This window comes from Bradyrhizobium sp. Pha-3 (assembly GCF_042258325.1).
In the GTDB taxonomy this organism is placed as follows: domain Bacteria; phylum Pseudomonadota; class Alphaproteobacteria; order Rhizobiales; family Xanthobacteraceae; genus Bradyrhizobium; species Bradyrhizobium elkanii.
In genome coordinates, this window is record NZ_CP170151.1 from 6670595 (window position 1) to 6727245 (window position 56651).

A 56651-nucleotide genomic window follows, 5' to 3' on the forward strand; every position below is an offset into this window, starting at 1 on the left:
GCGCCTGGCTCTGCACGATCACGCTGGAAAGCCCGACCGGAACGCCATGCGCGATCGCAAAGGCCTGTGCGAGGAACTGGCCGAGGAACAGCGTCGCGCTAATCGCGATCAGAAGCGGCCAGGAAACGCCGGGCTTGCGCAGGAACAGGCACGGCAGCGCGGCGATGGCGAAGCGCAGCGTCGTCATCAGCTCCGGCGAGAACTCATCGAGCGCGATCCGGCTTGCGACGAACGCAAGCCCCCAGATCACCGCGACCATGACGGCGATGCCAACATCGGCCGGCTTCATTGTTGTTCTTCTTTTGCTTCCGTTTCGGTCGGGATCTAGATCTGGTCGTCGGGCTTCGGTTTGCGCAGCAGATAGGTGCCGTGCAGCGGCGCGTGGTAGTCGACGGAGACCAGCGTGAAACCGGTCTCGGTCAGCATGCGCTCCATCACCCAGCCGAAGGTCGAGTATTCGTCGCGCATATGGGTGATCACGCTTTCGCGCTCGAAACCGTGATTCTTGATCGAGAAATCGGCCCAACCTTCGACATCGCGATCGACACCGTCGGGCATACCGACGAACACCATGTCGCGCAGGTAGAAGTTCGCGCCCGGCTTCAGCGCGTTGAAGATTCGCGACAGCGCCACCGCCTTCCAGAAATCAGGAAGATGGTGCAGCGTGAACTCGCTGACGATGAGGTCGTAGGAATTCGGTTGATAGGCGAACGACAACAGGCCGGCCGGCTGGGTCCGGATCTTCGCCTTGCGGTCGCGCGCATAGATTTCGGCAAGCCCGATCATCGCCGGCGAGATGTCGATGGCATCGACCTCGGCGCCCATCAGCGCCGCCTCGGTGGCCAGCACGCCGTTGCCGCAGCCGATATCGGCGATCCGCCAGCCCGGCTTGACGCCGAGCATGGTCAGCGCCTGGCGGGCACGGACATCGCTGTCCTCGCTGACGTCATAGATCGAGGCCACCGCGGTATCGAGACCGACCTGCCGCCGTTGCGTGTAGTACCAGTCGCGCGCCAACATGACTCACATCCCTTCCGGCCCACGCGTGATCGCGGCCACCCCGGTTCGTGACACCTCGACCAGACCCAGCGGACGCATCAGGTCGATGAACTGACTGATCTTGGACGAATTGCCCGTGATCTCGAACACAAAGCTCTCGGTCGTGGCGTCGATCACCCGGGCGCGGAATGCGTCCGCCAGCCGCAGCGCCTCGACGCGGTGATCGCCACCGCCCCGCACCTTGACCATCGCGAGCTCGCGCTCGATCGAGCTGCCGGTCAGCGTCATGTCGACGACGCGGTAGACCGGGATCATGCGGTCGAGCTGATGCTTGATCTGCTGGATCACCATCGGCGTGCCGGTGGTGACGATCGTGATCCGTGAGAGATGTTTCTGGCTCTCGGTCTCCGAGACGGTGAGACTCTCGATGTTGTAGCCGCGGCCGGAGAACAGGCCGATCACGCGCGCGAGCACGCCGGGCTCGTTCTGCACGAGCACGGACAAAGTGTGCGTCTCGTTGGGATCGTGACGCTCTTCGAGGAAGTAGGCGGATGCGGGCTGGTTCATGGTCGTCCCCTTACATTCTGTTCACGCCACCGCCCGCTCGGCGGCCGGCGCAGCATCCGTTCCGATCCAGGTCCGGAACAGATCGAAATCGATATTGCCGCCGCTCAGGATCAGGCCGACCCGCTTGCCGGCGAGCCTGTTCTTTTCCTGCAGCGCGGCCGCGAGCGCCGCAGCGCCCGCGCCCTCGGCGAGATTATGGGTGTCGGTCCAGTAGGCGCGGATCGCCTGCCCGACCTCGTCGTCGCTGACCTGCACGATGCGGGAGGCGCCTTTGCGGATCAGCGCGAACGCATCCGCGTCCGGAATCCGCGTCGCCATGCCGTCGGCAAGGGTGTTGCTGGTCTCGGTGGTGACGATCTTTCCGGCCGCAAACGACAAAGCGTAGGACGGTGCCTCGGTCGACTGCACGCCGACGATCTCGGTCTTCAGTCCGAGCAGGTCGCGCGCCATGATGCAGCCGCAGATGCCGGAGCCCTGCCCGATCGGCACATAGAGAATGTCGAGATCGGGCGCGGTACGGAACAGCTCGAGCGCGTAAGTCGCGACACCCAGTACGAGGTCCGGGTGGAACGACGGCACCATGTGCAGGCCGGCGAATTGGGCGCGGCGCTCGGCCTCTTCCCGCGCGGCCTGGAAGTCGTCGCCGTGTTCGACGAGCTCGGCCCCGAACGCGTGCATGGCGCGGTTCTTCTCGACCGAGTTGCCGCGCGGCACGTAGATTGTTGCCGGCACGCCGTGACGCCCCGCCGCGAACGCCAGGCTCTGGCCGTGATTGCCGCGCGTCGCCGAGATGATGCCGGGCACGTCGGCGCGCTCGCGCTTCAGCCGCTCGAGATAGACAAGGCCGCCGCGCACCTTGAAGGCGCCGGTCGGCGTGTGGTTCTCATGCTTGACCACGACCTCGGTGCCGAGCCGCTCGGCGAGCAGCGGCCAGGCGTGCGCCGGCGTCGCCGGCACTGCAGTGCCGACAATCCTGTGCGCGCGCTCGAGCTCGTTGAGATCAAACATGATCCGCCCTCACCTCACACCAGTGCCTTGCCACCGGAGAAGGCCTTCGCGGTGGCCTCATCGGTCGCCTCTTCCGGCAGCAGCATCTCGTTGTGCGCCTTGCCCGACGGGATCATCGGGAAGCAGTTCTCCAGCGCGGCGACGCGGCAGTCGAACAGCACCGGGCGCTTGATCGAGATCATCTCCTTGATCGCGCCGTCGAGATCGGACGGCTTGGTCGCCTGCAGGCCGACGCAGCCATAGGCGTCGGCGAGCTTGACGAAGTCGGGCAGCGCCTCGGAGTACGAGTGCGACAGGCGGTTGCCGTGCAGCAGCTGCTGCCATTGCCGAACCATGCCCATGTACTGGTTGTTCAGGATGAAGATCTTGATCGGCAGCTCGAACTGGATCGCCGTCGACATCTCCTGGATCGTCATCTGCACCGAGGCGTCGCCGGCGATGTCGATCACAAGGCTGTCCGGATGCGCCACCTGCACGCCGACCGCGGCCGGCAGGCCGTAGCCCATGGTGCCGAGACCGCCCGAGGTCATCCAGCGGTGCGGTTCCTCGAAGCCGAAGAACTGCGCGGCCCACATCTGGTGCTGACCGACCTCGGTCGTGATGTAGGTGTCCTTGCCGCGGGTCAGCTCAAACAGGCGCTGGATCGCGTATTGCGGCAGGATGATATCGTTGTTCTTGCGGTAGGACAGCGAGTTGCGCGCGCGCCATTGCGCGATCTGCTGCCACCACGACTTGATGTCCGGCTTCCTGGCTTCGGCCTTGAACACCTGCAGCAAATCGCCGAGCACGTTGCCGGCGTCGCCGATGATCGGCACGTCGACGCGGATGTTCTTGTTGATCGAGGACGGGTCGATGTCGATGTGGATCTTCTTCGAGCCCGGCGAGAACGCGTCGGTACGGCCGGTGATGCGGTCGTCGAAGCGCGCGCCGACGCAGAGCATGACGTCGCAATCATGCATCGTCATGTTGGCTTCGTAGGTGCCGTGCATGCCCAGCATGCCGAGCCAGTTCGGGCCTGAGGCGGGATAGGCGCCCAGCCCCATCAGGGTCGAGGTGATCGGGAAGCCGGTCGCCTCCACCAGCTGGCGCAGCAGTTTCGAGGCCTCGGGACCCGAATTGATCACGCCGCCGCCGGAATAGATCACCGGACGCTTTGCGTTGGCGAGCAGCGCCACCGCCTTGCGGATCTGGGTCGCGTCGCCCTTGACGCGCGGCGTGTAGGAGATGTGCACATCCGACTTGCGCGGCGGATGATAGGTGCCGGTCGCGAACTGCACGTCCTTCGGCACGTCGACCACGACCGGGCCGGGCCGGCCGGTCGTGGCGACATAGAAGGCCTCGTGCAGCACCCTGGCGAGGTCGTTGACGTCGCGGACCAGCCAATTGTGCTTGGTGGCGGGCCGCGTGATGCCGACCGTGTCGCACTCCTGGAAAGCGTCGTTGCCGATCAGGTGGGTCGGCACCTGGCCGGTGATGCAGACCAGCGGGATCGAATCCATCAGCGCGTCGGTCAGCGGCGTCACCATGTTGGTGGCGCCGGGGCCCGACGTCACCAGCACCACGCCGGGCTTGCCGGTCGAGCGCGCATAACCTTCGGCGGCATGGCCGGCGCCCTGCTCGTGACGGACCAGGATGTGCTCGACCTCGCTCTGCTGGAAGATCTCGTCGTAGATCGGAAGCACCGCACCGCCGGGATAGCCGAAGACATGCTGCACGCCGTGATCGATGAGCGCGCGCACGATCATCGCGGCGCCGGTCATCTGATTGGGATCGTGGCTCTTGTCGGTCATGGTTCGCTCCGGATGCGCTTGTTTTTGCGCGGCTTTTGTCAGTTCTCGTCAGTTCGGCTTCGGGCAATAAAAAGGGGCCCCAGAGGCCCCATGCACACCGCCCGAATTTGGATGGCCGCTAGCCATCCCCGGCGGTGTGCCTGGGTACGACGGCGATAAGCAGTTCGGTAATAATGTTGCGCACGAGACGACCCAGTCTTCCCAAAGGTTGCGCGAACATAGCGGCCAAAGCCTGAATGTCAAGGCAAGGCAAGCACTTTCGCGATTTCCGTACTCTACCGGGGTTCCGCTCGTTCGGCGAGTGTTTTTGCGCAGGCGAACGCGCATGGCTGACGGGCGTGCGCCGCCAGCGGCCGGGTGGCGTTCGTAGCCCGGATGGAGCCCCCGTAGCCCGGATGCAGCGCAGCGAAATCCGGGACGGGCTCGCCGCGGAGGTGGGGTCCCCGGATTGCGCTTCGCTCCATCCGGGCTACGGGATGAGGGTCTCCAGCTGCTCCTTCACCGCCTCCGGCACCACCCATTCGAATTCCGGGAGCTGATGGCGAAACCAGGTGAACTGGCGCTTGGCGTAATGGCGGGTGTCGGCCCGGCCGATCTCGGCCGCCTCCTCGCGGCTGATCTCGCCCTTGAGGTGCCGGATCAGCGCCGGCACCCCATGGGCCTTCATCGCCGGCAGCAGCGGATCGAGCCCACGAGCCGCCAGCGCCGCGACCTCGTCGAGCGCGCCGGTATCGAGCATGACACCGAACCGGGCGTCGATCCGTGCATAGAGCGTCTCGCGCTCCGGCGCGAGGAACAGCGCATGAAAATCGCCCGGCGGCAGCAGTGGCGGCAGGCCCTCGCGATGCCAGTCCGGCAGCGGGCGGCCGGTGGCCTCGACCACCTCGAGCGCCCGCGCGATGCGGGTGCGATCGCGCGTCTTCAGCCGTTCGGCCGACACCGGATCGCGCTCGGCAAGCTCGGCATGCAGCGCCTCGACGCCGTGCTGCTCGAGCCGTGCGCGCACGCCGTCGCGCACATCAGCCGGGATCGGCGGCACCGCCGACAAGCCGCGCGTCAGCGCCTTGAAATAGAGGCCCGAGCCGCCGATGAAGATCGGCAGCCGTCCTTGCGCACGCGTCTCGCCGAGCACCTTCGCCGCGTCAGTCACCCAGGCGCCGGCGGAGAAATTCACGCCGGCGTCGACATGGCCGTAGAGCCGGTGCGGAACCAGCGCCTCTTCGCCTGCGGTCGGCCGCGCCGTGATGATCCGGAGGTCACGATAGACCTGCATGGAGTCGGTGTTGATCACGACCCCGCCGGTCCGCTGCGCGAGTTCGAGCGCCAGCGCCGACTTGCCGCTGGCGGTCGGCCCTGCGATAAGCACTGCCTTGTTCAACAATCCCGAATGCGCCTGCATGTCCCTCGTTGCCACGCTGATCTGCAATCCTGCAAGCCCCGCACTCGACTCCACCATCGTCGACGGTGCGCGGGCCGTGCTGCCCTCACCCGGCCCGGCGCAGTGGCTGTTCAACGAAGTCGCCGCCGACATTCCGTTCGAAAGCGAGGACAGCAGCAGGGACGGTATCAAGGCGATCGAGGAACGCCTTCGCGAGGCCCGCGGCGACCTGCCGATCGACATTGTCGTGCAGCCTCGGATCGCCCGGCGCAAGAAGCTTTTTCTGGCCGACATGGATTCCACCATGATCGGCCAGGAGTGCATCGACGAGCTCGCCGACTTCGCCGGGCTCAAGGCCCATGTCGCCGCGATCACCGAGCGCGCGATGCGCGGCGAGATCGAGTTCGAGTCCGCGCTGCGCGAGCGGGTGGCACTGCTCAAGGGCCTGCCGGTCAGCGTGGTCGACGAAGTGCTCGACAAGCGGATCACGCTGACGCCGGGCGGCCGCGAACTGGTCATGACCATGCGCGCGCACGGCGCCTATACCTGCCTGATCTCGGGCGGCTTCACTTTGTTCACCAAGGTGGTCGCGGCGAAGGTCGGCTTTCAGGAAAACCGCGCCAACCAGCTGCAGGTCGCGGGCGGCAAGCTGACCGGCGAGGTAGTCGAACCGATCCTCGGCCGCGCCACCAAGCTCGCCACCCTGATCGAGCTCACCGAGTCGTTCGATCTGGATGAGATCGACACCCTGGTGGTGGGCGACGGCGCCAACGATCTCGGCATGATCCAGGCTGCGGGCCTCGGCGTTGCCTATCACGCCAAGCCGGCGGTCGCGGCCGCGGCCGCGGTCCGGATCGACCACGGCGATCTCACCGCGTTGCTGTACGCGCAGGGCTATCGGCGGGATGAGTTCGTCGAGAATTGATCCTCGGCGTCGTCCCGGCGAAAGCCGGGGCCCATAACCACCGATGCCGGTTTCCTAGAAAAGCCGTTGCCCACTTCCTCAACAAGAGAGGCCGCGGCGTATGGGTCCCGGCTTTCGCCGGGACGACACGCCTACTGCACGCCGAGCGCGACGAACCGCAGTTCGCCGTCGCCGTTCGAGACCAGCAGCAGCACGGACTTCTTGCCGTCCTTCTTGAGCTGATCGACGCGCTTCTTGATGTCGGCGGCACTCGACACCGCCTCCTGCGCCACCTCGACGATGACATCGCCCGCCGACAGCCGCTTCTCGGCGGCATCGGAGTTGCCGTCGACGCTGGTGACGACGACGCCCTTCACGCTGTCCTTGATCTTGTACTTGGTGCGCAGGTCCTTGCTCAGCGCCGCGAGGTCGAGACCGAGCGCCTTCTGGGTCACCGGCTTCTCGGCGGTGTCGTCCTTCGACTTGGCGTTGACCTGCTGAACCTTCTCATTGTCCTCGAGCCGGCCGAGCGTGACCTTGCGGGTCTCCTCATTGCCCTTGCGGATGACGACGACGTCGACTTCCTTGCCGACCGCGGTATCGGCAACGATGCGCGACAGATCCTTGGGGTCCTTGACGTCCTTGCCGTCGAACTTGACGACGACGTCGCCGGGCTCGATGCCCGCCGGCTTGGCCGGCCCCTTGTCGTCGACACCGGCAACCAGCGCGCCGCGCGCAGGCTTGATGTTGAGGCTGTCGGCGATCTCGTCGGTGACCTGCTGGATGCGCACGCCGAGCCAGCCGCGGCGCAGCTCGCCGAATTTCTGCAGCTGGTCGACGACGCCGGCCACGGTCTTCGACGGCACGGCGAAGCCGAGGCCGATCGAACCGCCGGTCGGCGAGATGATCAGCGTGTTGACGCCGATCACCTCACCATCGAGGTTGAACAGCGGACCGCCGGAATTGCCGCGGTTGATGGCGGCGTCGGTCTGGATGTAGCTGTCATACGGGCCCTGGCTGATGTCGCGGTTCTTGGCCGAGACGATGCCCGCGGTCACCGTACCGCCGAGGCTGAACGGGTTGCCGATCGCGACCACCCAGTCGCCGAGCCGGATCTTGTCGCTGTCGCCGAACTTGACCGCGGTGAGCGGCTTCGGCGGCTTGAATTTCAGGACCGCGAGGTCGGTCTTCTTGTCGACGCCGACCAGCTCGGCCTTGATCTTGGTGCCGTCGTTGAGGATGACGTTGATCTCGTCGGCGTCGGCGATGACGTGGTTGTTGGTGACGACGATGCCCGCGGTGTCGACGATGAAGCCCGAGCCGAGCGAGTTTGTCTTGCGCGGCTGGAACTCACCGCTCTTGTCGCCGCCCTTGCCAGGCGGCCCGCGGCGGTTCTTGAAGAAGTCGTCGAAGAATTCCTCGAACGGCGAGCCCGGCGGCAGCTGCGGCATCGTCCGGTCCTTGGCCTCGACGGTCTGCGACGTCGAGATGTTGACGACGGCGTCGATCACCTTTTCGGCGATGTCGGCGATGCCTTCAGGACCGCGTGCGAACGCCGGCACGGTGCTCAGCATGCTCGCAGCACCGATCGAGATCGCGGCTCCCATCATGCGGAAGCGACGGCTCAGGGCTGATCTGGCAGCGGTCATGTCGGAGTTTCTCCAGGCAAACGGGTTCAAATGAGCTGGTCGCAGAGTGCGCCCGAACGGGCATACGGCGCAAGCATCTCAGCCGGGCATTTCGGCGAAAAACCGGCCGCAAGAGGCTCACGATTATGTTCAGTCTTGCTTGTCATTCCGGGGCAGCCCGACAGGACTGAACCCGAGGGGCGCCATTGCGCCCTGGGAAATCTCGAGGTTCCCCGATGCGCAATCGCGCATTGGCGGTCATGCTTCGCATGCTCCGGAACGGCGGCTATCTCCGCACCACCCAGATCAGGACAAGCCCGGCGACCGCCGAGCCGATACCGACGATGCGCAGGATGTTGTCGGGCGTCGCCAGCGCGCTCTTCATCGCCCGGCGCATCCAGGCGGGGCTTGCCGCGAACAGGATGCCTTCGAGCACGAACAGGATTCCCAACCCGATGAGGAAGTCGCCGAACGCTATGGACTTCATCGGATGGCAGCCTCCCGCTCGATGCTTGTTGTTGTTGAGTGGCGGCGACGCGTTGTCCGCATCGCCGCTAAGTCGTGATCTTCAAGTCTTTGACGCTACTGTTTCGGCGCGGCGGCCGCCTCAGGCAGCTTGCCGTTCGCGCTGCCAAAGTATCTGAAGAATTCCGAGTCCGGCCGCAACAGGAAACGCGTGTCGCCGGAGCGCAGACTGTTCTCATAGGCCGTCATCGAGCGATAGAACGCAAAGAAGTCCTGGTCCTTGCCATAGGCTTCGGCGAACAGGCGGTTGCGCTCGGCGTCGCCGGCGCCGCGGGTCTGCTCGGCGGTCGAGTTCGCCTCGGCGACGATCACGGTCGCTTCGCGATCGGCCTTCGAGCGGATCTCCTGCGCCTTCTGGTCGCCCTGGGCACGGAACTCGGCCGCCTCGCGCTGACGCTCGCTCTTCATCCGGTCGTAGACCGCCTGGCTGTTCTGCTCCGGCAGGTCGGCGCGGCGGATTCGGACGTCGACGACCTCGATGCCGTATCCGTCAGCTTCCTTGTCGAGCTGTTCGCGAATCCGCGACATCAGCTTCTCGCGCTCGTCGCGGACCACCGTGATGAAGTTGACCTCGCCGAGCACACGGCGCAGCGCCGCGTTCAACAGCGTAGTCAGCTGCAGATTGGCGGCCTGGATCGAGCCGACGCTGGTGTAGTAGCGCAGCGCATTCTTGATGCGATAGCGCGCGAAGGCATCGACCACCAGCCGCTTCTGGTCGGAGGCGATCACCTCCTGCGACGGGTTTTCGAGATCGAGGATGCGCTTGTCGACGTTGATCACGGAATTCCACGGCGCCTTGAAGTGCAGCCCGGGCTCGGTGACGACATCGACCGGCTCGCCGAACCGCAAGACGATGGTCTGCTCGGTCTGCTGCACGGTGAACACCGAGCTGTAGCCGACGGCAAGAACAATGAAGAGAAGGATCAGGGACACGATGCCGGTGGCAGGGGACCTCATCGGGTGGCTCCCTGCTGCTGGCCGGTCGTGGCCGGCGCTGCCGGACGCCGCGGCGTCAGTTCGCCGAGCGGAAGATAGGGCACGATGTTCTGGCCCTGGCCGCCGTCATAAACGAGCTTCTCGGAGCTGCCGAGCACGCGTTCCATGGTCTCCAGATAGATGCGCTCGCGCGTCACGTTGGGTGCCTTCTTGTACTCGTCATAGACCTTCAGGAAGCGTGCGCTCTGGCCCTTGGCCTCGGCGACCGCCTGCTCCTTGTAGCCTTCGGCGGCCTGCAGGATCTGCGCGGAACGACCACGCGCTTCCGGCACGATCCGGTTGGCGTAGGTCTGCGCCTCGTTCTGCTTGCGCTCGAGGTCGGCGCGCGCCGCCTGCACGTCGCGGAATGCGTCGATCACCTGCGCCGGCGGATCGACCTTCTGCATCTGCACCTGCGCAATCTGGATGCCCGCGTTGTAGGTATCGAGCGTCTTCTGCATCAGCTCCTGGACGTTCTGCTCGGTGACGTTGCGCGCCCCGGTCAGGATTGGCTGGATCTGCGAGCGGCCGATCACCTCACGCATCGCGCTTTCGGCAACCGCCTTCACGGTGCCTTCGGGATTCTGGATGTTGAACAGATAGGCGCCGGCCCCACCCGGCTTGATGCGCCACAGCACCGTGAAGTCGACGTCGACGATGTTCTCGTCGCCGGTCAGCATCAGGCTTTCTTCCGGCACGTCGCGCATGGTGCGGCCGCGGCGAGCGGGATCGTCGATCAGGGTCATGCCGATCGAGATCGTGTTGACGCGCAGCGCTTTCGGCAGCAGCACTGTCTCAATCGGATATGGCAGGTGATAGCGCAGGCCCGGCTGCGCATCGCGGACATATTTGCCGAAGCGCAGCACGACGCCGAGCTCTTCGGACTGCACGCGGAAGATGCCGGTCGCGAACCAGATCGCCAGCGCGGCGACCAGCACCAGCGCGACGCCCATGCCGCTGAAATGCCCGCCGGGCAGCCACTGCTGCAGGCGGTCCTGGCCGCGCCGCAGCAGATCCTCAAGATCCGGCGGCCTTGGCCCGGCTGACTGCGGACCGGTGCCCCATGGCCCTTTCGGACCCGAGCCCCAGGGCCCCCCGCCTTGATTTTTCCACGGCATCAAACATCTCCTCGGCAAGTCCGGACGGGACGCCCGGCCTCGAATGTCCGGCCCGGTTATAGGGGACCGCTAAGGCCCTTACAACGCAAGCTTCCTCGCCGGACGAGCTATGCGCCGGGGCATAATTGTCAATGCAAACATTGGTTAACCCCGGCCGCGCCGACGATATGTCACATAGGAGAAGTCGGCACTGTCGTCCGGACCTGCCGGATTTCGCACGCGCGCCACCTCGTCCCATTGCTGCGCATCGATTTTGTCGAACCGTGTGTCGCCGTCCGGCCGGGCATGGACCTCGGTGATCTCAAGGCGATCGGCGGTGCCCATCCACTGCGCGTAGATTTCCGCGCCACCGATGATTGCAATCTCAGTGGCGAAACGCCGCAGCGCGTCACCAAGCGCAATAGCGCGGGCGTTTTCAAACGACGTCGTGACGATGGCGCCGCGCGCGCGGTAGTTGGCATCGCGCGTCACCACGATGTTGGTGCGGCCCGGCAGCGGCCTGCGCAGGGATTCGAATGTCTTGCGCCCCATCACGACGGGCTTGTTCAGCGTGATCGCCTTGAAACGCTGCTGGTCGGATTTCAGCCGCCACGGGATAGCGTTGTCGCTCCCGATCACGCCGTTCTCGGCGACCGCTACGACGAGCACGATCTCCATCAGCGCGTCCCTTCCGCGAGCGTCGACAGCGCCTCGCCGGAGACGCGGCAAATCGTCCATTCGTCCATCATCTCGGCGCCAAGCGACTCGTAGAATGCAATCGACGGCGCGTTCCAGTCGAGCACCGCCCATTGCAGGCGCGACCAGCCATTGGCGAGGCATTGCTTTGCCAGATGCACGAGCAGCGCCTTGCCGATGCCCTTGCCGCGCAGCGCCGGGCGCACGAAGAGGTCTTCGAGATAGATGCCGTGACGGCCGGCGAAGGTCGAGAAGTTGACGAACCAGACCGCGAAGCCGGCAGGCTCGCCGTTCCATTCCGCGATGTCGCAATAAAGCCGCGGATTGGCGCCGAACAGCGCGTCGGCGATATCGGCCTCGCTGGCGTGAACCTCATGCAGAAGCTTTTCGTATTCGGCAAGTTCGCGGACCAGCGAGAACACCAGTCCGGCCTCATCGGGCCGCGCGCGGCGGATCGTCAGCGACATTCAATCCCTCGGACCGCAACTCATACCGCCACCTCGGCCTTGATGTGCGGATGCGGGTCGTAACCTTCGAGTTTGAAGTCCTCGTAGCGGAACGCGAAGATATCCTTCACGTCCGGATTGATCGTCATCGTCGGCAACGGCCGCGTCGGCCGCGTCAGTTGCAGGCGCGCCTGATCGAGATGGTTCGAGTAGAGGTGCGCGTCGCCGAGCGAGTGCACGAAATCGCCGGGCTTGAGCCCGGTCACCTGCGCGACCATCATGGTGAGCAGCGCATAGGAGGCGATGTTGAAGGGCACGCCGAGGAAGACGTCGCCCGAGCGCTGATAGAGCTGACAGGACAATTTGCCGTTGGCGACATAGAACTGGAACAGGCAATGGCACGGCGGCAGCGCCATCTTGTCGACCTCGGCCGGATTCCAGGCGCTGACGATCAGCCGCCGCGAGTCCGGATTGCGCTTGATCATCTCGAGCACGCCAGCGATCTGGTCGATGCTGCGGCCATCCGGCGCGGGCCACGACCGCCATTGCGAGCCGTACACCGGACCGAGGTCGCCGTTGGCGTCGGCCCATTCGTCCCAGATCGTGACGCCGTTGTCGTTGAGATATTTGATGTTGGTGTCGCCGGCGAGGAACCACAGCAGCTCGTGCACGATCGCCTTCAGCGGCAGCCGCTTGGTGGTCAGCATCGGGAAGCCGGCCGCGAGGTTGAAGCGCATCTGATGACCGAAGACCGACAGCGTCCCGGTGCCGGTGCGGTCGTGCTTCTCGGCACCGTCGGCGAGGATGCGTTCGAGCAGGTCGTGATACTGGTTCATGGCGTCTGTTTCGGGCTTTCGAGAGAACGGCCAATGTAGCGGCCAAGGCCGCCGGTCGGCACGCTGATTCGGCTGAACGCGCCGATTATACCCTGAAAAGTGAGCACTCCGCGCCAAACGACAAGGGGCGGAACTCGCGTCCCGCCCCTGTCCTATCCAGTTGATCGTGCTGGATTAAGTTGCCGGCTTGAGCACCGGCGTCCACTTCGCGATCTCGTTCTTGACGAGGGTCGCGAGCGCCTCCGGCGTGCGGTTGGCGGGCGCCGGGATCACGCTGCCGAGCTCGAGCAGGCGCTTGCGGACGTTCTCATCGTCGAGCGCCTTGATGGCCGCGGCATTCAACGTGGCGATGATGGCGGACGAAGTTCCCTTCGGCGCGAAAATCGCGTTCCAGGCCTGGGCCTGGAACGCCGGCAAGCCGGCTTCCGTCGTGGTCGGCACATTGGGCAGCGACGGGTTGCGCTCGGGGGTGGCGACCGCATAGGCCTTGATGGTGCCGGCGTTGATCTGCGGCACCGCGTTGACGATCTGGTCGCACATGTAATCGACCTGGCCGGCGACCAGCGCATTCATGGCCGGGCCGGTGCCGTTGAAGGGCACGCCGACCGGCTTGATGCCGAGGATCGAGTTCAGGAGTTCGCAGGAGGCGTGCGAGACCGAGCCGATGCCGGCATGTGCGGCGTTGACCTTCTCGGCATTGGCCTTCACGTAGGTGACGAATTCCTTGAGATCCTTCGGCGGAAAGTCCTTGCGGGCAAGGATCAGGATCGGCGTGCCGGCGAGCAGCGCGACGGGCTCGAAATCCTTTTCCGGGTGATAGGCAAGCTTCGGATAGAGCGGCACGGAGGCGGCGTGCGTGCCCATATGCCCTGTGATCAGCGTATAGCCGTCATTGGCGGCGCGTGCGGCGCGCGTCGTGGCGGTGGTGCCGCCGGCTCCGACCACGTTCTCGATCACGATGCTCTGTCCCAGCGTCTGCGCCATGTTCGCGGTGACGATGCGCGAGATAACGTCGGTCGGGCCGCCGGCTGCGAACGGCACGATCATGGTGATGGTGCGGGTCGGATAATTTTGCGCGGACGCCGGCATGGCGAATGCGCCGAGCGCTACAAATGCCGAAAGGCATGCGCCCGCAAGCGAGCGAATGGACATCATCTCAATTCCTCCCGGAACGTTTGACCAATAAAAATGCCGGCCAAATCGACCGGCATTTTCATTTCACGGGACGACATCGAGTGTCGATTCGACTTCCGCCTGCGGCGCGCCGACGCAGGTCCGGCGGCTCGCTGTTTGAGCATGATCTATCCGGAAAACCGCTTCACACTTTTCCGGATCATGCTCAGCCCTCGGATTCCACGAACACTTCGTCGCGCTTGGCACGCAAGGTCGGCAGCACGGCAAGCACCAGGAGACCGGCCGCGATCGCCAGCAGCACCGCCGACAGCGGCCGCGAGACGAACACGCTCCAGTCGCCGCGCGAGATCAACAGCGCGCGACGCAGGTTCTCCTCCATCAGCGGGCCCAGCACCATGCCGAGCAGCAGCGGTGCCGGCTCGAAATCATGCTTGATCAGCCAATAACCGACGAGGCCGAACACGCCTGCGAGCACGACGTCGACCGGCGCGTTGTTCACCGAGTAGATGCCGATCGCGCAGAACACCACGATCGAGGGGAACATCAGCCGGTACGGCACGCGCAGCAGACGGACCCAGATGCCCACCAGCGGCAGGTTGATGATGATCAGCATCAGATTGCCGATCCACATCGAGGCGATCATGCCCCAGACCAGATCGGGCTGCTTCTGCATCACCTGCGGACCCGGCACGATGCCGTGAATGGTCATCGCGCCGACCATCAACGCCATCACCGCGTTCGGCGGGATGCCGAGCGTAAGCAGCGGAATGAACGAGGTCTGCGCCGCGGCGTTGTTGGCGCTTTCCGGCGCCGCCACGCCCTCGATCGCGCCGCGGCCGAACCGCTTCGGATCCTTCGCCAGCTTCTTCTCCAGCGTATAGGCCGCGAACGAGGCGATCACGGCGCCGCCGCCCGGCAGGATGCCGAGGATCGAGCCGAGCAGGGTGCCGCGCAGGATCGCCGGCGTGGAATCCGCGAGGTCCTTCCTGGTCGGCATCAGGCCGGTGATCTTCTGCTGCACCAGGTTGCGGTTCATCTCGGCGCCATGGTCGAGGTTGCGAATGATCTCCGCGAAGCCGAACACGCCCATTGCCACGGTGGCAAAGCCGAGACCGTCGGCGAGTTCGGGGATGTTGAAGGCCATGCGCGAGGCGCCGGTCTCGATGTCGGACCCGACCATCGACAGCAACAGGCCGAACACGATCATCGCGATCGCCTTCAGCACCGAGCCCTTGGCGAGCACCACCGCGAAGATCAGGCCGAGCACCATCAGCGAGAAATATTCGGCCGGGCCGAACGCCAGCGCGAGCTTGGTCAGCGGCGCGCCGAGCACGGCGATCAGCACGGTCGCGACGCAGCCGGCGAAGAACGAGCCGATCGCGGCGATCGCCAGCGCCGGACCGGCGCGGCCCTGCTTGGCCATCTGGTGGCCGTCGAGCGCGGTGACCACGGAGGTCGCCTCGCCCGGAATATTGACCAGGATCGAGGTGGTCGAGCCGCCATATTGCGCACCGTAGTAGATGCCGGCGAGCATGATCAGCGCACCGACCGGCGGCAGGCCGAAGGTGATCGGCAGCAGCATGGCCACGGTGGCGATGGTGCCGATGCCCGGCAGCACACCGACCAGCGTGCCGACCAGCGCGCCGATCAGGCACATCAGAAGGTTGATCGGCGAGAATGCGACCGCGAAACCGTGGGCGAGATTGGCGAACAGTTCCATCACGCCCTCACTGGATCAGGAAACGCGGGAACATCGGCATCGGAAGTCCCAGCACATAGGGGAACAGCAGCGCGCAGCCGAGGGTCAGACAGGCGCCGACAATGACGGCCTCGACCAATTTCGTCTCCTGCGAACCCATCGCCGCGATCATGAAGGCGGCAAAGGCGGAGACCACAAGCCCGAGCGGCCGGATCGCCAATGCGAAGAACACGATCGCCGCGGATACGAACAACGGGCCGCGCCAGGAATAGGCCGCGATATGCGGGCCGGCCTGCAGAACTCCCATCAGCGCGACACCACCGCCGAGCAACAGCAGCAGCACGGCAAACATGCGCGGCGCGGTTCCGGCGCCGAACGAAAATCCGTGCATGCCCTGCAAATCGCTCGAGGCCCACAAAGCAAACAGCGCAACCGCCATCATGGCGAGCCCGCCGACAAAGTCCTGCGGACCGCGCACCCATTTCGGCAAGATCGATTTGACCGGCGCCTCGCTCGGCGTATCGCTCATGACTTCGCTTCCCCCGTCAGGGCTGTCCCGCCCGTTTTGATTGAATGGCTGGCTTGTGGTCCGTTGACCGAAAGCCTTGCTAGCGATTTTCGTCAGATAACGCCAGCGAAACCCAAGAGGCCTCCGACCAGCAACATCCACAAAGGGTTGATCCGCGTCGCAAAAGCAAGCGCGGCCGCGACAATGGTGATCAGGACCGCGATCCAACTTTGGTCTGAGGTCTGCGCCACGATCAGGCCGGACGCCGCCATCAGACCGATCGACAACGGAACCAGTGCCGCCTGGATGATCGCCGGCCAGCGCGCGTCGCGCGAGCGATCGAGGAAACGGCTCACATAATAGGCAAGCAGCGCGGTCGGTCCGCACATCGCCACCGTCGCGGCCAACGCCCCGGCGACGCCTGCGACAGAATAGCCTATCAAGGTCACGATCAGCACGTTCGGCCCCGGCGAGAGCTGCGAGATCGCGAATACGTCGGCGAACTGCTTGTCGGTCAGCCAGTGATGCACGTCGACGGCGGCACGGTGCATTTCGGGAATCGCCGAATTGGCGCCGCCGACCGCAAACAGCGACATCAGCCCGAAGGTCCAGACCAGCGCCGCGATCGGATTGGAGTCCGAGCTCATGCCCGCACCATGCGGCGGGCCAGGACCGTCGTCGCAATACTGAGCGGGATCGCCACCAGCAGCACGATCTGGAGCGGCCACCGGATCAGTCCGATCGCGACGAAAACCGCAGCCAGAATGACAAGGCCCGTGACATCGCGCCGCTTCAGGAGCGGCATCATCATCTTGAAGACGACGGCGAACAGCAGCCCGACCGCGGCGCAGGCGACGCCGGCGAGCGTCCGGCGCAGCACATCGATGTCGCCGTAACGGGCATAGAGCGCGGCAAGGATGGTCGCGATCACCATCGGCGGCCCGACCAGCCCGGCGAAGGCCGCGAGCCCGCCGGCTATGCCGCGAAAGCGCGAGCCGAACACGACCGACAGGTTGACGATGTTCGGACCTGGCAGGAAATGGCACAGCGCGAAGGTCTCGTTGAACTCCTCCGCGGTCATCCAGCGGTGCTGCTCGACGATCGCGCGCCGGGCCCAGACCAGAACCCCGCCAAAGCCGGCCAGCGACATCTTGGCAAAGGCCAGGAACAGCTCGAGCAGGCCGGGCTGGTGGGGCGGCGATGGTGTGGAGGCATCCGGCGCCGGAGCGGCAACCGGCGGAGAATCCGGGGGCATGGACAAAACCTAGAACGGCGCCGGGACAGCGCCAAGACCCTGGCCAAGACCCCGGTCAAGACCCTGGCCAACCCCAAATCGGCGGGTTTTCACAGCCGAAAGGGCCTGAATCGGCTCTGTTTTTCTAAGACTTTGCCGCTATATTGGGGGTGCCGGTTCGCCGGCTATGGAAATAAATGACCGTCGCAATAAACCATTCGGACCCGGGGGCGGTACCCGGCGCCTCCACCAAAACCCATCCGTCGCGGTGGCTTTCGGCGGGGGCGAAATAGGATCGACGAGGGCGTAAAGGGCGTGTTTTTTCTCGGTATGGTTCCGCCGACATCGGGCCAATGCAATAGTTGCCAACGACAACTTTGCTCCGGTTGCTCAGGCTGCGTAACGCAGTTTGAAAGACCATCTTAAAGTCCTAGCGGGTTAAGCTCCGCTAGGCGGGGTTCGGAGGCACCTGGCAACAGAAGCCTCCACTTTATTCATCATTTCCCGATCGGGCGTCCGCCCGCATTTCAGCTGTCGGCCCTGCTGATTTCCGGCTCCCGGCGGGGTAGCATGGCAGAAGGGCGAGTCGGACGGTCCGGCGCCGCCCTGGCGGGCATTTCGAAGCGACAGGATCACCATGGCGACCGATCACATCCGATATGACGTGCTGGCGCGCGATGCGCTGCGCGGGGTGCTGCGCCGGGTGTTGTCCGACGCCGCCGAACACGGCCTGCCGGGCGAACACCATTTCTACATCACCTTCCTGTCGCACGGCGACGGCGTGAAGCTGTCGCCCCGGCTGCTCGCGCAGTATCCGGAGGAGATGACCATCATCCTGCAGCACCAGTTCTGGGATCTGGTGGTGACCGAGGATCGCTTCGAGGTCGGCCTGTCGTTCGGCGGGATTCCCGAGCGGCTGACCGTGCCGTTCGCCGCGGTGACGCGCTTCCTCGATCCGTCCGCGCCGTTCGATTTGCGCTTCGACGTCTCGGACGCACTGTCCGAAGAAGCCCCTCCCGCCACGGCGCCGGCCTCTCCCCTGCCCGCCCCTGCGGCCCAGACAACGGCCGAGACCGAGAGCGCCGAGACCGAGCAGGAGCCTGCGAAGCCCAGCGAAGGCGCCGAGGTCGTGCGGCTGGACCGCTTCCGCAAGAAATAATCTAAGCGCAGATCACGCCTCGACCTTGTAGGATGCTTGCCGGGATCGGGATGACAAATCGTCGTCCCGGCCTATCTTCTGCATGAACGTGCCCTTCGCGCGGACGCTTTCGCGTTGCCGCGCGGGGTCACGTTTTGATGACGCAACGGCAAGCATCCACGGAAAGCATGATGGCTCGATCGACGATCCCCTCCAAGGCAAAGACCCGCAGCGAGACCGACAGCTTCGGTCCGATCGACGTTCCCGCCGACCGCTATTGGGGCGCGCAGACCGAACGCTCGCGGCAGAATTTCAAGATCGGCCACGACCGGATGCCGATCGCGATTGTCCATGCACTCGGCATCGTGAAGCTTGCGGCTGCGGAGACCAATCGCGAGCTCGGCCAGCTCGATGCGCGCCGCGCCGGCGCCATCATCCGCGCAGCGAAGGAAGTGATCGAAGGCAAGCTCGACGACAATTTCCCGCTGGTGGTCTGGCAGACCGGCTCGGGCACGCAGAGCAACATGAACGTCAACGAGGTGATCGCCAACCGCGCCAACCAGATGCTCGGCGGCGAGCTTGGCGCCAAGAAGCCGATTCATCCGAACGATCACGTCAACATGAGTCAGTCGTCGAACGACTCGTTTCCGACCGCGATGCATATCGCCGCGGCGAGCCGCATCGTCGCCGATCTGATTCCGGCACTCACCGAACTGCATCGCGCGTTGCGCAACAAAGAGAAGGCGTTTGCCAGGATCGTCAAGATCGGGCGCACCCACACCCAGGATGCGACGCCGCTGACGCTCGGCCAGGAATTCTCCGGCTACGCCGCGCAGGTCGAAAGCGGCATCGCGCGGCTGCGTGTCGCGGTGAAGGATCTGTTTCCGCTCGCGCAGGGCGGCACCGCCGTCGGCACCGGCCTCAACTCGAAGCCGAGATTTGCGAAAACCTTCGCGCGCCACGTCGCCAAGATCACCAAGCTGCCGTTCACCAGCGCGGCCAACAAGTTCGAGGCGCTGGCTTCCAACGACGCCTATGTGCTGGTGCACGGCGCGATCAACTCGGTGGCGACCGGCCTGTTCAAGATCGCCAACGACATCCGCCTGCTCGGCTCAGGCCCGCGTTCGGGCCTCGGCGAGTTGATCCTGCCCGAGAACGAGCCGGGCTCGTCGATCATGCCGGGCAAGGTCAATCCGACCCAGTGCGAAGCCATGACCATGGTCTGCTGCCAGGTGTTCGGCAATCAGACCACGATCACCGTCGCCGGCAGCCAGGGCCATTTCGAGCTGAACGTCTACAAGCCCGCGTTGGCATATTGTATGATAAATTCCATTCAGTTGCTGTCTGACGTTGTCCGCTCATTTACTGAGCATTGCGTTGTCGGAATACGCGCCGACGAAAAGCGCATCAACGAACTGATGCAGCGCTCGCTGATGCTGGTCACGGCGCTCGCGCCGAAGATCGGTTACGACAACGCAGCCAAGGTCGCCAAGTCGGCGCATGCGCGCGGAACGACGCTGAAGGAAGAGGCTTTGCGGCTCGGATTTGTTTCCGCGGATGAATTTGATCGCCTCGTGCAGCCGGACAAAATGACACACCCGGGCTAAAGCGAAGCGCGCATTGTCCGGATAATTACGGTCAGCGCGCGTGATATAATTATGGATCATAACGCCTAAAGACTAAGGCGCGTTACCTATGAGCTCTGCGCTGGCGCGTGGTACAGACGTCTAGTTTTCGCAGAGCGAAACGGATTCTTTGATGCTATCAGAGCATCAAACGGGGATTCGGGATGGATATCGAGCCGGGCGCGTAGTGCAGTCGCTCTTGCTTTCGTCACGATGCATCACCAATTCCGCTGTGGGGACGATGAGGACGACGAGCATGGGCGACGTGGTCAACTTGAAACGATTCAAGAAGCGCGGTGAGCGCGAACAAGCAGCGAAGCAGGCCGAAGCCAATCGTGCGCTATTCGGTCGCACCAAATCCGAACGAGCGCGTGACGAATTTCTCGGCGAGCGCAACGCGCGTATGCTCGATCAGCACCGCATCGAAAACGGAGACGCATCATGAAGTCTCCCGTCGTCAAGCGCTCGATCGTCGTCGCCGGACATAAGACCAGCGTCAGCCTCGAAGAAGCCTTCTGGAATGGCATGAAGGAGATTTCCGGTCTGCGGAACATGACGCTGTCGGAGTTGGTCGGCGAGATCGACAACAACCGTCAGCAGGGCAATCTGTCCTCCGCGATCCGGCTTTTTGTGCTCGACTACTTCCGCTCGCGCGCCACGCCGGCGGTGCCCACGGACGTCAGGCCGCAACAGGTCGACACGCGTCAGCAGGCCTGACCGCCTCTCCGACCGTCGCCATCGGCAGACGGTCGTTCCGACGCGCGGGCTTCAGCATGAAGGTCAATCGGATCGTCGCGAACGTTGCCGCACCAGATACAGCGGCAGCGAAGTCGTTCTACCGTGACCTGCTTGGCCTCGAGCCACTGATGGATTTCGGTTGGGTTGCGACTTACGGCTCATCCGAAACAATGCAAGCTCAAATCAGCTTCGCTTCCGAAGGTGGCTCCGGCACGCCGGTGCCTGATCTCTCGATCGAGGTCGATGATCTCGACGAGGCCCTGCGCCGGATGAAGGCAGCCCGCATCGCGATCGAATACGGACCGGCGGACGAGCCGTGGGGTGTGCGGCGCTTCTTCGTCCGCGATCCGTTCGGCAAGCTGATCAATATTCTCCAGCACCGATCATGAGCCAGCGCTTTCGTTTGACGCGCTTTCTTGAGGCGAACCGGTGTCCACTTCGCTTGAAAGCGCGTTTAGTTCTGCATCGCCGGCCGCGGCGGCGGATTGGCGACCTGCGGCGTCAACGACAGCGGCGGTCGCAGCGGCCTTGATTTGGCTGCGCCGGGCACCGGTTTGACCTCGATCGGCGGCGGCAGCGGCGCCAGCTGCGGCTGGCTCGCAACCGACGCGGGCGGCGCAATGGCGGGCGCGGTGGCGACCGGTGGGACAGTCGGCGGCCGCGGCGCAACGATCTTCGGCTTCGCCGGCACGCGGCGCGGATCAGGGCCGGGCCCCGGCAAGTTGGCAGAAGGCACTCCTGCCGAATTTGGGTTGGACGCATCCGGCGACGGCTCGGCCGGATGCGGAAGGGCCGTCGGGGTCGGCGGCGGCGCCGGTTCGCCACGCTCGATGGCGTCGAGCCGCTTGGTCTCCCGGTCGATCGCACGCACCGCAAGCCACGACGATAGCGCCGCAATGTCGATGCTGCGCGACAATCCGTCGGGCGTACCCACGGCAAGCAGCTGGATTTCGGGTCGGCTGTTGGCCGTGCCGACCTGCGTCGATGCCAGGGCGGCGCGGATGTCGGCCTGGTCGGCCGGAATGTCGTAGCCGCCGGATACGATCGCATTGGCGCCGTTCGCCGCGAGCGTGGTGGCGCCGACCCGGAGGCGGCCGTCGCGGATGTTGAAGGGGATTTGCGCCGAAGCAATCGACAGCGCCCCACCCGCGAGCGCCGGTTCGACGATCTGCCGCAGCCGCGTGTCGTCGGTCGCCTGCCCGGAATCGCTGGCGCGGATCGCAACCTCGAAGGCGCGCGGATCGAGACCCGGAAGGCTCAGCCCCTCCAGCGTCACGGTGCCGCTGCCGGACAGCGCGCCGGTCAACGCCGAGGCGCTGCGGCCCTGCGTCAACAGTGTCATCTGCATCGACGTGCGTCCCTTGGGCATCGCGAGACTGCGGTAGCGCAAGGCTGAACTGTCGATGCCGGACAGCTGCACATTGGCGCTGAGCGCAAGTCCGTTGGCGCCCTGTCGCGCATCGACGGTGGCAGTCGCCTCGCCGCCGCCGATCTTGCCCTTGATGCCGTCGAAGGTCAGCGACTGCCCGTCCGACCTGATGGTGCCGCTGACCGGCTGCAGCTCGGCGCCCCCCGGCAGCAGACCGTGCAGCGCTTCGAACGTGACCTTGCCGCGCCAGGCGCTTGTGAGCCCCTGGCCGAGCGGCTCCGTCGCATCGTGACCGGCCGCGCCGATCGCGGCCGCGAAAATCGGCGCCAGCGTGATCTGGTCGAGACCGACTTCGCCGTCGACGCTTTTCTGATCCGCGAGCGTCAGCGCCAGATGGCCGCGCAGCCGTGAACCGGCGATGATGCTGTCGAGATCGTCGAAGTTCAGCCTGTCGCCCGCAAGCGTCAGCTTCGACGACAGGCGGATGTTTGCAGCCGGATCGGCTGGTTTCAGATTGAGCAGCGGACTGATGTCGGCGCTGCGGACGCGGAGGCTGATGCTCGATTTGCCTGCGCTGGCCCCGTCCTTGGTCCAAGGCTCCGCGGTCCCTTCGGCATCCGCGTCGAGCCCTGCGCCCCAGAGCCTTGCCTTCAGCCGCAACGGCGCGCGCCAGGCACCGCTCAATGTACCTTCGAATTGCGTCGAACCGGCACCGGCTGCGACCGCATGGTCAAGCCCAAGCAGCGCCAGCAAAGCATTGCCATCGCCGGCGGAGAATTTCGTCTCCGCTGTAACCTCGTTGCTGCGGAGTGCATCGAAATCCAGCGCGCGGATCGCGGCCACCTGCGGCGTCGCCGAGATCACCGTATTGCCCTTGAGCTGCGGCGTGTCGAGATCGAGCGTCGCGCGCGCGCTGATGCGATCGGCGGCCTTGCCCTTGCCGAGGTCGAGCGCGAGCCTGGCGCGAACCGGGCCGGCATCCGCGCGGAGCACGCCAAGCCGCGCGGCCAGCGCCGGCGCGAACGGCTGAACCACAGCGGTCAGCCGGCCAAGCGACGCGGCGGTCGCGTCGACGACGAGCTTGCCGGTCGAATTGGCACGGTCGAAATTGCCGCTGCCGTCCAGCGTGACATTGTCGGGCTGGCCGATCTTGACGCGCTCGAGCACGATACTCTTCGGGCTATAGGCGATCTTCGCCAGCAGCGGCCGCAATTCCTGCCCGGAAGAGACGGCGCGCCCGACGTCGAGCGACAGCTGCGCCTCGTCGGGCCATTCGCCTTGCGGACCGGCCAGCGAGCGGATCAATGCCACGGTCGCGTCGAGATCGAGCCGATCCGCCTTCAACTGCGCCTCGACCTTCGAGCCGCCGGTTGCCTCGCGGTGCGTAACCGCGACGCGGCCCTCGAGCGTGCCGCTTTCGATCTCTGCCTTCATCGCGTCGATCGAAAAGCCTGATGGCGATACCATGACGTCGCCGCGCAACCGCAGCGGCCGCTGGCTGCGATAGGTGGCGTCGCTGCGCCCCTGCAGCCAGGTCATCAACGCGTCGGGATCGGACGATTCGATGTTGAGCGCGGTCTTGAAGCTATTCGCGGCTCCGGCTTGCGCGCTGGCACCGCTCATCGAGACCCGCGTGGATCCCGGCGCGCGAAACTCCAGCCGGCGCACCGTCCAGGATTTCGCATCCGATTGCAGCTCCGCCGAGATGTCCTGCAACGGACGGCCGCCGAGCATGATCTGCTCGGACGCCAGCTCGACCTGCGCCGGTATCGGGCTTTGCGGAAGACCCGACAACACCGCGCGCATGGCCGGCAGCACGCGGACCGGCTCGACATTGCCATTGCCGCTGTCCTTGGCGGCAAACTTGTCGCCGTCAAGCTGCCGCGCCGTAAGCGAGGCGCGCAGCAGCGGCGACGCACCGAAACGCAGATCGCCATTGCCGGCGAGCTTCAGCGCACGGTCCTCGGCGCCATAGCTCAATTCGATCTGGTCGAGCCGCGCCGCCGAATAATCCGATTTTACCTTGGCCGCGATCCGCCACGGCGGCGCATCGCCGCCGCGCTGACCGGGCGCACCCGCCAGCGTCAGTGCGCCTTCGAACCGCGGCGCGCGGGCCTCGAAGGTCAGGATGCCGTCGAGATCGGCCGACACCGGCCGCTGCCCGGGATCGATGCTGAAGTGCAGGCGGGTGCCGCTACCATCGGCGCTTTGCCCCGAGGAGACCCGAAACGGGTAGCGGTTGCCGTCGAACATGAAATTGCCGTCACCGCGGATCGCGCCGGCAAGCGAGCGGACGTCGCCGCTGAAAGCAATGTCGTTCAGCTCGAGCGTGCTGCGGCTCGCGGCATCATGCAGCGCGATGCGGCCGGTCAGGTTGAGCCGGTCGATCACCAGCGAAGCGAGGTTGAAGCTCCCGCTCGACGGCGACCAGTCGATCCGCCCTTTCGGGTCGAGCCCGAGATCGAGCGACGCGCCGTTGATGGTGAGCTCGTTCGCGCGCCACTCGCCGCGCATCAGCGAGCTCAGGCTGAACTCGACGTCGAGATTGGCGGCCCGGACCTTGCCAAGGTCGTTGGCGCCGCCGACGGTGACAGTCTTCAACTGCAGCGAGGGTGCCGGCAGCAGACGCGCGTCAAGATTGCCGGCGACCCGGACCGGCACGCCGATGATCTTGGACGCCTCCGCCTCGAACTGCGGCCGGAACTGGTTCCAGTCAACGAAATACGGACCGATCAGCGCCGCGACCAGTGCAAGAATGAAGGCAATTGCCAGGCCGAGCAGCGTCGTCTGCACGGTGTCTCCCTTTGAGCCAGCTCCGCTTCAGCCTCCTCATGCTGAACCCTTTGCCAACCTTTGGCCGGAGCAGCCCAAATATAGAGACAAGTACGGCGAAGTCACAGCCGGTATACTGCTGGGACTTCGGACAGATAGTGGATTTCCCGTTCAAGCGTGCGTGTGCCGGCCTCGCCGAGGATCGCCGCCCAGCGGGAACGTCACCAGCTCGCCGGCAGGCGCTTCAGCCCGCGCAGCACGAAAGTCGGCCGCCACTCCGGATTTTCCGCGTCATCGAGCCGCAGGTCGGGAATCCGGCGCAGCAACGTCGAGATCGCGATCTCGGCCTCGATCCGCGCCAGCTGGGCGCCGAGGCAGAAATGGATGCCGCCGCCGAACGACAGCGGCTTGACGTTCGGCCGCCGGATGTCGAGCCTTTCGGGGTGATCGGGGTAAACAGCCTCGTCGTGATTGGCCGAGCCCAGCAGGCACAGCACGCTCTCGCCCTTCGGGATGCGCTTGCCGCCGAGGTCGTCGATGTCCTCCAGTGCGACACGGCCGGTCAGCTGCACCGAGGAATCGTAACGCAGGAACTCCTCGATGGCATTGGTGATCAGGCCGGGATTGGCCTTCAGCAGCGCGAGTTGGTCCGGGTTACGGAACAGCGCCAGCAGGCCGTTGCCGATCAGGTTCACGGTCGTCTCGTGGCCGGCGCCGAACAGCAGGATGATGTTGCCAGTCAGTTCCTCATTGGTGAGCTTCTGGCCGTCCTCTTCGGCCTGCACCAGTTGGGTGGTGAGGTCGTCGCCGGGCTGCTTGCGGCGCAGTTCGAACAGCTGATGGAAATACATCGCCGCCATCGCATTTGCGGTGTTGCCCTGCTTGATTTCCTCGGGCGTCAGCGGCACCGGTTCGAGGATACGGCCGCCATCGCGCGAACCGTTGTAGAAGGCCTCGCGGTGTTCCTCGGGGATACCGAGCATGTCGCAGATGATCGTGACCGGCAGGCGGAACGCGAAATCCTCGATCAGGTCCATCTTGCCTTGCGGAATGATGCGATCGAGCGTCTCGTCGACGACGTGTTGGATGCGCGGGCGCATGTCCTCTACCCGCCGCGCGGTGAAGGCCTTGACGACAAGGCCGCGCAGGCGGGTGTGGTCGGGCGGATCCTGCTGCAGCATCCAGTGGCTCATGCTGCGGAAGACCGGCTCCTCCATGATCTTCGGACCATAGCGGCGGATCGAGCGCTCGGCAAAATCCTTGCCGAACCGCTTGTCGCGCAGCACGAGGCTCGCCTCGGCGTGCCGGCTGGCGACGAAGGCGCCGTGCACATTGACATGCATCGGATCGAGGCGGCGCAGCCGCTCGTAATACGGATAGGGATTGCGAATGAATTCAGGCGCCAGTGGATTGAAAAGCGGCTCGCCGCTCGCCGGCTGAACTTGCCCGTTCATGGTGACCTCGTTCGCTCGCTACGCCGGTGCATGCAGCCTGGCGTGCCCTGGTGTCATCCTCAAGACCGCATCATCACGGATGCGGCTGTTCTGGTTCTGTCGAACGCAACTCGATACACTCTTGTATCGAGTTGCATTGTGCCCTAAAATGCGCCGATGTCAAGGGTTCGAACCAGACCGACACGGGACGACACCTGCGAGAAGCTGTTCGAGGCGGCGGCGCGGGTGTTCGAGGAACAGGGGATCGGCGGCGCCAGCATCGAGGCGATCGCGGCCGCGGCGGGCTTCACCCGCGGCGCCTTCTATTCGAACTTCAAGAGCAAGGACGAGCTGATCTTCGCAATGCTCGAGGATCACGTCGAGCAATCGATCCGGCGCAATCTCGATTTGCTCGCCCGGCACAGCAACCTGGCCGACTTCCTCGAGGCGCTGCGCACCATGGACCGCAGCCGGCAGGATCCGCTCGGCCGCTCCCCTCTCCTGCACATGGAGATGATCCTGTTCGTGGCGCGCGCCGAGAAGCGCCGGCCCGAGCTCGCCAAGCGTCTGCGCGCGCGGCGCAAGCTGATCGCCGACATTGTCACGACTGCGCAGAAGAACAGCGGCAGGAACGGCAGACTCGATCCGGATTGGACCGGAGCGATCGTGCTGGCGCTGGAAGATGGTTTCCGACTGCACCGCCTGATCGATCCGGAAACCACCCCCGCCGACAGCTGCCTGCGCGCGATCACCGACCTGCAGCGCGCGATCGGGGTTTCGTCGGCCTGACGCGTCAAGCCGCGCTTGCGACCTTGTGCATCTGTCCGGCGACGGCGCGGACCTTGCGGGGCGAGGCCTGCCAGATCGCAAATGCCGACAGCAGGCTGACGGCGATCCCGAGCAGGAAGGCGCTGGTATAGCTGCCCGAGAGATCATAGAGCTGGCCGGTGATCCAGGGGCCCGCAGCGCCGCCGGCGAGCGCAGCCAGCATCACGGTGCCGAAGATGCTGCCGTAATGCTTGCCCTGGAAGATCTCCAGCACGACCGGTCCCATCACGGATGTCAGGCCATAGCCCAGCGCGCCCTGGGTGAAGACCATGAGATAGATCAGCGCCATGTTGGGCCAGTATTTCAAGGCAGCGAGCGCGGCGAAGCAGATCACGAAGCCGAAGCAGGAGATCGCCCATACCCATTCCCGGCCGATGCGATCGGAGAGATGCCCGAGCCAGATCTGGCCGGGAATACCGAGCAGGCTGACGACGCCAAGCGCCCAGACGCTGACGCTGGAGCTGAAGCCGATGTCGAGCAGGAATTTGGTCTGATGCACCTGCACCGCGTACCAGATGTACAGGCCGCAGAAATAACCGATCGCGATCCACCAGAACCGCGCGGTGCGCAGCGCACGCGAGAGCGTCCAGTCGGTGCCGGCCCACACGGGATCGACGATGTTCGACGCCGGCCTGGCTGACGTCGCCGTCGGCGCGGCATCGCCGTCCGGCTGCAGGCCGATGTCCTCCGGCCGCTTGTGCAGCAAGAGATTGATCGGCGCGAGCACGACCAGCACCACGATCCCGATTGCGGTGCAGGCGGTGCGCCAGCCGGTGTGCTCGATCATGTGCTGCACCCACGGCAGCAGCGTCACCGAACCGATGCCGACGCCGGCGAAGGCGAGCCCGATCGCAAGTCCGCGGCGGCGGAGGAACCAGTTCGGCACGAATAGCGATTGTCCGGAATAGCCGAGGCAGACGCTGCCAGCGCCGACCAGCACGCCGATCGTGAGATAGAGGTGCCAGGGCTGCGTCGTCAGCGGCGCCAGCAGCAGGCCCGAGCCCATCAAGAGCACGCCAAGCTCCATCACCGCGCGCGGACCGCCGCGGTCCATCAACCGGCCGATCAGCGGACTTGCAATCGCCGAGGCGACAAAGCCGAACGAGAAGGCGCCCGCGGTGATGCCGCGCTCCCAGCCGAATTCCGAGATGATCGGCGGATAGAACAGCGAGAACGCCGTACGCGCGTTGACGCCGATCGCCATGGTGACGAAGGTCACCGCGACGATGATCCAGCCGTAGAAAAAGGGAAGTCGCATGTGGGTCTTCGTTGCCAGGGGTCAGAGGACGAATACCTGTTTCAGCCCGCGCCCGCTGACGGTCAAGTCCCATGGACCGACAAAGTGGCACCAGCCCGCGTCAACTCGCTCAATGAACGGCGCAAATTGTGTGAAGCAATTCATAGACAGTCAGGCCTGACGCGGCAGACTTGCGCGCGATGTCAACCACCTCGGCCATGCCAGTGACTTTCTGTTATCTGCGGGAATTCCGACCAGGCTCGGTCGGACGACTGGCAGCACCGGATACAACGATGGCGATCACTCCGACGGTACCGCCGCGCTCCCGGCCAAACTCGCCCACGATCGGCGGCAAGCGGGAAAACACCATTTCCTGCATTGACGCAGATCAATGGAGACGAGTTTTCGCCGCGAGATGATCCAGCCATGAAGTCGAGGGACGCATTTGCATCGCATGCTCAAGGCGCGAATGCCGCTTGGTCCGCACCCGGCCCACCCGTTGGAGGCATCGCGCTTGCGCGTCCGCGACCGCCTCCTCAAAGGTTGCAAACATCATACTGTACCAGTCCACTCGGTTGGCACATCCCTGCCGGATGAAGTCTTCCTTTATGACCTTGATGAAGATATTCTTTTCGCGCTGAGGTCTTTTCATTTGTGCCGGATTTTAATCGCGTATCAGTAAAATTTGCAGAAGTATCAATAATATGATGACCCCATCGACGCCGGAAGTTCGACGACGTCTTGCGGCAATCCTCGCGGCAGATGTGGTCGGGTATACGCGCTTGATGGAGGCGCACGAGGAAAACACCCATACCCGGCTGATGCAATTGCGCTCGGAAATCCTCGACCCGGGCGTCACGGCGCAAAACGGAAGGATCGTCAAGAATACCGGCGACGGCTTCCTTGCAACATTCGATACCGCGCGCGACGCAACGCGGTGTGCTCTCTCACTGCAAGAGGCTGTTGCCGTGAATACAGCCGGGATGCCCGCTGACGAGCGCATCAGCTTTCGCATAGGGCTGAATGCCGCGGATATCATCGTTGAGGAAAATGACGTCTATGGCGAGGGCGTCAACATCGCGGCACGTCTTCAGAACTATGCGCAAGCGGGCGGCGTCGTGATTTCGGGAGCCGTTGCGGAGCAGATCGGCCGGGACCTGGACGTCAGCGTGATTGATCTTGGCGATCTGCATCTTCGCAACATGGGCCGGCCTGTCCGCGTATATGCGCTCCACCGATCCATGCAGCCCGCGAAGCTTGTTGGCGAAGCCCCGGCAGGCTCGGAACCTCGCCCCTCGATTGCCGTTCTGCCGTTCCGAATGAACCTGACCACCCCGGAAGAGGGGTATTTCGCTGATGGTGTCGTTGACGACATCATTCGCGGCCTTGCCGGGCTCAAGGAGCTTTTCGTCGTATCACGCGGATCCAGCCTCGGCTTCAGCGGCCGCAACGTCGACGTGCGCGAAATCGGGCGCCGGCTCGGGGTTCGTTATGTCCTCTACGGGGGGATTCAGAGGACGATCACCTCGGTCCGTATCGTGACCGAACTCAGCGACGCCGAGTCGGGCGAAGTCATTCGCTCGGACTTGCATGAAGGCGACCTTCGCGAACTCTTTGCGCTTCAGGATCGAATTGCCATCAACGTTGTAAGACAGATCGCGCCGCGGGTTCGCGAGCGTGAGCTTATGCGATCGATGCGGAAACATCCGCAGAACCTCACCGCCTACGATCTCGTATTGCAGGCGCTCGATCTGTTGTACCGGATGGACTACGATTCCTTTTCCAAGGCGCGCGGCCTGCTCGAGCAAGCCATTTCACACGATCCAAATTTTTCGTTGGCCTATTCCTACGTCGCGCTGTGGTATGTGTTCCGGATAGGGGAAATCGGATCGCCGGATCCCGAGGGTGATGTCATCGCCGGCGCCAGATACGCCAAGGAGGCGATCGATCGAGGCGGCGACGATGCATTCGCGCTTGCGGTGTATGGTCACGTCCAGTCGTTCTTGCTGCATGACTTTCAGAGCGCAAGGAAAGCCCTCGACCGCGCGATTGCCGCCGGCCCAAGTTCGGCCATGGCCTGGACCATGGCGAGTGCTACATCCGGCTTTCTTGGCGATGGCCCAGCCGCCGTCCGCCAGGGTGAGCAGGGCGTCCGGCTCTCGCCGCTCGACGCGCGCTCGTTCTGGCACGAAGGGCTGTTCGGTCAGGCTCACTATGTGGATGGCGACTATGAGCAGGCGCTGGAGTGGGTGCGTGGCGCACTGAACCGCAACGGACTTATTCGCTTCAATCATCGTCTGCTCATCGTCACGCTTGGTGCCTTGGGTCGCCGTGAAGAAGCAGCGGAGGCGGCCCGCCGCTACCTGGAAATTCAACCCGGATTTCGCATTTCGTCCTACGCGCCACACTGCCCGTTTCGTGGCGGTGCATTGGAAACCTGGCTCGGCCACCTGCGATCGGCGGGGCTTCCTGATTGACTGGTATTGCTGACGGCAACTGCCGAGAGAGGGAGAGACGTCGATGACAGGCAACACAGGTAACACGGGCAATACCGGAAACACCGGCAATACCGGCAACACCGGAAACACCGGCAACATTGGAGGGGGTGGCTGGTTTATTTCAGACCGCGTTGATTTGCCATTCGTCACGAGGCTCGACCCCTCGGGCACAGCCGAGCTTGGCAGCCTGCGACGGACGCCGCCGACGCATTTCGGCAGCCGACAATGGTCTGCAAACTGGTATGCGTGGCGTGTCCTGCATCAGTTCATCGCCAATGTCCCCACCTGGGCGGCCACCATCGATGCTGACGCCACCTTCACGCAAATTCGGGCCGACCTGATCGCCAATTATGCCGCCCAAATCGACAACCTCGTGCTCGCCGCGCGGGATGAACGGCCGGATGCCATGGGCGCGATCCTCTCGCAGGACGTTGAATTCTTCTCGGATTTTCTCGCCGTGCTGACCGCCAGGCCTGGTTCGCATCCGCAAACCTGGCGCCTATTGAATATCGCGAGTTTGATTGGGTCCTTTGCTGCATTGTATTTCAAAGACAAGTACGATTTGCCCCGGCCGTCGCAGATTTGTCCCGCTTTGCTGCCGCCGATCCAGGTCCCCGGTCACTCGTCCTGGCCCAGCGGGCATTCGACCCAGGCGCATTTTATGAAGAACTGCATGCTTCGGGTGTTCGCCGCAACGACAATGTCTGGGGCCGACCAGGGCGTATGGAAGTCCGACCTGTCGATTCTGGCGGATTCGATTGCCCGAAACCGCGAGATCGCCGGTGTGCACTATCCGAAGGATTCGGAAGCCGGCGCCAGAATCGCCGATCTGCTGGACACCGTCATTCTGACGCCAACCACCGTGCTGATGTTTGACGCCGCAATCACGGCTGCCGCAGGCGAATGGCAATGAGCAACCAGGATGGGCAGAGCCCCACATACAACGTCGAAGGCGCGACGAAGGTCATCAAGGATTCGACGACCAGCGTTCTTCCCCCCACCGGCTTTCGCACTTTGGTGGCGTCGCAGGACGAGCTGAAGGCGCTCGGTTTTCCAAGACGACCGGACCCGGCGCTTCAGCCGGCCGAGTATGCATTCTGGCAAAAGATGTTTAGTCCGACGGTGGCCTTCGAGGCCTTCGATTTCCAGGTGCTTTCCCCGGTCACTGCGGGCCTCCGCGGATCTTTCGCCCAATCGCCGCGGCGGGAAAGCAGCCTCAACTGGTCCGGTGCCTACATCACGCCGAGGGATGGCACCATCTTCTCGTCGATCTGGGGCAAGTTTCAGGTTCCAACACCAACCCGGCCGGCCGGCGGCCCTGCCAGCGAGACGTATCACAGCTCGACCTGGATCGGCTTCGATGGACAACGTCGGTATTACAGATCGACCTTGCCGCAAATTGGCACCGCGCAGAACATCGACCCAGCCACGGGCGCGGGCAGCCCGACGACGTCGTTCTTCGCGTGGTGGCAATGGTGGGTAAGGGGCGACCCGGCTCAAGCGTTTCCCGTAACGCTTGTGTCGCCGAAGGTTCATGCCGGCGATCTGATCATGTGCCTCATGCAGGTAGCGCCGGATCGCACGGGTGTGTCGTTCGTGATCACGAACCTTACGACCAGTCGCTCCGTACAGTTCTTTCAAACCGCACCCCTCACCCATCTTGGGCAGCCCTTCAAGATTCCCGGCGCAACGGCGGAATGGGTGATGGAGAGGTCGGCCGCCCCGGGAAACCCAGCCCCCTTGCAGCTTCCAGACTACGGTACGGTGGTTTTCCACGACTGCGGCGCGTCGGCGATCAACACGGATACCGGAGCGATGGTGGAGCGCAATCTCTCCGGCGCGAAGCTCATCGATATGCATGTCGTGAAGGAGAAGGAGAAGCCGGAAAGAACCGAGAAGCCCTCCATCGCGAAGCCGATCGGTTCGACGGAGTTTCTGACGCACTTCCGCTAGCTTACCCCAACGCGTGGCTTTCATGGCCGAAATAGGCGCGCTCGAGCCGGTGCGCGAGGTCGCTCTCCCCGGTCGGCGCCTCCAGCGCGATCGCGCCCTGCACCAGCGCGTAGACGCGATCGGCACAGGCGAGCGCCTTCTCCAAGAGCTGCTCGACCAGCAGCACAGAGGTGCCCTGCTCGCGCAGCCGGCCGATGACGTTGAGGACCCGATCGACCAGCACCGGCGACAGCCCCGCGGACGGCTCGTCGAGCATCAGGAGCCGCGGTCGGCGGACCAGGCCCTGCGCCACCGTCAGCATCTGCTGCTGCCCGCCTGACAGCGCGCCGCCGCGTTCATGCCGCTTCTCGGCGATCTCGGGAAAGAACGCCAACGCTTCCTCGATCCGCACGGCGCGCTCGGCGCGCGGCAGGTCGTAACCGGCGAGCAGCAAATTGTCGGTCACCGAGATCTGCGTGAACACGCGATGTCCCTCGATCACATGCACGAGCCCGGCCCGCGCGGCATCGCGCGGCGTCGCGTTGGTCATGTCGCGGTCGCCGAACCGGACCCGCCCAACAGTGACCGGCAACAGTCCGGACATCGCGCGCAGCAGTGTGGTCTTGCCGGCACCGTTGGGCCCGAGCAGCGCCACGACCTCGCCGGCGGCAATCGTGACGTCGATGCCGTGCAGCACACGGATCTTGCCGTAGCCGGACTCCAGCCCATTGACCGCGAGCAACGGTTCAGCCGCCGAGATAGGCACTGACGACCTCCTTGTGGACACGAATCTCCGCCGGAGTTCCCGCCGCCAGCGTCCGGCCCAGATTGAGCACGGTGACCTGGTGGCAGATGTCGAAGATGAGATCGGCATGGTGCTCAACCAGCAGCACACCGGTACCGCGGCTGCAGATCGCCTTGATCAGGCTGGCGAGCCGCTCGATCTCGTCGTTGGAGAGACCCGCGGCGGGCTCGTCGAGCAGCAGGAAGTCCGGATCGAGCATCAGCGCCCGCGCGATCTCGATGAAGCGCAGCTCGCTGTGCTGCAGGCGATCAGCGCGTATGTCGGCGAGCGCCTCGAGGCCGACGACGCCAAGCAGCGCGTGCGCCTTGGCGGCGAGCAGACGCTCGTCGGCGCCGTTGCGCGGCAGTGCGAGCATCGCCTCGACGAAATTGGCCCGGCCCTCGATCGAGCCGCCGATCATGACGTTCTCCAGCACCGAAGCTTCGCCGACCACCCGCGGCGTCTGGAAGGTGCGCGCGATGCCGCACGCGGCGCGCTTGACCGGCTGGCCCGCGGCCAAGGCTTCGCCGCCAAGCGTCATGGTGCCGGCTTTGGCGGCATAATAGCCCGAGATCACGTTGAGCGTCGTGGTCTTGCCGCTGCCGTTCGGTCCGATCAGCCCGTGGATCGCGCCGGGCGCGATATCGAGATCGAGACCGTCGATGGCCTTCACATTGCCGAAGCTCAGCGCGATGCCGCGCAATTGCAGCGTCTTGCCGCCGTCCCTGCGGCGCACGATGTCGGCGAGTGCAGCGGGGCGCGGGAGGATGGCGCGGTTGCTGGCGAGCGGCCGGCGGTTGCGGAAATCGAGCAGCGCCGCGATGCCGCCCGGCATCACCAGCACGATCACAAGCAGCAGCACCGCGTAGAGGAAGGTCGACCATGCCGCGAGCGGCGCCGCGATCTCGGGCAGGATGGTCAGGATGATGGTGCCGAGCATCGGGCCAAGGATCGAGCCGCGGCCGCCGATCAGGATCGCGATGAAGAACAGCACCGAGAGATCGAAGGTGAAGGCATCGGGCGTGATGTAGGTCTGCAGGGTCGCGAACAATCCGCCGGCGATCGCCGCCAGCGCGCCGGCGAACAGGAAGATCGCGATCAGCATTTTCGGCTTGGAGATGCCGCTGGCCTCGGCGGCGACCTCGGCGTCGCGCACCGCGATCAGCGCCCGGCCGAACCGGCTGCGCGCGACATTGGCGCTCATCCAGGTGGTCAATGCGGCGAAGGCGATGCAGAGAGCGTAGAAGCCCCACGGCGTATTGAACGGCACCGGGAATTCCGGACCGGCAATGCCGATGCCGCCGCCGGTCACGCTCTGCCAGGCCAGCGCGATCTGGGTCACGATGGTCGCAAAGCCGAGCGTCGACATCGCGAAGTAGAAGGTGCGCAGGCGCAGGGCCGGCAGGCCGACGACCACGCCGAAGATCGCGCCGATCAAGCCGGCGATCGGCAAGGCGACGAACACCGGAATCGCCGGCATCACATTGCCGGCAACCAGCACGCTCGTCGTGTAGGCGCCGAGCGTCAGCAGCGCGACATAACCGATCGCAAGGTGACCGGCAAAGCCGACCACCAGATTGAGGCCCGACACCAGCACCCAGTAGATCGCCATGCGGGTGCCGATCAGCACCCAGTAATCGTTGCTGACGAACGGCAGCAGCACCGCCGCCGCCAGAATGCCGAGGAACGGCAGGACGTGCGGCAGCGCGGTGCGCCATGCGCCGCTGTCGGTTCGGGGCGGAGCGGCGGCGACCGTGGTCATCACACCCTCCGCGCGGTCGAAGCGCCGAACAGCCCTTGCGGCGCGGCGAGCAGCACCACGATGAACAGCGTGAACACCGCGACCGAGGAGAAGATGCCGCCGACCAGGAAGTTCGCGGCCTGCTGGAACAGGCCGAGCGCCAGCCCGCCGATGATCGCGCCTCTGTTATTGCCGAGCCCGCCCAGCGCCACCGGCACGAAGCCGTAGAAGTTGAGCAGCGCGCCGTTGGCGAAGAAGGCGAGCAGCAACTGCCCGCCGGAAAACCCGGCGATGCCGCCGACCACGCCGGCAAGCGCGTAGCTCGCGACCCGCAGATTGCGCTCGGGCAGGCCGAGCGCCCGTGCCGCAAAATTATCCTCCGCGATGGCCAGGAACGCGCGGCCGACCAGGGTGCGGCGGTAGAGATATTCAAGGCCGATGATGGTGACGGCGCAGGCGAGGACCGGCAACCAGAATTTCTCGTCCCAAACGCCCTCGCCGAATCCTGCGATGCGCGGGAACGGCTGCGGCTCGGTGCCCCATTTGATCGCGGTGATTTGCTGGATCATCAGCGCGACTGCGAGGGTCGAGAGCACGTAGAGATGCTGGTCGAGGCTCTTGAGCACCGGCCGCACCGCGACGAATTCGGTGATGATTCCGATCACCGCGCAGCAGAGCAGCGTCAGCACGAAGCCGACGGCAATGGGCAGGCCGAGCTTCAGCGTGAACATCGAGCCGAACACGCCGCCCAGCATCGCCAGCTGGCCGGCGGTGAAGCTCATCACCCGCGAGGTCGAGAACATCGTGTTGTAGGTGACGCCGACGAGCGCGTAGATCGCGCCCGCTGCGAGACCGGATGCAAGGATCGAGGCCAGCATCGGCTGCGCCCTCGCCCTTCTATGTATACCCCGGCGCCAGCGCGAAGGTGCCGTCCTTGGCGGTAGAGGCTTCCGACATCACGATCTCTTCGGTCAAATAGCCGTTATGCTCGGTCGGCGAGAACCGGTAATTGCCGAAATAGCCGGGATAGGTCGACAGCGTGTTCCAGTACTTGATGATGCCGGCGCTGTCGGTCGAGCCGCTTTCGGCGACCGCCTTGGCGATCAGTTCGATGCAATCGATGCCGCCGGCGACCCACCACAACAGCGTGTCGTTCAGCGCGATATTGGCCTTGGTCAGGCGTGCGACCAGGTCCGCGCTCTTCGGCGGCAGCTTGCCGGCGCCGTCATAGCTGCAGCTCTTGTAGCCGATCGCGTAGACCTTCTTCCAATTCTCCGGCTTGGCGACCAGGCTCGCAAGCTCGCCCGACGCCATCGAGGGATGCCCGACGAAGGGCACGTCCCAGTTCATCGCGGCGCGGGTGTTGAACATGCGCGCCTCCATTCCGGTCGAGACGCTCCATACCACGATCGCTTCCGCGCCGGCATTCTTGGCGCGCAGCATGTCCGGCGTCATGTCGGGCTGCGTGGCGTCGATATTGGCCTGATAGGCCACCTCGGCGCCGTCCTTCTTGAACGCCGCGACGGAGGCGCCGACCGCAGTGACGCCATAGCCGGTGGTGTCGCCGATCACCGCGACCTTCTTCACCTTGAGGATCTTGAGGCAGTAATTGCGCACGGCATCGTCCCATTGGTTGTTCGACGGTGCGATGCGGAACGCGTTGGGGAACTTGACCGGGTCGATCAGGGTCTCGACGACGCAGGGATGCAGGTCCGGCATCTTGGCGCGCGCCATGATCGGCGTTGTCGCCAGCGCCTCGCCCGAGTTCAGCGGGCCCCAGATCGCATGCACCTTGGCCTGGCTGATCAGCTCCTGCGTGGCGTTCACCGCCTTGGTCGGATCGCCCTGGGTGTCGCGCATCACGAGTTCGATCTTGCGGCCCTTCACCCCGCCGGCACCGTTGATTGCGTCGACTGCGAAATTGACGCCGCGATTGAAGCCGACAGTCGGCGCCGAGCTCGGGCCGGTGATCGCCGCGAGACAGCCGATCTTGATCGGTTCAGACTGTGCGATGGCAGGCGCTGGGAAGGAAAATGATGCGGCGCCCAGTGCGCCGGCGCTGCCCAACAAAACGTCACGGCGTGACATAGCCATGTGATGCCTCCCTGTTTCCCTCTCGGCGCCCGTCGTTTGTTGCGGGACGTCCGTTCATTGATTGTCCGCGCGCTCAGAGGCCGCGGTTATGCGGGCCAAGTCTGGGCCGGATGCGAAGCTCTTGTCCAGCCCCGCGGACGGCATTGGGCTTCGCCAAACTTTCATGGCCGAGGCCGCCGCGTCCAATGCTCGGCATTGACCGCGCCGACGGGTATCTCGCCGGCAACGATCTTTGCAACCTGGCGTACCGTCTCCGATGACTGATGCTCGATCGCCTGCGGCGTCAGGCCGCCGACATGCGGCGTTGCAATCACATTGTGCAGCTTCGCAAGCTCGGGCGTCGGCATCTGGTCCGGTGCGCGGCCGACATCCATCGCGGCACCCGCGATGCGGCCGTCGCGCAGCGCGGCCGACAGCGCCGCCTCGTCGACGAGGTTTCCGCGCGAAAGGTTGATGAAGAATGCGTGCTTCGGCATCCGCGCCAGTGCGGCCTGCCCGATCAGGTTCTCGGTCTGCGCGTTGGCGATCGCGAGACAGACAACGTAGTCGGCACGTGCCAGCAGATCGTCGAGTGGCAGATGCCGGATCGCCGCATCATCGATCGTCACGAAGGGATCGGCGACCAGCACATTCATGCCGAGCACCTTTGCGATCCCGGCAAGATAGCGCCCGATGCTGCCGTAGCCGATGATGCCGATCGTGCTTCCCGCAAGCTGGCGGCCCATGATGACCTCGGGCGCCCTGCCCGCATGATAGTCCGCGGTTGCCCGTGAGACGCCGCGCGACAAATCGACCATGAAGCCGAGCGCGAGCTCGGCGACCGACTGGACGAAACCCGCGCTCGCCTGCGTCACCAGCACGCCGGCGGCGGAGGCCGCGGCCACGTCGATATTGCGGATATCGACCGCGCAGCGCACGAAGGCGCGCAGCTTCGGCAGCTGCGGGAAGATCTCGCCTCGCCCCTGCGTCATGCGATCGGCGACGATGATGTCGACATCGGTCGCGGCCTTGACCAGTGCAGCCGCGTCGAGCGCCTCCTCCCCCTCGTGCAACTTGACGTCGGCGACCGCGCGCAGGCCGTTCAGGCTGCGCTCGCCGTAATAATCGCGGCGCATCTGCGGGGTATGGGCGAGCAGCACCTTCACGATCTCACTCCCCTAGTAGCCGAGCGCATGCGGCAAGGCCGTGCTGATCGCCGGCACGAAGGCGATCACCAGCAGGCACAGCAACAGCAGGCCGAGATAGCCCGCGATCGGCTTGATGGTCTGCTCGATCGGCACGTTGCCGATCAGGCAGGCGCCGTAGAGCCCAAGGCCAAGTGGCGGAGCAAAGAGCCCGAGCCCCATCGCGATCACAAGCACGACGCCGAAATGCAGCGGATCGATGCCGAGCTTGACGGCAACCGGCAGCAGCAGCGGGCCGAAAATGATCAGCGCCGCGGCGCCTTCGAGCACCGAGCCCATCACCACCAGCACCAGGATCGACAGCAGCATGAACAGCCAGACCCCGTGGCTGCCCGAGATCGCCAGCATGAGGTCGCCGACGGCATGCGGCACCTGCTGCAGCGTCAGGATGAAGGCCAGCGACTGCGCCGCGGCGACGATAAACAGCACCAGCCCCGAACGAACAGCCGACTGCACGAAGCAGTGCGCGAGGCTCTTCGCGCCGAGCTCGCGGAACAGCAGGCAGCCGACGGCGATGGCGTAGACCGCGGCGAAGGCGGAGATTTCGGTCGCGGTGGCAAAGCCGCTCTTGAAGCCGAAGAAGATCATGAAGATCAGCCCGAACGAGGCGATCGCACCGGTCCAGAGCCCCGATACCGCGGCGCGCGGCTCGGCTTCCACGTTCGCGGCGGGACGCTTGCCGAAGATGATCGACACCGCAACCAGCGCCAGCGCCATCAGCGCGGCGGGCAGCATGCCGGCGACGAACAGTCCGCCGATCGACAGATTGGCGACGAAGCCGAGGATGATCAGGTTGATGCAGGGCGGAATCGTTTCCGCCATCACAGCGGAGGCGGCGAGCAGCGCCACCGCCCCGCCCGGGTTCTGCCGCGAGCGGCGCGCCGCCGGAATCAGCACGGAGCCGACCGCGGCAACGTCGGCCATCTTGGAGCCCGAGATGCCGGAGAACAGCACCATCGACATCACCATGACGACGTTGAGCCCGCCGCGCATCCGTCCGACCACGCGCTGCAGCAGCTCGATCAGCCGGACCGACATGCCGTTGGCTTCCATCAGGTAGCCGACCAGGATGAAGAACGGGATCGCGAGCAGCACGAAATTGTCGATGCCGCGCGCCATCTGCTGGGCGAAGATCACGCCGGGCAGCGTGCCCTCGACCCAGATGAAGATCAGCGCCGCCAGCGCCAGCGCAAAGCCGATCGGCAGTCCGCCGAACAAAGTGAGGAAGAAGCCGATCAGCATCAACGTTTGCGATGACGGCACGGACGATGGCGCGAATGCATCCCAGGCCAGATAAAGGCCGACGATGACGGCGGTTGCGACGATGGCTACCGCCATGTCGCGCAGCGGCCGGCCACAGAACGTCTCGAACGCGAAGATCGTCATGAACGCCGCGCCGATCCCCATCGGATAGAACGTCCATTCCAGCGGCAGGCCGGAGCCGGAGGTCTGGCCGGTGGTCAGCCAGCCCATCTTGACGGCGTTGAACGCAACATAGCCGGCGATGATGGTGACGAGCAGCGCACCGATCGCGTCGACCACCCGCCGCAGGGCGTGCGGCAGCATGTTGATGAAGAAGGCGACGCCGAGATTCTCGCTGCGCGCGAGCGCGCTCGCGGCGCCGAAGAAGCTCGACCCGACCATCAGGCCGCGGGCGACGTCGTCGGACCATTCGACCGGCGCATTGAACAGGAAGCGGGCCAGCACCGAGACGCAGACCACCACGAGATCGGCGGCAAGCAGGAGCGCGGCGATCGCGTCACTGACGGCGAGCAACGGCGCCGTGATCCGCTCGGCGCTGCTTCTCGCCTCGACTGCGGCGACTGACATGCGCCGACCTCAGGCCTGCGTGGCTCGGATCAGGTCGACGACGGCCTTGGCCTCGGGCCGCGCCTTGATGAAATTGTCGGTCTGCGGCAGCACGCGCTTGCGGAACGCCTCCTTGTCGCATTCGACGACCGTGACGCCCTTCTCCACCAGCGCCGCCAGCGCCTCCTTCTCCACCGCAAGGCCGTGCGCGCGGGTGTCGATCGCGGCCTTGTTCGCCGCGTCGAGAAAGCCTTCGCGCAGCTTGGGCGCCATGCGGTTGAAGCTGGTGTCGCTGAAATAGACCGCCAGCGGCGAGAAGATGTGCTGGGTCAGCGCATAGTGCTTCGCCGTCTCGTAGAACTTGCTCGCCAGGATGGTCGGCGGATCGTGCTCGAGGCCGTCGAGCACGCCGGCCTGCAGCGCCGTGTAGATCTCGCCGAACGCGAGCGGCGTTGCGGCGGCCCCCATCAGCCGCAGGCACTCGGTGATGATCGGATTGGGCAAGGTGCGGATTTTCAGGCCGGCGAGATCCTCCGGCGTCTTCACCGGCTTCTTCGCCAGCACGCTGCGCGCGCCGAAATTATAGGCCCAGCCGATGATGTGAATGCCGGCGCCCTTGAGCAGCGCAGCCTCGATCGGCTTCGCCGCGCCGGCGTCGAATGCCTTGGTCTGCTGCTGGAAGCTGGTGAAAAGGTAACCGAGGTCGAAGGTGCCGACCAGCGGCACGAGATTCGCCGAGATCGACGAGCCCGACACCATCAGGTCGATCACCCCGAGCTTCACCGAGTTGATGACGTCGATCTCCTGGCCGAGCTGATTGTCGGGGAAGAAGGTGACCTCGATCTGCTCGCCAAGCCCGTTCGCCTTCAGGCTCTTGACCAGATTGTCGTAGTAGACGCGGCCATTGGCGTATTTGGGATCGTTCGGAAGCGACGACGAGCATCGCATCTTCATGGTCGCGGCCTCTGCGCGGCCCATGATGGCGGGCGCGGCGGCAATCCACGCGGTCGCGGCGACCGACGACTGCAGCACAATGCGGCGGCTCACGCGGTTCGACGTCATGATGGTGCTCCTCCCCGGGAACGGATCTTTTGTTGTGTTGGCCGCCCGCTTGACGGCGTGAGCTTGGCAGCCGATTTGTCATAATGTATGACAAATCGGATACGGTTGTGCAAGAGCGCGGCTCGGCGGCGGCGCAGGCTGCAACCGCAGCGAGGCCCTCGATGTTCCAGACATCCAACGCGTTGCGTCGGAGTGTGCACAGTCAGGTCACCGACCGCGTCGGCAGCAGCATCGTGCGCGGCGAGATCGGCGTCGGCGAGACGCTGCCGCCGGAAATTCGGATCTGCGAGATGATGGACGTCAGCCGCACCGTGGTGCGCGAGGCGATCCGCACCTTGACCGGCAAGGGCCTGATCGAGTCGCGGCCCAAGAGCGGCACGCGGGTTCGGCCGCCCGAGCAGTGGAATCAGCTCGATCCCGACGTGCTGCGCTGGCACCTCGAGAGCGCGGAGATCGACCGTTATCTCGCCAAGCTGTTCCAGCTGCGCGCCGCGGTCGAGCCGGCCGCGGCAGCGCTCGCGGCGACCCATGCCGAGGAGGTCGACATCGCCCGCATCCGCGCCGGATGCGACGGCATGGACGCGGCAAAGACCAACGAGGACTTCGTCGCCGCCGACATCGCGTTCCACCAGGCGATCTATTTCGCCACCCGCAACGAATTCTTCTGGCCGATCGCCCAGATGTTCGAGATCACCTTACGCCAGAGTTTTACGATCGCAGCGCCGGGCTCGCACCGTCCGCGGGCGCTGCGCGAGCACCGCGCAGTGCTGCACGCGATCGCCGCCGGAGATGCGGAGGCGGCGCGGGCGGCCACGGTCGTGCTGCTGACGAACTCCGCCGACGACCTGGTGCGAATCCGTGGCCGGGAGTTCGACACGCCACGTCCAGCCAAGCGCCGATGATGTTGGTGACTGCGGTCGTGATGAGCTCACTGCTTCCACATGGTCTTCCTGGCGAAAGCCAGGACCCATATGTGGACGGCCCCCGTGGCACAAGAGCTGTTTGGTGAGATCGGATCGCTTGCATCCATATGTCCGGCCTGTTGGGTGCGATCGAATGGATCGCTGGCCAAGATGGTTTGCGCGATGCGAGTTCCAAACAACCACGCGGCCTTTTGCCGATGGGTCCTGCGGACTGTCTCGCATCGTTGCTCGATCGATCGCTCCATCTGCTCTTGCAGCTCCGGGTCGGCTGACGAGCGAGCCCGCCGGCCGGCCAATCGATTAGGCGGCGGCTGTCATGGGCTTGATCCGTGCCGCCTCGTAACTCTCGCCCGTCGCCATCAACTTCCAGGCGATACGGGCTACTTTGTTGGCAAGCGCCACGGCCGCAAGCTTCGGCGGCTTGCGCTGGATCAGGGCCAGCAGCCAGCGCGAGTGATGACCGCGTCCCCGCCTGGCCTGCTGGATCACCGCTGTGGCCCCGATGACCAGCAGACGGCGCAGGTCCTCATCGCCCGCCCGCGTGATCTTGCCAAGCCTGGTCCTGCCGGCGGTAGAGTGGTCCTTGGGTGTCAATCCCAGCCAGGCCGCAAAATGACGACCAGAACGGAACGCGTGCGGATCAGGTGTCTTCATCACCAGCGCGGTTGCAACGATCGGACCGACCGAGGGGATCTCAGCCAGGCGCCGGCCCGTGGCATCGCCGCGGTGCCAAGCCATCAGCTTGGCCTCAACCGCCTTCAACTCACCCTCGAGCCTGGCGCGCTCCCGGCCCAGCACCACAAACAGCTCGCGCGCCAGGGTGGGAAGCGTCTCGTCCTGCGCAATCCGCGCCAGCAGTGGCTCGATCGCGTCCAGTCCTTTGGGTGCGATCAGGCCATACTCCGCCGCATGGCCGCGGATCGTATTGGTCAGCTGGGTGCGCCGGACGATCAATCCGTCGCGGACACCCATCAGCATCAGCGCAGCCTGCTGCTCGGCCGTCTTCACCGGCACGAAGCGCATGCTCCGCCGGCTCATCGCTTCACACAGACCCTCTGCATCCCGCCCGTCATTCTTGTTCCGCATCACGTAGGGTTTAACCAATTGCGGTGCCATCAGCTTCACTTCGTGACCGAGCTTGGAAAGCTCCCGCGCCCAATGTTGCGAAGCCCCGCAGGCCTCCATCCCGATCACGGTCGGCGGCAATTTGGCGAAGAACTCCAGCACCTGTTTGCGCGACAGCTTCTTGCGCAGCACCACCTGCTCCGCCGCATCAACCCCATGCAGCACAAAAATATACTTCGACGTATCAATCCCAATGCGGATAATCTGGTTCACGGACGGCTCCCATGTATGAGATCTAGACAACCTCATTCTGGCACACTGATGCCGTAGGGGGCCGTCCACACCATCAACCACCGCAAGTGGTTGTGACCGGGATCGTGGCCCCAGCGTCGCGCAAGACCTGACATTTGGGATAATGGGTCTTGGCTTTCGTCAGGACGACATCGAATATGGGGCGCGACCTACATCCCAATCGTCGACCCTGCGAAAGCAGGGACCCATACGCCGGGGCCGATGTTGTCGGTGGGACTCGTCGTTCCAGCATCGCGCAACCATTTGCCGCGGTGGTTATGGGTCCCGGCTTTCGCCGGGACGACGGTGAGGATGGTTCTCGTTTCAAGCTGTCAAACAGCTTGTTCGGTGTTATCAGCCGCGCATTGATCCAGTATTCCAGAGACGCCTGTGCTTGAGCCAAGGGGCCGCGGCGTACTGGATCGCCCGGTCGAGCCGGCCGATGACCGTGTGGGGGTGGGACGCAGATTCGCATTCTCGCGACAGAATTGCTCGAGCGGGGCTCGCGCTCCGCGCGCCCTCAGATGCGCAAATTGCGTTCCGGGGAATGACGGAACAAATCAGCCGCAACGACGCACCCGTCCTTGCGGTCGGGTCCCGCACACGACCCTGTGACCATAGTTGAAGGCTGCGACGACGAAACTTCTGGATTGTTGGCCGCGTAGACGCCAAGACAGGAGCGCTATTCTGCGAAGGTTTCATTGATGCACGACGTCTCGATCCCGGCGGCCCTGATCGCCGGTCTGGTCAGCTTCCTGTCGCCCTGCGTGCTGCCGCTGGTGCCGCCCTATCTGATCTATTTGACCGGCGCGACCATCGAGCAGGTCAACCAGGACGGCGCCACCGCGGCCTCCAAGCGCGCGGTGATGACGGCGGCGCTGATGTTCGTGCTGGGCTTCTCCACCGTGTTCGTCGCGCTCGGCGCCAGCGCGTCCTTTGTCGGCGGGCTGGTGCGCGCCTGGTCGGCCGAGCTCTCGATCCTGGCCGGCATCGTCATCATCATCATGGGCCTGCACTTCCTCGGCGTGACCCGGATCGGCCTGCTGATGCGCGAGGGACGGCTGACCGCGCCCAAGCCGGTCGGGCTGTGGGGCGCCTATGTCATGGGCCTGGCCTTCGCCTTCGGCTGGACGCCATGCATCGGGCCGATCCTGGCGGCGATCCTCTCGATCGCAGCCGCGGAGGCTACGGTGACAAAAGGCGCCGGCCTGCTCGCGGTCTATTCCGCCGGGCTCGGCATCCCGTTCCTGCTTGCGGCCTTCATGGTCAAGCAGTTCTCCTCGCTGTTCGCGCGGATGAAGCGCCATCTCGACGCCGTCGAGCGGGTGATGGGCGCGCTGATGGTGGTCACCGGCATCGGCTTCCTGACCGGAGCAGTGTCCAGCGTCAGCGTCTGGCTGCTGGAAACCTTCCCGGCGCTGCAAAATATCGGCTAGGCCTTCGCGCCGGCGCAGGCCGCTGGCTTTTGGCCGCGCCATGTCGGACCATTGCGGAATCGCCGCAATCCTCATGGGAGCCCGATGGGCCAGGATCGTCAGACGCGCGCCAGCTGGCCGATCTTCAGTTCGCTGCAGTCGTTCCGGCCAAGCGACCTGCCGGGTGATCTGATCGCCGGGCTGACACTCGCCGCGATCGCGATCCCCGAGCAGATGGCGACCGCGCGGCTCGGCGGCTTCTCGCCGCAGATCGGCTTCTTCGCCTTCATGGCTGGCTCGATCGGCTTTGCGATGTTCGGCGCCAACCGCTTCCTGTCCTGCGGCGCCGACTCCACGATCACGCCGATATTCGCCGGCGGCCTCGCGCTGATGGCGACCGCCGGCTCACCGGACTATCAGGCGCTCGCGATGGCGCTGGCGCTGATGGTCGGCGCGATCATGATCGCCGGCAGCCTGTTCAAGCTCGGCTGGATCGCCAATTTGCTGTCGACGCCGGTGACGGTGGGCTTCCTTGCCGGTATCTCCGTCCACATCCTGGTCTCGCAATTGCCCGGCGTGCTCGGCCTGACCACGCCGGACGGGCCGACGCTCTACAAGCTCGGGGTGCTCACCGAGAAGATCGGTCAAACCAATTTCTACACGCTGGCGATCGGCCTCGGCGTGCTGGCGCTGGTCGCCGGATCGGAGAAGATCAGCGCGCGCATTCCGAGCGCGCTGATCGGCCTTGTCGTGGCCACCGTCGCCGTGATCGCCGGCCATCTCGAAAGCAAGGGCGTCAAGGTGGTCGGCACCGTGCCCGGGACGTTGCCGACGCCATCGTTTCCGGACATCGCGCCGGAGCGCTGGATCAAGCTGTTGTCGCTCGCGATCCTGATCGCGGTTGTCGTCATGGTGCAGACCGCCGCGACGACGCGCTCGTTCCTGTCCGATCCGGACAAGCCGGCCGACGTCGATCGCGACTTCCTCGGTGCCGGTGCCGGCAGCCTGCTGTCCGGGCTGTTCGGCGCCTTTCCCGTCAACGCCAGCCCGCCGCGGACCGGCATCGTGTCGGAGACCGGCGGACGTACGCAGCTCTCGGGGCTGTTTGCCGCGGCCATCGTGCTCGCGCTGCTCGCGTTCGGCGCGACGCTGTTGCAGCATGTGCCCGATGCGGCACTCGGCGGGGTTCTGCTGTTCGTGGCACTGCGCATCATCCGCGTGAAGCAGATCGTCGCGATCTTCCGTCAGTCGTTCTATGAATTCCTGCTGGTGGTGGCGACCGCAGCCGCGATCATCGTGCTGCCGATCGAGCAAGGCGTCGCCGTCGGCATCGCTTTGTCGCTGCTGCACGGCATCTGGACCACCACGCGCGGCCAGCTTGCCGAATTCGTCCATGTGCCCGACACCACGATCTGGTGGCCGACGGGCCCGCACGTCACAGGCGAGCGCACGCCCGGCATTGCCGTCGTCGGCCTGCAGGCGCCGCTGTCGTTCCTCAACGCGGAAAGCTTCCACAGCGGCGTGCTCAAGACCATCAGCGCGACGACACCCAAGCCGCGGCTGCTGGTGATCGAAGCCAGCGGCATGATCGAGATCGATTTCACGGCGGCGCAGGCGCTGCGCGATCTGTTCCGCGAATGCCGCGACGACGGCGTGACGGTGGCGGTGGCGCGGCTCGAATCCGAGCGCGCGCAGGACGCCTTCGAGCGCTTCGGTCTCTACGAGGTGTTGCCGCGAGACCACGTCTTCCGCAGCGTCGACGAAGCGGTCCGCACGCTCGGCGGGCAGGCGTAGAGGTTGTTCAGATCCGTCCGTAGCCCGGGTGAGCGAAGCGATACCCGGGAAACCGTTCCCGCATATCGCCTCGCTCATGCGGGCTACGCACTATCCTCCGTCATTGCGAGCAAAGCGAAGCAATCCATCGTGTGGCATATGCGGAAGCACGGATCGCTTCGTCGCTATCGCTCTTCGCAATGACGGAGCTACAAAATTTAGGGCGACTCAGCTGCGTAGCCCGGATGAAGCGAAGCGCAATCCGGGATTTTCTCGCGCGTTGTTGAACCGTCCCGGATTTCGCTTGCGCTCCATCCGACCTACGGGCACTCGCCTCGCCCCGACAACCTCAGGCCTGCTCGCCCTCGAGCGTCGGATGCTCCCTCAAAACTTCCGCCTTGATCGAGCCGGCGTGGATGGCACGAAACAGCGCCCGCCCCGTCTTGATGTTATTGGCCTTCATGCAGAGGCCGACGATCTCGCGCACCGCGGAATCCCGCACCAGCTCGTCGGAGATCTTCATCGCGGTCTCCATCGCGACCTTGGCGGCACGCTCGTAGCGATCACGCTCGATCTGCTGTTTGTTCGGTGAACGCTTGTCGGGCGAGCCGACCGCCTCGGCACAGCCGGCGGCATCGCGGCAGATCGCACGGATCCGCTGCGCAGCCTCGATGTCGCCGAGCGGACGCTCGACGGGATCGTCCCAGATATCCTTGCGCCCGGCCTTGTTGAACCACCACATCGCCGCACCTTGAAAAAAGCACGGCAAGCATAGCTGGCCTTGGCGCAACCTGTGAACCGCGGAGTCCACTTCGTGCCGAGCAAGAGGTGCACACTATGGCCCGGCGGCCACACCGGCCGCCGATCCCCGCGCGAATCGATGTCGAATTCATGGAATAAAGCCCATTTCGGTTCTGATTGCGTCAGAGCCGAGGCTGCGTGACTCTCGCTTGCCGCGTTTTCACGCGAACCGACAACACTCTACGCAGATCGTTTCGGCCCGATCGCCTCGAACTGCGCCTTTTGCTCATCGCTGAGCGTGGCATAGAAATTCTGAAGCGCGGCGCGGACATCCTTGACCGCCTGCAGCATGACGTCGAGCCGCTTGGCAACGAAGGCAAGACGCGCGGGCGGGGTCATCGCCTCGTTGGTCTGGCACGCGGCCTTCAGCTTCCGCGCGGCGTCGGCGCTGGCATCCTGCAGCACCTGAAGCGCACCGCGCTGGGTGTCGCTCAGCTGCAGCCGCGCCTCGATCTCACCCGTCGGCCATTCCTGCATCGCAGGCTGTGCGGCCCCGCAGCTCTGGGCGACCGTCGCGTTCGGATCGCGGGCCGCGGCTTCCTTGCGCTGGTTCTCGGCGAGCGCGTTGAGCCGCGCTTTCTGCTCGTCATCGAGCAGGCCGTAGAATTTGTCCAGCGGAGGCTTCACGATTCCGACCGCGGTGACCATCGCTTCGATCCGCTGCTGCATGGCGGCGAGGCGGTTCGGCGCCGTCAACACCACCTGCGCAGGACATGCCGCCCGAATGACCTGGGCAGCCGCGAGCGACGCGTTGCCGAGTTCGCCGAGCGCTGCCGATTGCGCTTCGGTCGGCTGCACCGTATCCGCGATCTGATCCACCGGCAGGCCGGCGACCGAACGGCTGTCATTGCCGCACATCTGCTCGATGCGCCCGCCGCCGCGGTAACGGCGGCCCGTCCGGCGCTCCGGCAGATAGCCCCTGAGATCGTCATAACCATAAGGCCCGAAGATGCCGGCATAGATGTCCGGATAGCCGTAGCCCCAGAATCCGATGTCGTCGCCCCAGATCGCGTAGTCGTAGATGTCGTTGTATGCGAACGGCCAGAACAGCGGGCCGACCCAGCCGTAGCCGCCGCCGGGATGCTGCCACCAGCCGGTGGCCACCGCCCCGCCGTGCCAGCCGGCGAGCGCCGCGGCCGCGGCGATCTGCGCGCGCGCCGCCGGGTTGCTCAACAGCCGGCCGTTGCGCAATGCGCCGGTGCGCGACAGCGAGTTGAACGTATTGCGCATATGGCCTGGTGCGATCGCGGCATTTCGCATCCGGCCGAAATTGCCGCCCCCGCGCGACGCGAAGGCGCCATGGCCGGCGAAGCCTGATCGCGAGATCGCGTGCGAGCGGCCGAACCCGCCATGATGGCCGCCGCCAAAATGCATGTGGCCGAAGCCATGCCCGCCACGTCCATGGCCACCGCCGTGCCCGTGGCCACCACCATGCCCATGGCCGCCACCATGTCCTCCGCCATGGCCGCCGCCGTGCCCGCCGCCGCCTCGGGCGATCGCATCGCCCGACAGCGCCATCGCAAGGACCACGACCGCAATTCCGATTGCCCGTCCGATCACGGCGTTCTCCCTACGCGCACCGCACACATCGCGGCAACACAAGAGAGACGCCGGGCGGGCGGAAAAGTTCCACACACGACGCACGCCGCGCGGACGTTGGCGGACCCTGCGCGGCGTGACGACGCCTCAGGCGGCCGGGACGATCTTTCCGGGATTGAAGATGTTTTGCGGGTCGAGCGCATGCTTGAGCGCCCGCATCGCGTCGAGCGCCTCGGGGCCAAGCTCGGCCTGCAAGTATTTCTGCTTGCCCTGCCCGATGCCATGCTCGCCGGTGCAGGTGCCATCCATGGCCTGGGCGCGCTCGACCAGGCGGTGCATGAACTCCTCGCCGCGCGCCATCTCGTCCTTGTTGTCGACGTCGCAGAGCAGCGAGCAGTGGAAATTGCCGTCGCCGACATGACCGACGATCGGCGACAGCAGATTGAGCCGCTTGAGATCCTCCTCGGTCTCGGTGACGCAGTCGGCGAGCCGCGAGATCGGCACGCAGACGTCGGTGGCGACCACGCCGATGCTGTCGCCGGGGCGGAGCGCCTTGACGGACCAGTAAGCGTCGTGCCGGGCCTGCCACAGCTTGGTGCGGTCTTCCGGCTTGGTGGTCCAGGTGAAGTCGCCGCCGCCGCATTCGGCGGCGATGTCGCGGAAATTCTTCGACTGTTCGGCGACCTCGACCTCGCTGCCGTGGAATTCCAGCAGCAGCAGCGGCGTCTCCGGCAGCGACAGCTTCGAATAGCTGTTGCAGGCTTTCACCTGCGCGGCATTGAGCAGCTCGATCCGGGCGACCGGAATGCCGATCTGGATCGCGAGGATCGTGGCCTGGCAGGCGCCGCGCACCGTCTCGAACGAACAGGCCGCCGCCGCGATCGTGTCGGGAATGCCGCGCAGGCGGATGGTCAGTTCGGAGATGATGCCGAGCGTGCCTTCGGAGCCGACGAACAGATGGGTCAGGTCGTAACCGGCCGACGACTTCTTGGCGCGCGTGCCGGTCGTGATGATCTCGCCGTCGCCGCGCACCACCTTCAACGCCAGCACGTTCTCGCGCATGGTGCCGTAGCGCACCGCGTTGGTGCCGGAAGCGCGGGTCGAGGTCATGCCGCCGAGCGAGGCATCGGCGCCGGGATCGATCGGAAAGAACAGGCCCTGGTCGCGCAGATGCTCGTTGAGCGCCTTCCGCGTCACGCCGGGCTGGATCACGCAGTCGAGGTCCTCAGCATGCACCTCGAGCACTTTGTTCATGTCGCGCAGATCGATGCAGATGCCGCCCGCGGGCGCGTTGACCTGCCCCTCGAGCGAGGTTCCGGTGCCGAAGGCGATGACCGGCACGCGATTGGCGGCGCAGATTCGCACCACGTCCTGGATGTCGACGGTTTCCTGCGCCATCACGACCGCATCCGGCGGCTGGGTCGGCAGCCATGTGGTGGTATGGGCGTGCTGTTCGCGCACCGCCTGCGACGTGACGATCCGGTTGCCGAACCGCGCCGCCAGCGCGTCGATCGCGCGCTTCAGGGCCTGCGGCTCAGGTCGCGTCACAGTGCTCGAAATCGTTGTCGCCACGTCAAATTTCCTCCCACCTTTAGCCGACCGTGGCAAAGCTTGTATAAGGGGTCAAGAGAGCCTGACTTGAAAAAGTGGACGCCGGAGTCACAGAAAAGCTCATGCTCGAACGCCAGCAAACCGGGGATGGATCATGACTTCAGTGACTGCCACGAGCGAGATGCCGCTTCCGCCGGCCCCGTTCAGATCCTCGGTGATGCAGATCGAGCCGCAATGGATCGACTACAACGGCCATCTCAACATGGCCTACTACAATGTGATGTTCGACCGCGCCATCGACGAGATGTGGCTGCAGCTCGGCATCGGGCCAGCCTACATGAAGGCGCGGCACTGCTCGACCTTCACCGCCGAGTGCCACGTCCGCTATCTCAGGGAAATTCATCTCGGCGATCCCGTGCAAGTCCACGTCCACCTGCTCGGCGCCGACGAGAAGCGCCTGCACACATTCGAGGAGCTGCGCCATGCCACCGAGGGCTGGCTCTCCGCGACCTCGGAAAACCTCACGCTGCACATCGACATGGAGGCGCGCAAGGTGGCGCCGTTTCCGCCCGATATCCGCGCCCGCGCTCGCGCGATCGTCGACAGCTATGCGGGTGTACCACGTCCCGAGGGCATCGGCCGCAACGTGGCGATGCCCTCGGCGCAATAACTTGCCGTTTTCAAGCGAAGCGGCCGCCGGTTCGCGGCCTCGCTAGACCCTTGTGCGGCCGCGCACCAATCCGACCACCGCCGACACCAGAAACAGGATGACGGCGATGAAGAAGATCGCCTTGGCGATTTCGACGGAGGCGCCGGCGATGCCGCCAAAGCCCAAAATGCCCGCGATCAGGGCGATGACCAGGAACGTGACGACCCAGCTCAGCATGATCAAAACTCCGCTTCGTTTCCTTGCTGTTTCTCGGGCGCGGACCTTCGTCCGGCGCGCACCTGTTGAAACAATCCGGCCGGGAAACGCGGGTTCCTGAGCGTGAAACCGCGAAATTTTCGTTGATTTCCGGAACCGGCATTGATGGTGGGCTGCCGGCGAAAGCGTTCCTGTCGATCGCGATAAAACCTGTCAAAACGGCCGATCAGGCCCTATATGGCCTTCAATCCCTGTTAAGAAGGCTCCCCTTCACCATCCTGCGGTGCCATCGTGGGGCCGAGACGATTCGCCAATGACCGAGCCGAGCAAATTGCCCCATCACGGCGTTCCAGAGCACCAGCCGGCGGCTGGCGGCATCGCCGCGCGTGCGCGGGCGGCGGCCGGTCCGCAATATCTGAACGGCCTTAATCCGGAGCAGCGCGAGGCGGTCGAGACGCTCGACGGCCCCGTGCTGGTGCTTGCGGGCGCCGGCACCGGCAAGACGCGCGTGCTGACGACGCGCATCGCGCATATCCTGAGCCAGGGCCGCGCGCGGCCGCACGAACTCCTGTCGGTGACCTTCACCAACAAGGCGGCTCGCGAGATGAAGCTGCGGCTCGGCCAGATGCTCGGCCAAGCGGTCGAGGGCATGCCATGGCTCGGCACCTTCCACTCGATCGGCGGCCGCATCCTGCGCATCCATGCCGAGCTGGTGCAGCTGAAATCCAACTTCACGGTGCTCGACGTCGACGACCAGGTGCGGCTGCTGAAGCAATTGCTGCAGGCCGAGAACATCGACGACAAGCGCTGGCCGGCGCGGATGCTGGCCGGCCTGATCGACGGCTGGAAGAACCGCGGCCTGTCGCCATCGCAGGTGCCGGCGGGCGAAGCCGCCTCGTTCGGCAACGGCAAGGGCGGCAAGATCTACGCGACCTATCAGGAGCGGTTGAAGATCCTCAACGCGGCCGATTTCGGCGACCTTCTGCTCGAGAACATCCGGCTGTTCCGCGAAAATCCGGACGTGCTGCGGCAGTATCAGAGCCGCTTCAAGTTCATCCTGGTCGACGAATATCAGGACACCAACGTCGCGCAGTATCTTTGGCTGCGCCTGCTGTCGCAGGCACCGTCGCGGCCGGGCCAACCGCTCTCGGCGGTGATCCCGGGCGAGCTTACCTCGCCCCGCTTGCGGGGAGAGGTCGGCGCGCAAGGCGCGCCGGGTGAGGGGGACTCTCCGCGGGCTGAGCTCGAGGATAGAGCCCCTCACCCCGACCCTCTCCCCGTGAAGGACGGGGAGAGGGAGCAGACCGCTCTCAAGAACATCTGCTGCGTCGGCGACGATGACCAGTCGATCTATGGCTGGCGCGGCGCCGAGGTCGACAACATCCTGCGCTTCGAGCACGATTTCCCCGGCGCCAAGGTCATCCGCCTCGAGCGCAATTACCGCTCCACCGGCCACATCCTGGCCGCGGCCTCGCATCTGATCGCGCATAATGAAGGCCGGCTCGGCAAGACGCTGCGCACCGAGGACGTCGACGGCGAGAAGGTCACCGTCACCGGCTCCTGGGATTCGGAGGAGGAAGCGCGTGCGATCGGCGAGGAGCTCGAGGAGCTGCAGCGCGCGGGTGAAAACCTCAACGACGTCGCCATTCTGGTGCGCGCCTCGTTCCAGATGCGCGAGTTCGAAGACCGCTTCGTCACGCTCGGCCTGCCCTACCGCGTGATCGGCGGCCCCAGATTCTACGAGCGCGCCGAAATCCGCGATGCGCTGGCCTATTTGCGCACCATCAATTCGTCGGCCGACGATCTCGCCTTCGAGCGCATCGTCAACGTGCCCAAACGGGGGCTCGGCGACGCCACCGTGCAGCTGCTGCACGACCATGCCCGCAAGCGCCGCATTCCGCTGTTCGAGGCGGCGCGCGCCGTGGTCGAGACCGACGAGCTGAAGCCGAAGGCGCGCGGCTCCTTGCGCGATCTCGTCATGCAGTTCGACCGCTGGCGCGCCCAGCGCGAGGTCACCTCGCATACCGAGCTCGCCGAGATCGTGCTCGACGAGAGCGGCTATACCGAGATGTGGCAGAAGGACCGCTCGGCTGATGCCGCCGGCCGGCTGGAGAACCTCAAGGAGCTGGTGCGGTCGATGGAGGAATTCGAGAACCTGCAAGGGTTTCTCGAACATATCTCGCTGGTGATGGACCGCGACGGCGAGGCCGGCGACGAGGCGGTGTCGCTGATGACGCTGCATTCGGCGAAGGGGCTGGAATTCGACAACGTGTTCCTGCCGGGCTGGGAGGAAGGCCTGTTTCCGAGCCAGCGCACGCTGGACGAACAGGGCCGCGCCGGGCTCGAGGAGGAGCGCCGCCTCGCCCATGTCGGGCTGACCCGGGCGCGCCGCCGCGCCAAGATCTACTTCGCCACCAACCGCCGCATCCATGGCACCTGGTCGACCACGATCCCCTCGCGCTTCCTCGACGAGCTGCCGGCGCACAATGTCGAGATCACCGAATCCAAGGGCGGATCGGGCTGGGGCGGCAGCGGCGGCTATGGCGCCTCGCGCTTCGACAACCTCGAATCATTCGGCTCGAGCTATTCGACCCCGGGCTGGCAGCGCGCCCAGGCCAACCGCAACCGCGGCGGCGGGGGCCGCGGCGGCGGCGGCTTCGAGGAGCGGCAATCGTCCTTTTCCTCCGAAAACTTCAATCGCGCCAAGCGCGGCCCTGTGGTGATCGAGGGCGAGCTGGTGGCGAAGTCCACCGGCACGACGTCGGATTTTTCGCTGGATGACCGGGTGTTTCACCAGAAATTCGGCTACGGCCATGTGGTGAAGATCGACGGCAACAAGCTGACCATCGCCTTCGAAAAGGCCGGCGAGAAGAAGGTGGTCGACAGCTTTGTGGAGCGGGTGTGACATAGCGACCTTCTTTGGCGGTCTTCTCTGTTGGTAGCCCTTGACCCCAGTTGATTTCATGGGTTGAGATGGCCCCATGGTCCGGGGGAGGTTTTTCCTTTTTGTCATCGCGTTCACCGCGCCGTCGCTGGCGGTCGCGGAGACGATGAGCTTTGGCGATTCTGCGGCGCAACTGGCCAAGGCCTGCGGCGCCGACATCACCGCCAACTGCCGCGGCGTCAATCTCGACTCCAACCGCCTCAAGGAATGCCTGTCGCGCAACCGCGACGTGATATCGCCGCAGTGCAAGGAGAGCTACTTCTCCACCCTCGATGCGATCCAGAAGCGGATCGTGGCGCGGGTCACCGTTGCGAATGCCTGCGCCCGCGAGATCGTCAAGGTCTGCGGCGGCTCGACCAAGGAGACCAGCAAGTCGGTGCCCTGCCTCGTCAGCGCCAAGGGCCTCAGCCGCAATTGCACCCAGGCGATCAATGACGCGGGGTATCAATGATGCGGCTGTCGAGGCGAGGCTTGCGCGATCCTGGCCTTTTGGCCCTGCTGGGCACGCTGGCTTTGCTGGCGATGCCGATTGCGCTGGGGCGTGCGCAGACCGCCATCACGCGCGACGACGTCATCGCCAAGCTCAATCATTACGAGACAGACGCCGAGATCGATGTCCCCGCGTTGCGCCAGCAGGTGGCCGAACGATCGAAGTCGCGATCGAAGAACGAGCCGCCGCCCTCGAAGCGGCCGCCGATCGCCCCCGATTTGACCAAGCTGCCGACGTTCAACGTCGACATCGCGTTCGACGTCGACACGCCGATCGTGCTGCCGGAGTCGTATCAGACGGTCGGGCGGATCGCCGATGCGTTGACGCACTCCTCGCTGCTGCCCTACACCTTCCTGATCGTCGGCCACATCGAATCGACCGGACGGCGCGAGAACAACGTGCTGCTGAGCCAGCGGCGCGCCGACGCGATCCGCGACATCCTGGTCAACACCTTCAAGATCACACCGAAGCGCCTGCAATCGGTCGGGCTCGGCGAAGAGCAGTTGCTCGATTCCGCCAAGCCCAACGCGCCGGTCAACAACCAGGTGCAGATCATGCTGGTCGCGAAGCTCGCCGACAGCGCGCCGCCCGCGCACCCTGCCCCGGCGGCCGCCGCCAAGAAGCCGGCAAAATCGGCGAAGAAGCACTAGCCTGATCCCGCTCACTTAACGCGGTATGATTCGGACCATCATGTCCGGATTGCTTGGTTCTCGGAATTGCCATGTTGACCAACAGCCGCGATATCATTCGGCGCCTGGAGGGAGAGGGATGGAGCCTTGTCCGGGTTGCCGGTTCTCACCACGTCTTCAAGAATCCCCGGTCGGGCGAAACGCTGGTCGTTCCGCACCCCAAGAAGGACTTGGGAAAAGGCTTGGTGCGTGCCATTTATAAGGGAGCGGGTTGGAAACCCGATTGAGGCAGACCTTGGCTCACTACGTTGCCATCATTGAGGACGCCGGACCGGACTACGCTGTAGGCGTCTGGTTTCCGGACCTGCCCGGCTGCACGTCCGGGGGCGATGATATCGACGAGGCTTTGCGCAATGCCCCTGAGGCGCTGAAGCTCTATGCCGAGGGCCTAAGGGACGATGGACAGGAACTGCCCCGCCCCCGGACATTGACCGAGTTGAAGGCAGACCCCGAAGTCGCCGACGACCTGAAAACCTACATGGTCGCATTGGTCGAACTGCCCGTCAGAGCGCACGCCGCGGAATAAATTTCTGCCCCGGCGGGTGATTGCAGAACGGATCATGCGTCCCTATCTGCGCTTGACCCGCCCCCCGCCCGGGCCCCAATCCGCGCGCCCACTCCCTCACGCTTCCGACTC

The 56651-nt window shown here is 65.0% G+C and carries 53 protein-coding genes and 1 other RNA gene (1 of these 54 cut by a window edge); 21 read left to right on the forward strand and 33 right to left on the reverse strand.

Annotated features, from left to right (window positions below; all coding sequences use genetic code 11):
* The 6 genes from ACE10X_RS31965 to miaA form a co-directional block, all read right to left on the reverse strand.
* Positions 1-289 carry the beginning of an EamA family transporter gene (locus tag ACE10X_RS31965; protein ID WP_038383366.1) on the reverse strand. It extends 587 nt beyond the left edge of the window, so only the first 289 of its 876 coding nucleotides appear in the window; it begins with the start codon at positions 287-289; its stop codon lies off the left edge, out of view.
* Between the two features lie 35 nt (positions 290-324).
* On the reverse strand, positions 325-1020 hold the full coding sequence (locus ACE10X_RS31970; protein ID WP_038383365.1) for a class I SAM-dependent methyltransferase: 696 nt from the start codon (positions 1018-1020) through the stop codon (positions 325-327).
* 3 nt (positions 1021-1023) lie between these two features.
* Complete coding sequence (gene ilvN, locus ACE10X_RS31975) at positions 1024-1566, reverse strand: acetolactate synthase small subunit (RefSeq protein ID WP_016841057.1); 543 nt, start codon at positions 1564-1566, stop codon at positions 1024-1026.
* A 21-nt stretch (positions 1567-1587) separates the two neighbouring features.
* Positions 1588-2574 carry a threonine dehydratase gene (locus ACE10X_RS31980; RefSeq protein WP_038383364.1) on the reverse strand — a complete coding sequence of 329 codons (987 nt, stop codon included), beginning with the start codon at positions 2572-2574 and terminating at the stop codon, positions 1588-1590.
* A 14-nt stretch (positions 2575-2588) separates the two neighbouring features.
* Entirely contained in the window at positions 2589-4364 is a 1776-nt protein-coding gene (locus ACE10X_RS31985) for an acetolactate synthase 3 large subunit (protein WP_038383363.1), read from the reverse strand.
* A gap of 469 nt (positions 4365-4833) precedes the next feature.
* Entirely contained in the window at positions 4834-5763 is a 930-nt protein-coding gene (miaA, locus tag ACE10X_RS31990) for a tRNA (adenosine(37)-N6)-dimethylallyltransferase MiaA (RefSeq protein WP_038383362.1), read from the reverse strand.
* Between miaA and serB the strand changes: the two genes are divergently transcribed.
* Positions 5762-6667: a phosphoserine phosphatase SerB gene (gene serB / locus ACE10X_RS31995; RefSeq protein WP_038383361.1), complete on the forward strand. Its 906-nt coding sequence runs from the start codon at positions 5762-5764 to the stop codon at positions 6665-6667. The two genes, miaA and serB, sit on opposite strands and share 2 nt — an antisense overlap.
* A gap of 131 nt (positions 6668-6798) precedes the next feature.
* Here serB and ACE10X_RS32000 read toward each other — a convergent pair whose 3' ends face one another.
* The 12 genes from ACE10X_RS32000 to ACE10X_RS32055 form a co-directional block, all read right to left on the reverse strand.
* The gene (locus ACE10X_RS32000) at positions 6799-8295 is read right to left on the reverse strand and encodes a Do family serine endopeptidase (RefSeq protein ID WP_038383360.1); all 1497 of its coding nucleotides are present in this window, start codon (positions 8293-8295) and stop codon (positions 6799-6801) included.
* Between the two features lie 265 nt (positions 8296-8560).
* A complete protein-coding gene (locus ACE10X_RS32005; RefSeq protein ID WP_028332483.1) occupies positions 8561-8761 on the reverse strand; it encodes a DUF2065 domain-containing protein in 201 nt (66 codons plus the stop codon).
* 95 nt (positions 8762-8856) lie between these two features.
* A complete protein-coding gene (gene hflC / locus ACE10X_RS32010; RefSeq protein WP_038383359.1) occupies positions 8857-9756 on the reverse strand; it encodes a protease modulator HflC in 900 nt (299 codons plus the stop codon).
* On the reverse strand, positions 9753-10892 hold the full coding sequence (gene hflK, locus ACE10X_RS32015; RefSeq protein ID WP_038383358.1) for an FtsH protease activity modulator HflK: 1140 nt from the start codon (positions 10890-10892) through the stop codon (positions 9753-9755). The genes hflC and hflK overlap by 4 nt, the downstream gene beginning before the upstream one ends.
* A gap of 144 nt (positions 10893-11036) precedes the next feature.
* Positions 11037-11549, reverse strand: a complete 513-nt coding sequence (locus ACE10X_RS32020) for a dihydrofolate reductase (RefSeq protein ID WP_028342341.1) — start codon at positions 11547-11549, stop codon at positions 11037-11039.
* Entirely contained in the window at positions 11549-12034 is a 486-nt protein-coding gene (locus ACE10X_RS32025; protein WP_038383357.1) for a GNAT family N-acetyltransferase, read from the reverse strand. The genes ACE10X_RS32020 and ACE10X_RS32025 overlap by 1 nt, the downstream gene beginning before the upstream one ends.
* Positions 12035-12054: 20 nt before the next feature.
* On the reverse strand, positions 12055-12849 hold the full coding sequence (locus ACE10X_RS32030; RefSeq protein WP_038383356.1) for a thymidylate synthase: 795 nt from the start codon (positions 12847-12849) through the stop codon (positions 12055-12057).
* A gap of 174 nt (positions 12850-13023) precedes the next feature.
* Positions 13024-14004: a tripartite tricarboxylate transporter substrate binding protein BugD gene (locus tag ACE10X_RS32035; protein WP_375763375.1), complete on the reverse strand. Its 981-nt coding sequence runs from the start codon at positions 14002-14004 to the stop codon at positions 13024-13026.
* Positions 14005-14188: 184 nt separating this feature from the next.
* Entirely contained in the window at positions 14189-15703 is a 1515-nt protein-coding gene (locus ACE10X_RS32040; RefSeq protein ID WP_038383354.1) for a tripartite tricarboxylate transporter permease, read from the reverse strand.
* A 7-nt stretch (positions 15704-15710) separates the two neighbouring features.
* A complete protein-coding gene (locus ACE10X_RS32045; RefSeq protein ID WP_028332491.1) occupies positions 15711-16211 on the reverse strand; it encodes a tripartite tricarboxylate transporter TctB family protein in 501 nt (166 codons plus the stop codon).
* A 92-nt stretch (positions 16212-16303) separates the two neighbouring features.
* Positions 16304-16837 carry a chromate transporter gene (locus ACE10X_RS32050; RefSeq protein WP_038383353.1) on the reverse strand — a complete coding sequence of 178 codons (534 nt, stop codon included), beginning with the start codon at positions 16835-16837 and terminating at the stop codon, positions 16304-16306.
* Entirely contained in the window at positions 16834-17445 is a 612-nt protein-coding gene (locus ACE10X_RS32055) for a chromate transporter (RefSeq protein ID WP_038383352.1), read from the reverse strand. The genes ACE10X_RS32050 and ACE10X_RS32055 overlap by 4 nt, the downstream gene beginning before the upstream one ends.
* Before the next feature lie 112 nt (positions 17446-17557).
* Between ACE10X_RS32055 and ssrA the strand changes: the two genes are divergently transcribed.
* From ssrA to ACE10X_RS32085, 6 genes are all read left to right on the forward strand, one after another.
* Positions 17558-17914, forward strand: a transfer-messenger RNA (tmRNA) gene (ssrA, locus tag ACE10X_RS32060).
* Positions 17915-18061: 147 nt separating this feature from the next.
* Positions 18062-18583, forward strand: coding sequence for an SspB family protein (locus tag ACE10X_RS32065; RefSeq protein ID WP_038383351.1), 522 nt, complete (start codon positions 18062-18064; stop codon positions 18581-18583).
* A 167-nt stretch (positions 18584-18750) separates the two neighbouring features.
* Positions 18751-20169: a class II fumarate hydratase gene (gene fumC, locus ACE10X_RS32070; protein ID WP_162136632.1), complete on the forward strand. Its 1419-nt coding sequence runs from the start codon at positions 18751-18753 to the stop codon at positions 20167-20169.
* 274 nt (positions 20170-20443) lie between these two features.
* Entirely contained in the window at positions 20444-20632 is a 189-nt protein-coding gene (locus ACE10X_RS32075) for a DUF4169 family protein (RefSeq protein WP_038383350.1), read from the forward strand.
* Complete coding sequence (locus tag ACE10X_RS32080) at positions 20629-20904, forward strand: ribbon-helix-helix domain-containing protein (protein ID WP_024580116.1); 276 nt, start codon at positions 20629-20631, stop codon at positions 20902-20904. Before ACE10X_RS32075 ends, ACE10X_RS32080 begins: the two co-directional genes overlap by 4 nt.
* Before the next feature lie 56 nt (positions 20905-20960).
* The gene (locus tag ACE10X_RS32085) at positions 20961-21314 is read left to right on the forward strand and encodes a VOC family protein (protein ID WP_038383349.1); all 354 of its coding nucleotides are present in this window, start codon (positions 20961-20963) and stop codon (positions 21312-21314) included.
* Positions 21315-21379: 65 nt separating this feature from the next.
* Here the strand turns inward: ACE10X_RS32085 and ACE10X_RS32090 are convergent, their stop codons facing one another.
* A complete protein-coding gene (locus ACE10X_RS32090) occupies positions 21380-25087 on the reverse strand; it encodes an AsmA-like C-terminal region-containing protein (RefSeq protein WP_304557618.1) in 3708 nt (1235 codons plus the stop codon).
* Between the two features lie 200 nt (positions 25088-25287).
* Positions 25288-26520 carry a cytochrome P450 gene (locus ACE10X_RS32095; RefSeq protein ID WP_038383345.1) on the reverse strand — a complete coding sequence of 411 codons (1233 nt, stop codon included), beginning with the start codon at positions 26518-26520 and terminating at the stop codon, positions 25288-25290.
* Positions 26521-26676: 156 nt separating this feature from the next.
* Between ACE10X_RS32095 and ACE10X_RS32100 the strand changes: the two genes are divergently transcribed.
* Complete coding sequence (locus ACE10X_RS32100; protein ID WP_028342330.1) at positions 26677-27288, forward strand: TetR/AcrR family transcriptional regulator; 612 nt, start codon at positions 26677-26679, stop codon at positions 27286-27288.
* 4 nt (positions 27289-27292) lie between these two features.
* On the opposite strand, the gene ACE10X_RS32105 is transcribed toward ACE10X_RS32100, so the two are convergent.
* Positions 27293-28585: an MFS transporter gene (locus ACE10X_RS32105; RefSeq protein ID WP_038383344.1), complete on the reverse strand. Its 1293-nt coding sequence runs from the start codon at positions 28583-28585 to the stop codon at positions 27293-27295.
* A 683-nt stretch (positions 28586-29268) separates the two neighbouring features.
* Between ACE10X_RS32105 and ACE10X_RS32110 the strand changes: the two genes are divergently transcribed.
* From ACE10X_RS32110 to ACE10X_RS32120, 3 genes are read left to right on the forward strand one after another with little or no spacing between them, the layout of a single operon-like run.
* Positions 29269-31041 carry an adenylate/guanylate cyclase domain-containing protein gene (locus ACE10X_RS32110; protein WP_038383342.1) on the forward strand — a complete coding sequence of 591 codons (1773 nt, stop codon included), beginning with the start codon at positions 29269-29271 and terminating at the stop codon, positions 31039-31041.
* Positions 31042-31084: 43 nt separating this feature from the next.
* Positions 31085-31975, forward strand: a complete 891-nt coding sequence (locus ACE10X_RS32115) for a phosphatase PAP2 family protein (protein ID WP_028342327.1) — start codon at positions 31085-31087, stop codon at positions 31973-31975.
* Entirely contained in the window at positions 31972-33015 is a 1044-nt protein-coding gene (locus ACE10X_RS32120; RefSeq protein WP_375763376.1) for an A4/G1 family peptidase, read from the forward strand. The genes ACE10X_RS32115 and ACE10X_RS32120 overlap by 4 nt, the downstream gene beginning before the upstream one ends.
* Before the next feature lies 1 nt (position 33016).
* Here ACE10X_RS32120 and ACE10X_RS32125 read toward each other — a convergent pair whose 3' ends face one another.
* From ACE10X_RS32125 to ACE10X_RS32155, 7 genes are all read right to left on the reverse strand, one after another.
* The gene (locus ACE10X_RS32125) at positions 33017-33760 is read right to left on the reverse strand and encodes an ABC transporter ATP-binding protein (protein WP_051002853.1); all 744 of its coding nucleotides are present in this window, start codon (positions 33758-33760) and stop codon (positions 33017-33019) included.
* Positions 33741-35540 (reverse strand): ATP-binding cassette domain-containing protein, encoded by a 1800-nt coding sequence (locus ACE10X_RS32130; RefSeq protein WP_038383340.1) that lies wholly within the window; start codon positions 35538-35540, stop codon positions 33741-33743. Before ACE10X_RS32130 ends, ACE10X_RS32125 begins: the two co-directional genes overlap by 20 nt.
* The gene (locus tag ACE10X_RS32135) at positions 35540-36397 is read right to left on the reverse strand and encodes a branched-chain amino acid ABC transporter permease (protein ID WP_038383339.1); all 858 of its coding nucleotides are present in this window, start codon (positions 36395-36397) and stop codon (positions 35540-35542) included. The genes ACE10X_RS32130 and ACE10X_RS32135 overlap by 1 nt, the downstream gene beginning before the upstream one ends.
* Positions 36398-36416: 19 nt before the next feature.
* Positions 36417-37613 (reverse strand): ABC transporter substrate-binding protein, encoded by a 1197-nt coding sequence (locus ACE10X_RS32140; protein ID WP_244435725.1) that lies wholly within the window; start codon positions 37611-37613, stop codon positions 36417-36419.
* A 161-nt stretch (positions 37614-37774) separates the two neighbouring features.
* A complete protein-coding gene (locus ACE10X_RS32145) occupies positions 37775-38758 on the reverse strand; it encodes an NAD(P)-dependent oxidoreductase (protein ID WP_038383338.1) in 984 nt (327 codons plus the stop codon).
* Between the two features lie 12 nt (positions 38759-38770).
* Positions 38771-40627, reverse strand: coding sequence for a TRAP transporter large permease subunit (locus ACE10X_RS32150; protein WP_038383337.1), 1857 nt, complete (start codon positions 40625-40627; stop codon positions 38771-38773).
* Positions 40628-40636: 9 nt separating this feature from the next.
* Entirely contained in the window at positions 40637-41668 is a 1032-nt protein-coding gene (locus tag ACE10X_RS32155) for a TRAP transporter substrate-binding protein (RefSeq protein ID WP_038383336.1), read from the reverse strand.
* 161 nt (positions 41669-41829) lie between these two features.
* On the opposite strand from ACE10X_RS32155, the gene ACE10X_RS32160 reads away from it, so the two are divergent.
* Positions 41830-42570 carry a FadR/GntR family transcriptional regulator gene (locus tag ACE10X_RS32160; protein WP_375763377.1) on the forward strand — a complete coding sequence of 247 codons (741 nt, stop codon included), beginning with the start codon at positions 41830-41832 and terminating at the stop codon, positions 42568-42570.
* 321 nt (positions 42571-42891) lie between these two features.
* Here ACE10X_RS32160 and ACE10X_RS32165 read toward each other — a convergent pair whose 3' ends face one another.
* On the reverse strand, positions 42892-43929 hold the full coding sequence (locus ACE10X_RS32165; RefSeq protein WP_038388997.1) for an IS110 family transposase: 1038 nt from the start codon (positions 43927-43929) through the stop codon (positions 42892-42894).
* A gap of 722 nt (positions 43930-44651) precedes the next feature.
* Between ACE10X_RS32165 and ACE10X_RS32170 the strand changes: the two genes are divergently transcribed.
* Positions 44652-45383 (forward strand): cytochrome c biogenesis CcdA family protein, encoded by a 732-nt coding sequence (locus ACE10X_RS32170; protein ID WP_085970815.1) that lies wholly within the window; start codon positions 44652-44654, stop codon positions 45381-45383.
* Between the two features lie 84 nt (positions 45384-45467).
* Entirely contained in the window at positions 45468-47156 is a 1689-nt protein-coding gene (locus tag ACE10X_RS32175) for a SulP family inorganic anion transporter (protein WP_038388222.1), read from the forward strand.
* A gap of 328 nt (positions 47157-47484) precedes the next feature.
* Here ACE10X_RS32175 and ACE10X_RS32180 read toward each other — a convergent pair whose 3' ends face one another.
* From ACE10X_RS32180 to ACE10X_RS32190, 3 genes are all read right to left on the reverse strand, one after another.
* Positions 47485-47877 carry a hypothetical protein gene (locus ACE10X_RS32180; RefSeq protein WP_028342150.1) on the reverse strand — a complete coding sequence of 131 codons (393 nt, stop codon included), beginning with the start codon at positions 47875-47877 and terminating at the stop codon, positions 47485-47487.
* A 239-nt stretch (positions 47878-48116) separates the two neighbouring features.
* Entirely contained in the window at positions 48117-49496 is a 1380-nt protein-coding gene (locus ACE10X_RS32185; RefSeq protein WP_304557616.1) for a Spy/CpxP family protein refolding chaperone, read from the reverse strand.
* 126 nt (positions 49497-49622) lie between these two features.
* Positions 49623-51047, reverse strand: a complete 1425-nt coding sequence (locus ACE10X_RS32190) for an FAD-binding oxidoreductase (RefSeq protein ID WP_038388219.1) — start codon at positions 51045-51047, stop codon at positions 49623-49625.
* Between the two features lie 160 nt (positions 51048-51207).
* Between ACE10X_RS32190 and ACE10X_RS32195 the strand changes: the two genes are divergently transcribed.
* Complete coding sequence (locus tag ACE10X_RS32195) at positions 51208-51696, forward strand: thioesterase family protein (protein ID WP_038388218.1); 489 nt, start codon at positions 51208-51210, stop codon at positions 51694-51696.
* A 42-nt stretch (positions 51697-51738) separates the two neighbouring features.
* Here ACE10X_RS32195 and ACE10X_RS32200 read toward each other — a convergent pair whose 3' ends face one another.
* A complete protein-coding gene (locus tag ACE10X_RS32200) occupies positions 51739-51912 on the reverse strand; it encodes a DUF1328 domain-containing protein (RefSeq protein ID WP_016846258.1) in 174 nt (57 codons plus the stop codon).
* Between the two features lie 65 nt (positions 51913-51977).
* Between ACE10X_RS32200 and ACE10X_RS32205 the strand changes: the two genes are divergently transcribed.
* The 6 genes from ACE10X_RS32205 to ACE10X_RS32230 all read left to right on the forward strand — a co-directional run bounded on the left by ACE10X_RS32205 (position 51978) and on the right by ACE10X_RS32230 (position 56540).
* A complete protein-coding gene (locus ACE10X_RS32205) occupies positions 51978-52208 on the forward strand; it encodes a hypothetical protein (protein ID WP_375763378.1) in 231 nt (76 codons plus the stop codon).
* Positions 52205-54796, forward strand: a complete 2592-nt coding sequence (locus ACE10X_RS32210) for an ATP-dependent helicase (protein ID WP_375763379.1) — start codon at positions 52205-52207, stop codon at positions 54794-54796. Before ACE10X_RS32205 ends, ACE10X_RS32210 begins: the two co-directional genes overlap by 4 nt.
* A 76-nt stretch (positions 54797-54872) precedes the next feature.
* On the forward strand, positions 54873-55286 hold the full coding sequence (locus ACE10X_RS32215) for a hypothetical protein (RefSeq protein WP_038388213.1): 414 nt from the start codon (positions 54873-54875) through the stop codon (positions 55284-55286).
* Complete coding sequence (locus ACE10X_RS32220; RefSeq protein WP_375763380.1) at positions 55283-55975, forward strand: OmpA family protein; 693 nt, start codon at positions 55283-55285, stop codon at positions 55973-55975. The genes ACE10X_RS32215 and ACE10X_RS32220 overlap by 4 nt, the downstream gene beginning before the upstream one ends.
* Before the next feature lie 71 nt (positions 55976-56046).
* Positions 56047-56241, forward strand: coding sequence for a type II toxin-antitoxin system HicA family toxin (locus ACE10X_RS32225; RefSeq protein WP_038388211.1), 195 nt, complete (start codon positions 56047-56049; stop codon positions 56239-56241).
* 8 nt (positions 56242-56249) lie between these two features.
* A complete protein-coding gene (locus ACE10X_RS32230) occupies positions 56250-56540 on the forward strand; it encodes a type II toxin-antitoxin system HicB family antitoxin (protein WP_038388216.1) in 291 nt (96 codons plus the stop codon).
* The last annotated feature ends 111 nt before the right edge of the window (positions 56541-56651 follow it).

What these genes read in the sequence shown, in the direction of transcription:
- ACE10X_RS31970 (WP_038383365.1), bottom strand. Translation starts at nt 1,020, where the DNA reads ATGTTGGCGCGCGACTGGTACTACACGCAACGGCGGCAGGTCGGTCTC.
- ilvN (WP_016841057.1), bottom strand. Translation starts at nt 1,566, where the DNA reads ATGAACCAGCCCGCATCCGCCTACTTCCTCGAAGAGCGTCACGATCCC.
- ACE10X_RS31980 (WP_038383364.1), bottom strand. Translation starts at nt 2,574, where the DNA reads ATGTTTGATCTCAACGAGCTCGAGCGCGCGCACAGGATTGTCGGCACT.
- ACE10X_RS31985 (WP_038383363.1), bottom strand. Translation starts at nt 4,364, where the DNA reads ATGACCGACAAGAGCCACGATCCCAATCAGATGACCGGCGCCGCGATG.
- serB (WP_038383361.1), top strand. Translation starts at nt 5,762, where the DNA reads ATGTCCCTCGTTGCCACGCTGATCTGCAATCCTGCAAGCCCCGCACTC.
- miaA (WP_038383362.1), bottom strand. Translation starts at nt 5,763, where the DNA reads ATGCAGGCGCATTCGGGATTGTTGAACAAGGCAGTGCTTATCGCAGGG.
- ACE10X_RS32000 (WP_038383360.1), bottom strand. Translation starts at nt 8,295, where the DNA reads ATGACCGCTGCCAGATCAGCCCTGAGCCGTCGCTTCCGCATGATGGGA.
- ACE10X_RS32005 (WP_028332483.1), bottom strand. Translation starts at nt 8,761, where the DNA reads ATGAAGTCCATAGCGTTCGGCGACTTCCTCATCGGGTTGGGAATCCTG.
- hflC (WP_038383359.1), bottom strand. Translation starts at nt 9,756, where the DNA reads ATGAGGTCCCCTGCCACCGGCATCGTGTCCCTGATCCTTCTCTTCATT.
- hflK (WP_038383358.1), bottom strand. Translation starts at nt 10,892, where the DNA reads ATGCCGTGGAAAAATCAAGGCGGGGGGCCCTGGGGCTCGGGTCCGAAA.
- ACE10X_RS32020 (WP_028342341.1), bottom strand. Translation starts at nt 11,549, where the DNA reads ATGGAGATCGTGCTCGTCGTAGCGGTCGCCGAGAACGGCGTGATCGGG.
- ACE10X_RS32025 (WP_038383357.1), bottom strand. Translation starts at nt 12,034, where the DNA reads ATGTCGCTGACGATCCGCCGCGCGCGGCCCGATGAGGCCGGACTGGTG.
- ACE10X_RS32030 (WP_038383356.1), bottom strand. Translation starts at nt 12,849, where the DNA reads ATGAACCAGTATCACGACCTGCTCGAACGCATCCTCGCCGACGGTGCC.
- ACE10X_RS32035 (WP_375763375.1), bottom strand. Translation starts at nt 14,004, where the DNA reads ATGATGTCCATTCGCTCGCTTGCGGGCGCATGCCTTTCGGCATTTGTA.
- ACE10X_RS32040 (WP_038383354.1), bottom strand. Translation starts at nt 15,703, where the DNA reads ATGGAACTGTTCGCCAATCTCGCCCACGGTTTCGCGGTCGCATTCTCG.
- ACE10X_RS32045 (WP_028332491.1), bottom strand. Translation starts at nt 16,211, where the DNA reads ATGAGCGATACGCCGAGCGAGGCGCCGGTCAAATCGATCTTGCCGAAA.
- ACE10X_RS32050 (WP_038383353.1), bottom strand. Translation starts at nt 16,837, where the DNA reads ATGAGCTCGGACTCCAATCCGATCGCGGCGCTGGTCTGGACCTTCGGG.
- ACE10X_RS32055 (WP_038383352.1), bottom strand. Translation starts at nt 17,445, where the DNA reads ATGCCCCCGGATTCTCCGCCGGTTGCCGCTCCGGCGCCGGATGCCTCC.
- ACE10X_RS32065 (WP_038383351.1), top strand. Translation starts at nt 18,062, where the DNA reads ATGGCGACCGATCACATCCGATATGACGTGCTGGCGCGCGATGCGCTG.
- fumC (WP_162136632.1), top strand. Translation starts at nt 18,751, where the DNA reads ATGATGGCTCGATCGACGATCCCCTCCAAGGCAAAGACCCGCAGCGAG.
- ACE10X_RS32075 (WP_038383350.1), top strand. Translation starts at nt 20,444, where the DNA reads ATGGGCGACGTGGTCAACTTGAAACGATTCAAGAAGCGCGGTGAGCGC.
- ACE10X_RS32080 (WP_024580116.1), top strand. Translation starts at nt 20,629, where the DNA reads ATGAAGTCTCCCGTCGTCAAGCGCTCGATCGTCGTCGCCGGACATAAG.
- ACE10X_RS32085 (WP_038383349.1), top strand. Translation starts at nt 20,961, where the DNA reads ATGAAGGTCAATCGGATCGTCGCGAACGTTGCCGCACCAGATACAGCG.
- ACE10X_RS32095 (WP_038383345.1), bottom strand. Translation starts at nt 26,520, where the DNA reads ATGAACGGGCAAGTTCAGCCGGCGAGCGGCGAGCCGCTTTTCAATCCA.
- ACE10X_RS32100 (WP_028342330.1), top strand. Translation starts at nt 26,677, where the DNA reads ATGTCAAGGGTTCGAACCAGACCGACACGGGACGACACCTGCGAGAAG.
- ACE10X_RS32105 (WP_038383344.1), bottom strand. Translation starts at nt 28,585, where the DNA reads ATGCGACTTCCCTTTTTCTACGGCTGGATCATCGTCGCGGTGACCTTC.
- ACE10X_RS32110 (WP_038383342.1), top strand. Translation starts at nt 29,269, where the DNA reads ATGATGACCCCATCGACGCCGGAAGTTCGACGACGTCTTGCGGCAATC.
- ACE10X_RS32115 (WP_028342327.1), top strand. Translation starts at nt 31,085, where the DNA reads ATGACAGGCAACACAGGTAACACGGGCAATACCGGAAACACCGGCAAT.
- ACE10X_RS32120 (WP_375763376.1), top strand. Translation starts at nt 31,972, where the DNA reads ATGAGCAACCAGGATGGGCAGAGCCCCACATACAACGTCGAAGGCGCG.
- ACE10X_RS32130 (WP_038383340.1), bottom strand. Translation starts at nt 35,540, where the DNA reads ATGACCACGGTCGCCGCCGCTCCGCCCCGAACCGACAGCGGCGCATGG.
- ACE10X_RS32135 (WP_038383339.1), bottom strand. Translation starts at nt 36,397, where the DNA reads ATGCTGGCCTCGATCCTTGCATCCGGTCTCGCAGCGGGCGCGATCTAC.
- ACE10X_RS32140 (WP_244435725.1), bottom strand. Translation starts at nt 37,613, where the DNA reads ATGGCTATGTCACGCCGTGACGTTTTGTTGGGCAGCGCCGGCGCACTG.
- ACE10X_RS32150 (WP_038383337.1), bottom strand. Translation starts at nt 40,627, where the DNA reads ATGTCAGTCGCCGCAGTCGAGGCGAGAAGCAGCGCCGAGCGGATCACG.
- ACE10X_RS32155 (WP_038383336.1), bottom strand. Translation starts at nt 41,668, where the DNA reads ATGACGTCGAACCGCGTGAGCCGCCGCATTGTGCTGCAGTCGTCGGTC.
- ACE10X_RS32160 (WP_375763377.1), top strand. Translation starts at nt 41,830, where the DNA reads ATGTTCCAGACATCCAACGCGTTGCGTCGGAGTGTGCACAGTCAGGTC.
- ACE10X_RS32170 (WP_085970815.1), top strand. Translation starts at nt 44,652, where the DNA reads ATGCACGACGTCTCGATCCCGGCGGCCCTGATCGCCGGTCTGGTCAGC.
- ACE10X_RS32175 (WP_038388222.1), top strand. Translation starts at nt 45,468, where the DNA reads ATGGGCCAGGATCGTCAGACGCGCGCCAGCTGGCCGATCTTCAGTTCG.
- ACE10X_RS32180 (WP_028342150.1), bottom strand. Translation starts at nt 47,877, where the DNA reads ATGTGGTGGTTCAACAAGGCCGGGCGCAAGGATATCTGGGACGATCCC.
- ACE10X_RS32195 (WP_038388218.1), top strand. Translation starts at nt 51,208, where the DNA reads ATGCCGCTTCCGCCGGCCCCGTTCAGATCCTCGGTGATGCAGATCGAG.
- ACE10X_RS32200 (WP_016846258.1), bottom strand. Translation starts at nt 51,912, where the DNA reads ATGCTGAGCTGGGTCGTCACGTTCCTGGTCATCGCCCTGATCGCGGGC.
- ACE10X_RS32210 (WP_375763379.1), top strand. Translation starts at nt 52,205, where the DNA reads ATGACCGAGCCGAGCAAATTGCCCCATCACGGCGTTCCAGAGCACCAG.
- ACE10X_RS32215 (WP_038388213.1), top strand. Translation starts at nt 54,873, where the DNA reads ATGGTCCGGGGGAGGTTTTTCCTTTTTGTCATCGCGTTCACCGCGCCG.
- ACE10X_RS32220 (WP_375763380.1), top strand. Translation starts at nt 55,283, where the DNA reads ATGATGCGGCTGTCGAGGCGAGGCTTGCGCGATCCTGGCCTTTTGGCC.
- ACE10X_RS32225 (WP_038388211.1), top strand. Translation starts at nt 56,047, where the DNA reads ATGTTGACCAACAGCCGCGATATCATTCGGCGCCTGGAGGGAGAGGGA.